The sequence below is a fragment of the uncultured Sphingomonas sp. genome (genome assembly GCF_937859915.1).
In the GTDB taxonomy this organism is placed as follows: Bacteria; Pseudomonadota; Alphaproteobacteria; order Sphingomonadales; family Sphingomonadaceae; genus Solisphingomonas.
Window position 1 is genome coordinate 1 of record NZ_CALMAW010000014.1, and the last position, 55,960, is coordinate 55,960.

The following is a 55,960-nucleotide window of genomic DNA, read 5'->3' on the forward strand; positions in this document are numbered from 1 at the left end:
AACACGTGACTGCCGCCGCTCACCACCCAACATCCCACCTACGCAGAGCTTCCTTAGACAAACGAAGCGCCGGGTCGGATCAGACGCTTCATGGAAAAGGCCGCTAACGCGGGGTCTCTGAAAGGAGACCGACAGAATTTCTTAATTCACGAAGCGCATTATGCCTGCATGATCGGCGCGTTCTCATCCGTCTTCGATTGCATACGGCACGCCCACGATGCGCGGCTAATGATCGTTGCTGGCGTCGTCTGTGCGGTGGGTATCTACGCCTCGTTCGCAATCGCCTATCACGCAGCGCGGCAGGAGGGACGCCCACGGACCTACTGGGGGCTAGCAAGTGTGGTCGCCAGCGGCTGCACGGCCTGGGCCACGCACTTCATCGTCTTGCTGGCGTTCAAGCCTGGGATGCCCGCCGCTTTCGACCCCGTGCTGACCGCCATATCGTTATCCTGTGCCATTGTCGGTATCGGTACCGGAGTTTCTATCGCGATACGCGTCCGCGGTCGCCACAAGCAATTTGGCGCGGGCATGATCGTCGGCGTCGGCGTGGCGACGCTCCATTATGTCGGTCAGGCCGCCTATCTCGTGCAGGGCACGGTATCGTGGAATCTCCGGCTCGTCGTCCCATCCATTGTGGTCAGCTTGCCGATCGCCGGCCTGGCAATGGTTGTTGCGGCTAGTAGAAGCCGCCGGATCAGAATGGCGGCCGCCCCCTTGCTGCTGTTCTCGATCGCTCTGCTTCACTTCTGCGGCATGGCCGCGATGACGCTTCATTTTGATCCGTCCGCACGCTTTCGGCCTGATGCCGTCTCGCCTCAGGCGATTACACCGGTGGTCGCAGGTGTTTCGCTCGCCCTGATCGTTCTGGCAGTGCTTGGTTGGCGGTTCGACATAGCCGCAAAGGTTCGTCTTCGTCGCGACCGTCGCCGACTGCGCGAGCTGGCCGACGTGGCGCTCGAAGGGTTGCTGATTTGCAGCGACGATATCATCATTACCGCCAACAATAGCGTCGAGCGTCTTTCCGGGCATGCGCCAGGGACCCTCACGGGGAGCTTCGTCAGCTCGCTATTGCCCGGTCTTGATTTGGTGAGCTTACCAGAGCGAGAGGAGCGCGAAGCCCAACTCATTGCTGCCGACGGGCAAAACGTACCGGTACGGGTCCTCCGCCAGGAGGTAGCGCTCGGGCACAAGGTCCAGACCGTGATAGCCGTACGCGACCAACGCGAACGTCTGCGCACCGAAGCAAAGATGAGGTCGCTCGCATTCAACGACGCCCTGACCGGCTTGCCCAATCGGACTCGCTTCTTCGATCTGCTCGCTGTCCATACAGCATCGCGGCGGGAGCGCGATCAGCCGTTCGCCGTACTTATGCTCGACCTGGATCGCTTCAAACTCGTCAACGATACGCTCGGTCACGCCGCCGGTGACATGGTGCTTGGAATGGTTGCCGACCGGGTGACCGCAACGCTGCGTGAGGACGATATGGTCGCGCGCCTCGGCGGCGACGAATTTGCCATCCTGCAGCTGGCGACGGGCGGAAAAAAAGCGGCCTACGCTCTTGCTACGCGGATCATCGAGACGATCGAGGCGCGGCCGTTCCTTCTCGATGGGCAATCGATCCATATCGGGACCAGCATCGGCATCGCGCTGGCTCCCAATGACGGCGAAGACCCAGCCGTGCTGATGCGCAATGCGGATCTCGCGCTCTACGCTGCCAAATCCGAGGGCAAGGGCGTATTTCGCCGCTATGATGTTTCGCTCAACGATCAGGCCAAAGACCGTCGGGCGCTTGAGGAGGACCTGCGGCGAGCGTTATCGGAAGAGCAATTCGAGGTCTATTATCAGCCGCTAGTAGACGCGCGTACCGGACGTATCACATCGGCCGAAGCTCTCGTCCGCTGGAACCATCCGGCCCGCGGCATGGTCTCGCCGGGAGACTTTATCGGCGTCGCCGAAGAGACCGGACTGATCCTGCCTCTTGGAGACTGGGTCCTTCGGACGGCTTGCATGGAAGCCGTCACTTGGCCCCATGACATGTGCGTCGCCGTCAATCTTTCACCGGCACAGTTTCGCGAGCGGTCGCTTGTCGACAACGTTGCCGCGGCGCTTGCCTCTGCCGGTTTGGCACCGGAACGGCTCGAACTCGAAATCACCGAAGGCATGCTTCTGACGGATGAAAAGGGCACGATCGATACGTTGACGAAGCTTAGGGCGTCGGGCGTTCGCATATCCATGGATGATTTCGGAACCGGCTATTCCTCGCTAAGCTATCTGCGCAAATTTCCGTTCGACAAGATCAAAATTGACCAATCATTCGTCAGGCAGATACCTGACGATGCCGAAAGTGCTGCGATCGTACGCGCCATCATCACCATGGGATCATGCCTGGGCATGTCGACGACGGTAGAGGGGGTTGAGACATTGGAGCAGTTCGATTTCTCGGTCGCCGAGGGGTGCGATACCATTCAAGGCTACCATATCAGCTACCCACTCCGAAGCAATGATCTCGCCGCGCTTCTGCTCACCACCGCTGACCGGCAGGGTGCCGTCGGTTAAACGGAAGGCTTGTTGCGCGCCCTCAGACGATTAAGGCGTTTCTAACGCTCCAGCATCCATGGATGCGCGATGACCTTTGTAAGCTCCTTAAGCCACGCGGCCGAAATGGGCCGGCTTACTGGTTTCCAAAACATGGGGATCCTCAACAAGGCGGACGTGCGCGATGCCTGGGAGGCTATCAGGCTGTGCGCTACGGCTCCGAGCGTCGCTGTTCACTCCGGCCAGTTCGAACGACGCGTGCCCATGACCACATAACCGGCAGTGCATCACCCGCCACCATACCAGCCCGCGAGGCGGTGCTGCGTTCCGATATTGGCGTGGTGCCGCCGGCTAAGTAGGCGTTCCGCTTATTGATGCGCAAGGAGCCAGTCGGGCGTCCATATAGTCGCTAACGAGACCGCTAAAAGGCAGAGACCGAAAAGGGGCTGACCAAAAAGCCACGCGATCAGCCCCGAGGTTACAGCATTCGGGGGAGGGTGCGCCCGATGCTGTTTCGAGATAGACTGCGCCCTTTAACAACAGCCTGCTGCCGAGACCGGCTGCGGGGAATCAGACCAATGTCTATGACCGGTTGTGGTGGAACACCGACAGGCGGCTTTTGAGTAGGCGGACTACCAAAGCTGACGTAGCGCGGCTTATGACGCAGCGATCCTAACTGGAGGTCTGGAGCATGGACGCCGACGAACACATCGCTACGATCGCCGAAAAGCTTCGGGAGCACCTTCACGAAAAGTGCCACGAAGCGCACGCCAATGGTGATGGTTGGCGGGTCAGCGTGACGGACATCCATTGGGACGGATGCAACGCGACGTGGCAGGTTGTGCTTTTGGCGCCAGGCGAGGAGCCGATCGAACCCGGTACCGTCGTGACGCATCGAGGTCCGTGAAACCCGCATACTCTCCGAGATAAGGTCTCGGTCATTACTGCCGGGTCCGCAGTCGCACCTCCCAAGGCAACATCCATAAAGACATTCGTGTCATACCACAGCGGGGCGCGACCGTCGGCTCCATCCAGACGAATTCGGCTTCTATCGCCTCGCGGTTCGATCCGGATCGCTTGAAACGGGATGGGGCTCGCGACCCCTTTCCGCGCAGCGCAGTGAGCGACGGGCGAAGACATCTGCGCCACTCGAGGAGAGGGCACTAGAACAGCACCGCACCGCCGGTCACCAGGCGGATGTCCGGAGACGAACGGTTCAGGCCGGCGACCGCCAGTATGTCGAACTGGAGCGTCTTCGTCGGCCGCCATGCGGTCGAAAACGCCGCCAAGGCGATTGTCTCGTGGCCAGCCGGATCATGGTCGCGTTCGACCGATAGCTCCGCGTAGGTCGAAATGTCGTCGGTCAGCTTGTATCGAACGCCAGCGATCCCGCTATAAGCCAGATGCCTGCCATCGCCGGACTGGTTCGGGGCGGCATCCGCCTCCCCGGTGAAAGACACGGCGATCTTCTTGGTCAGGTCGTATTGGACCGGGACGATCAGACCAGTCGACCATGTTCCTGCGCCGATCGGATAGCGGCCCGTCGGTGCCGTGACGAAGGCCTGGACGCCGGCGGAGAACGGCTTTCTCTCTTCGCCCGTCAGGTGTTCGCGTAACGCCAACGTGACGTCGCCCGTGCCGTTGACGGCGTCGACGGCACCAGTCGTCTTGTCGCGGGTTCGGTCATGCCCGAACGAGGTCCACCCAAGCTGGAGCTCGGTATCCTTGCCGAGCCCCACGCGGGTGAGGATGTCGGCCGCGACGATACGGTCTTCACGCTGATCGGGCTGATCGTCGCGCTGCCAGTCGGCGAAGGAATATTCGACGTGGACCTGGCCTGGTTCCGTCGTGCAGCTCGAGCCGCCGATGCTGGGACGCGTCGGACAGAAGCGGGGATCATCGTCGGCTCGGGCCTGCGCCGCCGCCAGCAGCATGAAGGCAAGCACCGCAGCTGCACGAAGATGCCATGTCATTGCCGTCCCCCCAGCCAGATCATTGCCGCCTGTTGACCATGCCTATCATACCGGGCGGCAGACGCGCATGGAACATCAGATCTGCTAACGGTCGATGGCTCTACGTCGAAGATCCACTCAAGCCCCGATGAGCGACTTCGCCGTTTCATAGCAGTCGTCAATGTGCGAGTTGCCCACCATCTTCATGGCACCGAAGCTGATTCCGGCAGCGAGCAGCGATCCCAGCACCGGCACGTACTTAGCGACCGATGCGGTCGCTACGCGAACTCCTACACGTTGGAGTAGCCGCACGACGAGCTTCTTCGTCACCATTCGGCCTATGACGTTGTTGCCCATGCCAGATGCGACGACGAGCACCTTCTGCGCAAGGTGAGGCTCGAGCTTCGCCACTTGATTGTGATCAAGACCGAACCGCTCGCTGATCTTCGGGAGCAGCGTGGTCAGCAGCCCGACGTCGGCGACGACGTCCGCGCCCGGCACCGGGACCACGGCGATCCCAGCCGACATCAGGGAGCGGCGCGTGACGAGGCTGCGACATTCGGCTCGAATACGGTCGAGCTCGGTGATGGTCGAAATCATGCGTCGGTCTCCTGTCAGGCGGAAAGACGATCCATCTTCATGGTAAGGTTGACGATCACGCCGCTGGCGGACCAGTCGCACCGGTATGCACCGCCCAGTCTGGAAGCGATCCTGGTAACCAGCTTGTTTCCGTATCCGGCCTGCGCCGGTGTCTCGACGGACGGTCCGCCTCGCTCGATCCAGACGAGAGCAACGTCGTCGTCGTGGACCGAGCAGGTGACGTCGAGCGTGCCGGTCGCGACCGACAGCGCACCGTACTTCACCGAGTTGGTCGCGAGCTCGTGCAGAATGAGCGCGAGGTTTGTCGCCGCATCCTCCCCAACGGCGATCCTGGGCACTGAGACCCGTACGCGACCCGTGAAGGCGCCCATGTCGTCATAGGGAGCGAGCAGGATGGTGATCAGATCGCCGATGAGGGCCGCGTCTCGGGGATCAGCCGTTGATGGCCGCACGAGGTCGTGCGCCCGGCCGAGAGCGGCCAGCCGACCCGTCAGTTCGTGCGCCATCTCGGCCGCGCTGGTCGCTGATCTCGAGGTGATCGTCGTCAGGCTCGACGCGATCGCCAGCAGGTTCTTTACCCGGTGGCTCATCTCACCCGCCAGCAACTCGTGCGCCTCCTCGGCATGCTTTCGACCCGTCACGTCGAGGAAGATGCCGAACATGACGTCGCCGACGATGCCCTCGTCGCTGCCGCGACCCCGGGCGGAAATCCACTTCACGTCGTCGCCGCTCAGTATCCGGAAGTCGATCTCGTAGGCGCCGGTCACCGCTCGCGTCGCCGCAAAGGCTGCGCGCACCCGATCCCGGTCGGATGGATGGATCTTCATCGACAAATCTTCGAACGTGATCTCGCCTTGGGCGCCGACGCTCCAAAGGTCGAAACCTCGCGCATCCATGGTAATGCGGTCGGTCTCGACATCCCACGACCACAGTGCAACGCCCGCAGCCTCGATGGCATGACGCAGGTCTGTGAGACCCCAGCTTGGGGTCAAAGCGGATTGTTCATTGGTCATGCGTCGCCCCTCGCGTCCCGACGGCCCCAAATGCCGCCTGCTATCAGCAGCCTATCCGTCCATTGCACGGATTGGCTCGCGGACGCGGATGTTTCTACAGATGGTCGATGCCCTATCGGACGTCTAAAGACCCGCTTCGCCTTCGGGCTCGCACCACGCGGTCGGCGTTGCGCCGAGCACGGTCATCGAACTCTGCACGAGCGCACCGCCGGTGTACCAGATGCCGTCGGGACCAAGGAAGCCGACGATAGCCTCTTCCCCTTCGACGGTACGAACGAGAACCGGCCGTCCGACTGGCGGCCCTACCTGATCGATCCTGTTCCAAGCCATGCGACCTCCTGCAGTTTCTACCGCGAGGATCACGACGACCTTCACACGTGCTGACATAGCAGGAATGAGGCGGCCGGACTAAAGGTTCCATATCGGTTGCGACGACACCGTCGAAGAAGATGCTGCGCCGGATTTCGCTGTCAGGTCCCGGCAGTCTAAAGCGCTTCGGAGTCCATCGGCTTGGGCGCATCGATGACTGCGCGAATATCTGCCACAAGGCGCTTTAGATCGTAAGGCTTGCTAACGAAACGTCCGCCATCCGGTATTTCGCTGTCTGGGATGACGGTGTGGCCAGAAGTGACGACGAGCCTGATGTCCGGCCATTGCGAGTGCACGAAGGTCGCGAGTTCGAGGCCGTCCATGCGTCCCGGCATTCTGATGTCGGTGAACACGAGTTGCACATGTTCCGCCCGCTTAAGGATTTCGATCGCCTCGTCGGCGTTCGCCGCTTCGAGAACCCGGAATCCGGCATCTCCGAGGATGTCGGCGCTGACCATGCGGATGAGTGCCTCGTCCTCGACAACCAGGATGGTGGTCCGCTCTGATGTCTCCAAGGCTCGTTCCTCGACGGGGTTGAGGTCTGAACCTGTCGGACGATTGGCTTGTTCCAAGTGTGACGGGATCGAAATGCGGAGGGCATAGCGATCCCGTCCAGCGCGATCTACCGTGATGTCGTCTTCTGATCTGGCTTCAAGTGATCTTCGTTGCCCTCGTTAGCGCTGCTACCCTCGTCCTCTCCAGTGTCTCCCGCACCCTTCGGCTCGGCATGACGGTGAGCCTCGTCGAGTTCGTGGCCGGACTGATCGTCTTTCTGCTTCTGCTCACTTGTCATGTCGTTATCTCCGCTCTCAGTTATTTTGCCGATCTAGAATGGAAACGTCCGCCGACCACGATCGAGCCACGCATCGCTTTTGGGCGATCAGGCATTTCGCACGTTTGGTCTGGTGGGAGCCGCGTATCGCACCGATCGCACCCGCTTCTTCAAGGAGCACGCCATGCCTGACGACGTCAAGACGCCCGCCACGCCCGCAGACGAGCCCGTCGCCAACAAGCGGCCATCGCCACCAGCGAACGAGACGGGGTTCGAGAGGGTTGAGCGACGGAAGCCCATGGAGCAGGATGAGGAGGGCAACGACACCGGGGCCGGGTCCGAAACCCACACCGGCATAACGGGTCACAAGGGTCGATAATCGTTGCAGCGCCTCGGCACCCTTCTGGAACTGCTGCTATCCGGGTGCGTCAGCGTCCAACGGCCTGTTGCCTCCGCTGCGCCGGCGTTCGTGCCCGAGCAGTTCTTCCTCGGCAGAACCGAGGGCTTAGGCACTATAACGGTCGTGCTATCCGCCAAGCGCTCGATCGCCGTTCACGGCGTCGGCCGGATGGATAGAGACGACACGATCGTCCTTGACCAGATGGTGGATCGGACCGGCAAGCCGCCGAAGAAGCGGGAATGGCGGCTTCGAAACGAGCGGTCGGGTCACTATGAGGGCACACTGTCCGACGCCGTCACCCCGGTATCCGGCGACGTCGCAGGAAACTGTTTCCATGTCAGGTACGGCATGAAGTCCGGCATCGCGGTGGAGCAGTTCCTCTACCTTGAGCCGGACGGACGCACTGTCCTCAACCGTATGACCTTCCGAAAGTTGGGTTTTGTCGTCGGTAGGCTCGAGGAGACGATACGGCGGATCGACTGACATGCGCGGCCGTAGGTCGATCTGGCGAAGCGCAACAAGCTGAACCCCGACCTGTTCTGGCTGAAGGAAGCCAGCGCCACCGACTTGGACACCCTGCCACCGCCCGCTGAGATTATTGCTCAGATCGTCGGCAGCCCTGGAAACCGCGCTCGAGAAGTTCCGGCTGGTTGCGGCGAAGCTGGCATAAGCGTCAGCGAAACGCCGCTGCTAGAAAATATTTGCACGGTGCCGCTGGACGGTCCTTGCCCTTAGCCAATATCCAGACCAGGCTCCTTCTCATGGCTGCTATATCAGTAGCGGCCATGGAGCGACGACCGACAGCGAAATCCCGCTAGCAGGCCCTCGGCCGCGTCGTTCCTGGCCGAGGGTCGGCTAGCGGCTACGTGCGGATACGCTCAGTGGCTCAAATAAAGGATCCTGCGGCACGTGCGTCAGCGCGCCCTGCCGTAGCGCCGGTCGAATCGGGTGATACCCAGATCGACCTTCCGCTGTTCCCTGAAAACGAGGGAATATTCGTTCCGGGTCCCGGATCGGAGAAGAAGCGCTGCGCGCCTGTCAAAGGAGGCGTGGGGAAGGGCCCTGAGAACATCAGTTCTCGGGAGGAAAAATCCATGCGCCATGCGCGCATCAACAGTCCTATCAGCGTCGTTACGATCAAGCGCGTCGTTGCAGCAGCCAAGAAGGCCGGCATGGTCATCGGCGAGCTCGAGGTTCGCGCCGACGGAACGATTCGGATTGTGGCACCCGCTTCGGCCGAGCGCCAGTCGGCCGACGTCTTCGCCGAATGGGCTAGCCGCCTGTGATCGAGGGCGTTCATTTCGTGCGCAAGAGGCTCTCGGGTGGCAGCATCCGATGGTATGTTTATGCTTGGCGTGGTGGCCCGCGGATCATGTCGGCCGACGGTCGGAAGAAACCCAAACTCTCAGAAGCGGCCCTCACCTTGCTTTCGGAGGCCAAGGCGAAGCGGGCCAGCGCGCCTCCCCGCCATGCGGGCACACTCGGCGCCTTGGTCAACCAATGGCGCATCAGCCCAGAATGGGCACTCCTAAAACCCAATACGCGCGACACTTGGGGCTACATGCTCAACGCGATCGATAGGAAGTGGAGCAAGGTTCCCTTGGCGGTCTTCGACGATACCCGGATGATCCAGAAGGTTGTCGGGTGGCGAGACAGCCGCAAGAATACCCCCCGGGCCGCGGACAACCGGATCACCGTTCTTCGCGCGCTTCTCAAATATGGTATCCAACTGGGACTGCTGCGCATCAACGTCGCGGCCGGTGTCGGAAAGCTCTACAAAAGCGGGCAGCGAGCGGAGATCATCTGGACCGAAGAGGATCTTGAGGCGGTTCGCAACGCCGCGGAGCCCGAGGACTGGCCGGTCTTGGATGCCATCGACTTTGCAGGCGTTACAGGGCTGAGACGCGAGGACCTTGCCAGGGTAACTTGGAAGAAGGTCCAAACTTTTGCGATCGTCACCAAGGCTAGAAAGGAGAGCGGTGGCGAGCGGCAGATCGCGACGATACCTCGGATCCCCCAGCTTGATGCCATATTAGAAAAGCTGGCGGATCGCGCGCGCGCACCTGGCGTCCAAACGCTGTTAGTAACTGCTAAAGGCGTTCCCTGGCATCTCGCCACCCTCACGCGAGAGGTGAGCAAAATCGCGGCGAAAGCAGGGCTCATCCATATCCTCGACGAAGACACGGGCGAGGCGAAAAATAAGCACCTTCATGACATTCGCGGAACCTTCGTGACCCGTCTGATGACGACTACCGATCTGACCGACGAGGATATCGCCGACATCATGGGTTGGTCGTCCAGGCGCGTTGCACGGATTCGCAAAATCTACGTTAGCGATCATGTCCGGACTGTCGCGCTAGGGCAGCGCATCGCACGCGGCTTCTGATTGGTCATAATGCATCTTTGGCCTTCGAAACCGCCGAAGATCAGCGTTGACGGCGATGCTCCCGCCGTGGCATTTCGCGATCGGCTCAGACGCGGTCTGTAAACCGGATTTGTAAACCGGTGGTTCGCTGAGGGCTAAAGCGGCGCTAAGTAGTTGATTCGCGGGTATAGCTCAATGGTAGAGCACTAGCCTTCCAAGCTTGTGACGAGGGTTCGATTCCCTCTATCCGCTCCAGCACATGGGCGCAGCGTCGCCTCAGCGATCGGCCCGCAGCAGCCCCATCACCACCAGATCGATCCACGCGCCATCGATATAGACCGCTTGGCGAAGCCGTCCTTCCGGCTCGAACCCGAGCGCGCGATAAAGCGCGATCGCGCCGTCGTTGTCCGCGAACACGGTGAGCCAGAGGCGCGAAAGGTTGAGCTGGCGCCAGCAATAGTCGATCGTCAGCGCCAGCGCTTCGCGGCCATAGCCGAGGCGGCGGTTGGCTGGTTGGCCGATGCGGATCGCAAGCTCGGCGGAGCGATGGGCGGGCTCGATCCGGGATATCTGGATGTAGCCGACGATTTCGGGGCCAGTCTTTGCCCGGATCGCGAAAAAGACCCGCGACGGGTCGTTCGCCGCGTTCAGCCAGAAGGCTTCTTCCCGGTGCCAATTCGCCGGCCGATAGGTGCCGTTGCAGCGCGCTGCCTCGGCATCGTCCGACCAGGCGAACAGGGCAGGGACGTCGACCGGCAGGATCGGACCGATTGCGACCGATGGTCCTAGGATCATTTGCTTGGTTTCCGCACACAGGTGGTGCCGGCTTCTGCCCGTCATGCCGCTGTATCGGCGATGAACAATGTGCGCGACATCGCCCTATGCGCGCCGCGGTCGGTCGGCCGACGCAGGGGCCGAGCACAACCGCCGCCGTGCGGCATGGACGAATGGCGCGTGCATCACTATATCGATCGGTATGGAAAGTGCCCTAGCCTGTCCTGCCCCGCGTGGCAGACCGCGTGAGTTCGACGTCGATGCAGCGCTGGCGTCGGCATTGCGCGTATTTTGGCTGCGCGGCTATGAGGGCGCGTCGCTCACCGAACTGACCGAGGCGATGGGGGTAACCCGGCCCAGCCTCTATGCCTGTTTCGGCAATAAGGAAGCGTTGTTCCGCAAAGCGCTTGACCTGTATGAGCGCGAAAAGCTCGCCTATATCGAGACCGCGCTGGAGGCGGACACGGTGCGCGGCGTCGCCGAGCGGCTGCTCCGCGGCGCGCTCAAGCAGCAGAGCAGCAGCTGCGACCCGAAGGGGTGTCTGGGCGTCACGTCCAGCCTTGCCTGCGGTCCGGAAGCCGAGTCGATCAAGGCCGAAGTGATCGCGCGTCGTGCGCCCGCACATGCGGCGCTGATCGCCCGATTCGAGCGGGGCAAGGCCGAGGGTGACCTTCCCGCGACGATCGAGCCCCACGCGCTTGCCAGCTATCTCTACGCGATCATGCAGGGGCTCTCGGTGCAGGCCAGCACGGGCGCCAGCTGCGCCGAATTGGGCAGCCTCGTCGAGACGACGCTGGCGATCTGGCCCGGCCGCTGAATTAATCTACCGACCGGTATGAATATCGGTTGACCAATCCCGGATCGCTCCTTTATATACTGCCCGGTAGGGAATAGGGCGGCGTCGTGATGGCGCCCAGGATTGGGAGCCGGACATGGCTTATCTCGATGTACGCGAAGTGGCCGAAGCGGCGTCCTATGCGACGGTGGCGGTCGAACCGGTCGGCTTCACCCGCCGCGAGTGGCAGGTGATCGTACTGGCCCAGCGCGATGGCCTGTCGAGTCTGCGCGAGCCCGATCGGATGGCGCGGCTGATGGCGCGGCTGTTCGGGGCCGGTGCCAACCCGCGGCTTGCCGATCCCCGTCTCGAGGCGTTGCGCCGTCTCGCGGTCCATGCCTGGCAGGACAGTTTCGCGGTGCCGGTGTCGGCGATCAAGGCGGTGAAGGCGCAGGGCTTCACCGGCGATCAGGTCGAATTGCTTCTCGCCAGCGTTGCCAATGGCCGCCCGGCTTCGACGCGCCGGCTGGCGCTCGCTTAACGAAGTGCGGCAGCGCGGGCGAGGGCGCGGCGCGCGAGCTCGGCCATCGCGTTGAGCTGCGCGGGGCTCGGCGGCTCGCCGCGGGCCCTGTCGAGCACGCAGAGCGCGCCCAGCGGCTGGCCATCGTCCGCGATGAGCGGCATGCCCATATAGAAGCGGATGTGCGGACCGGCGAGCACCAGCGGATTGCCGGCGAAACGACCGTCGTTGGTGGCGTCGGCGATACACATCGCGCCGCTGGCGTCGACCATCGCGTGCGCGCAGAAGGATGCGGCGCGCGCGGTCTCGCTGGCGCCAATCCCCTGCTCGACGGGAAACCATTGGCGGTCGTGGTCGACGATCGAGATCGCCGCCATCGGCATGCCGAATAGCTCGGCGGCTTCGCGCACGATCGCCGCAAGCGCGGGGTCGCCGGCCGCGCCCATAAATCCCGATGTATCGACCGCGCGTTGGCGCGCCAGCTCGTCGGCGGGACGCCGGGCCGGAGAATAATAGTCGGTCATGCTGCCTGTTCCGCCAGAAAGCTTGAGACCGCCCGGCGGGGCCGCATGCGCGAGACCTGCTGCAGATCGTCGCGCGCGATCCGGATCGAATCCTTCCCCGCGCGTTTGACTTCGTACATCAGGCCATCCGCGGCATCGATCAGCATATCGACATGCGCGACGCGCGTACCCTCGACGATCAGTGCCCCGACGCTGCAGGTGACCCCCTGGCCGTCGGCGCGGAGAATGTCGGACAGCCGCGCATGCAGCCGCTCGGCTGCGACGTCGCCTTGCGCGCAATCGGCAACGGTAAGCAACGCCATGAACTCGTCACCCCCCACGCGCGCGAACAGATCGCTGCCGCGGATCGCCTCACCCGCCGCATCGGCGAAGCGGCACAGCAGTGCATCGCCCGCGGCATGGCCCATATTGTCGTTGATCGCCTTGAAACCGTCGAGATCGACATAGGCGACGACCAGCGCTTCGTCGCGCTGCCGTGCGAGCGTGACCAGCGTCTGCATACGGTTGGCAAAGGTCGCCTTGTTGAGCGCGCCGGTCAGCCCGTCGGTCGAAGCCCGCCAGCGTGCCTGGTCGAGCGCGCAGCGCAGCCCGCCCGCCAGCGCGACCAGCATCCCGGTCGACAGCAGCCGGCCGCAGGTGTTCCAGATCATCGCGACGTCGGAGATGCCAAGTCCGCGCATCGGGAACGCCGAGTGGAAGCCGTTGATCCATCCGGCGAGAAGCACCGAGCCGAAGCCGAAGATCATGCCGATGCGCTCGCCAAGACACCAAGCGGCGAAACAGGCGATCATCAGATAGGCGGTCCCCAAGCTGATCTCGAGCCCGGTCAGATAGTCCGCGGCGGCGACCGCGGTCAGCGACCCGACCGTCAGTAGCCAGGCGAGGCCGCGTGGAAGCCGCGTTGCGGCGTCGGCAAGCGTCGCCAGCAGGGTCGACAATCGTGATGCTGCAGGGGGCCTCGACGGCAAGCGCGTTCTCCAATGACAGAAGTGCGCTATCGATTAGGCGTTAACGCCGCGTTTAGATTGCACGCATGTTCCACGCGATGCGCCCGATGTCGAACAAGGTCGCAGAATTGGCCGCTTTGCCGGTGTGCGATCTACGCCGTGCCGGCGATTTTTGAGAGGGCACGCCGCTCAGCGTCGTGCAGAGGACATATAAGCGCCGAATGCCGATGTTCACGAGAGGCCGGCTGGCGATGTCTTAAATCCGTGTGTACCGGTCAATGCCGATACCGCCCGACCAGACACCAGGTGCCAGCGCCGCCTCGCAAACCGCGGCGAAGCTGGTACCCGGGTCGCGGTCGCCTTGCCCGTCGCTGCCTTCGTGAAGAAGGAGCGAACGAACCCGGCGAAACGATCAGCCGTTGAGCTTGTCCTTCACCGCCTTGGCGGGCGCAAAGCCGAGCTTCTTCGATGCTGCGATGGTCATCGCGGCGCCGGTCGCAGGGTTGCGGCCTTCACGGGCGGGGCTGTCCTTGACCTTGAACTTGCCGAAGCCGCTGATCGACACTTCGGTGCCGCTGGCAGCGGCATCGGTGATCGCGGCGAACACGGCGTCGACGACCTTGCGGGCATCGGCTTTGGACAGGTCGTGGCCGGCAGCGATCTGCTCGGCGAGCTCGGAATTGTTCATGGAAATCTTCTCCTCCTTGACGGAAGCAGTGCCATAGCCCCTCAAATTGGCGAACGTCCAGCGTTTGCGCGCCTTTTTGCGGGGTTCAGGGCAGCAGGATGGTCGAACCGGTGGTTTCGCGGGCCTCCATCGCGCGTTGCGCCTCTGCCGCTTGGCGAAGCGGAAAACGCCGTCCGATCCGTATGTTGACGGCGCCTGCTGCAATCCGATCGAAAAGACTGGCGGCAAGTTGACGACGTTCGGCGGGTGTCCGGGTGTAATCTGCCATCGTCGGCCGCGTAACGAAGATCGATCCGGCGCGCATCAAGGCCAGCATCTCGACCGGCGGTACGGCGCCGCTCGCATTGCCGTAGCTCGCGATCAGGCCGCGCCGCGCCACCGATCCGAGCGATGCCGCCCAGCTCGCCTTGCCGACGCCGTCGAACACGGTGGCGACACCGGCGCCGTCGGTCAGCCGCCGGACCTCGTCGGCGAGCTGGTCCATCGGGCAGGACAGCGCATGCGCCGCACCCAGCGTCCCGGCATGCGCGGCCTTGTCCGCGGATCCGGCGTGCGCGATCACGGTCGCCCCCATCGCCGACAGCCATTGCACGAGGATCGAGCCGACGCCGCCCGCCGCGGCATGGACGAGCACGGCCTGACCCGCCTCGACCTTCGCGCATGGCCCGATCAGATAGGCGGCGGTGCCACCTTTCAGCATCGCGCCTGCGGCGGCCTCGTCCGAAATGGCATCGGGCAATGGCACCAGCAGGGCGGCGTCGAGCGTGCGCACCGTGGCATAGGCGCCGGGCGGGCCGCCCGCATAGGCGACGCGATCACCGACCGCGATGCCCTCCACGCCGTCGCCGATCGCCTCGACGATACCCGCCGCCTCGCTGCCCATCCCGGAGGGAAGCTCGATCGGATACAGGCCGGAACGCTGATAGGTGTCGATGAAGTTGAGCCCGACGGCGGTCTGGCGCACGCGCGCCTCGCCGATGCCTGGCTCGGTCGGCGTGATGGTCTCGTGCTCGATGGTCTCCGGGCCACCGGTGCGGCGGATGAGCATGCGGTAATCGGCCATGACAGGTCTCCGGAGAAGAATCAGGCGGGGATGGGAGCGCTCGAGACGATCGTGATCGCGTCGGGCTTGCCACCGAAGTCGAGCCGCTCGCCGGCGTAGCCGCCGATCAGCAGGCGCGCGAGCGGCGCCGAGAAGGCGATGCGACCGGCGGCGGGCTCGGCCTCGTCGTCGCCGACGATGTCGATCGTCCGCGTCTCGCCGTGAAGCGTGAACACCACGCGCGACCCGAAGGCGACTTCGCCGGCAGCCGGCGGCGGCGTCGGCTGCGCGGTCGCGAGGCGGGTGCGCCAATAGCGCAGCGTGCGCAGATGCTCGGCCCGCGGCGCCTCGGCCATCGTGTCGGTCGCGGCGGCCTCCAGTTCGGCGACCTTCGCCGCGATCGCGGCGAGCCCGCGCGTGGTCACCAGATTGGGGCCGGCGGGAATCGGCAGCTCGAATTTGGGCTCTTTATGCTCTTCGTCGCTGTCGCGACGGAACGCTACGCTCACGTCATTCTCCTATCGGTGCGGACGCAACCGGGCAGCGTCGCGATCGTTCCGCCCGCCTTCCAGCATCGATCCGAACCGCTGCGAAGCGAGCAACGAGAGGGTCGCGCGATCCTTGCTCCTGCGGCTATCATGGCATCCTTCTCCGCCTGTCGCGTCGTGGAGCATAACCCGCTAGAGGCGTTGGCGGAACAGCCGGGAGTGGCGGGTGAGCAAGGCCGACAAGCATTTTCGTGCGATCCATGCGCATGGATTGGTCCGCGTCGCCGCCGCGACCCCGATCGCCACTGTCGGCGACCCCGCGGCCAATGCGCAGGCGACGCTGGCGCTCGCGCAGGCGGCACATGACGCGCATGTCGATCTCGTCGTCTATCCCGAGCTCAACCTGTCCTCCTATGCGGTCGACGACCTGCATCTGCAGGACGGGTTTCGCGACGCGGTCGACGCCGCGCTGGCGACCGTCATCGCGGGCAGCGCGAAGCTGAGCCCGGTGCTGGTGATCGGCGTGCCGCTGCCGCGCAACGGACGGCTCTATAATACGGCGGTGGTCATCTCGCGCGGCAAGGTCTTGGGGGTGGTGCCGAAGAGTTTCCTGCCCAATTACCGCGAATATTATGAGAAGCGCTGGTTCGCGCCAGGGGTCGGGCTGACCGGGCTGACGATCGACGTCGCGGGCGAAACCGTCCCGTTCGGCACCGACCTGCTGTTCGCGGCCGACGACCTGCCCGACCTCCTCTTCGCCGCCGAGATCTGCGAGGATTATTGGGCGCCGACCCCGCCCTCGACAACCGCCGCGCTCGCCGGCGCGCTGATCCTGTGCAACCTGTCGGCGTCGAACATCGTCGTCGGCAAGGCGCGCGAGCGGGCGGCGCTCGCCGCGGCGCAGTCGGCGCGAACCTGTTCGGCCTATGTCTTCGCCGCCGCTGGCCCGGGCGAGAGCACCACCGATCTCGCCTGGGATGGGCAGGCGTTCGTCCACGAGCTTGGCCAGGAGATCGCGACCTCGCAGCGTTTCTCGGACAGCGCCGAACTCACCATCGCCGACATCGACGTCGGCCGGCTTCGTGCGGAGCGGATGCGCTTCGGCACGTTCAACGACGCGGCGGCCGCCGCCGGCCATCCCGAGACCCGCTACCGCCGCATCGGTTTTTCGCACGCACCGTCGTTCGCGGACATCGGCCTGCGTCGTTCGGTCGCGCGCTTCCCCTTCGTGCCCGACGATCGGCTGCGGCTCGACGAGGATTGCTACGAGGCGTTCAACATCCAGGTCGAGGGGCTCCAGCGCCGCGTCGCCAATGCCGGCGCCAAGCGGCTGGTCGTCGGCGTCTCGGGCGGGCTCGATTCGACGCATGCACTGATCGTCGCCGCCAAGGCGTTCGACCGGCTCGGCCGGCCGCGCTCCGAGATCCTCGGCTTCACCATGCCGGGCTTCGCGACCGGGGCGGACACCAAGGCCAATGCCTGGGCGCTGATGACGGCGCTCGGCGTCAGCGCCGCCGAGATCGACATCCGCCCGGCGGCAACGCGGATACTCGAGGATATCGGCCACCCGTTCGCGGACGGTAAACCCGCCTATGACGTCACCTTCGAGAATGTGCAGGCCGGACTGCGCACCGATTATCTGTTCCGGCTCGCCAACCAGCGCGAGGGGCTGGTGCTCGGCACCGGCGACCTGTCCGAACTGGCGCTGGGCTGGTGCACCTACGGCGTCGGCGACCAGATGAGCCATTATGCGGTCAATGCCGGCGTCCCCAAGACGCTGATTCAGTTCCTGATCCGCTGGTGCATCCGCGATGGCCAATATGATGCCGAGACGGACGCGGTGCTGACCCGCATCCTCGCCACCGAAATCTCGCCCGAGCTGGTGCCGGCGGGTGCGGACGGCGCGATCCAGTCGACCGAGGCGAAGATCGGGCCCTATGCGCTCAACGACTTCTTCCTCCACCATATCGTGCGCTGGGGTATGGACCCCGCCAAGATCGCCTTTCTGGCAACCCACGCCTGGGGCGATGCCGGGGCAGGGGCGTGGCCGCTCGGCGTGCCGGAGGCGCAGCGCGTCGCCTACGATCTGCCGATGATCCGCCACTGGCTCGCGCTGTTCCTGAAGCGCTTCTTCCAGACTAGCCAGTTCAAGCGCTCGGCGATCCCCAATGGTCCGAAGGTCTCGACCGCGGGTGCCTTGTCGCCGCGTGGCGACTGGCGCGCCCCTTCCGACGGCACCGCGGCGCCGTGGCTGGCGGGATTGGACGCAATCCCCGGCTCCTAGGTACCAAGCCCGTCATTCCCGCAAAGGCGCGAATCCATCAACGCGGCGCTCGATGGTCAGGCGCCGCGTCAATGGATCCCGGACCAGGTCCGGGATGACGAAGAAGACGCGCCCTACTTCTTCTTGAGCGCGGTCGGCTTGTGCGCGGCCTTCTTGCCCTCGTCCGTCTCGACGATGAACTGCGGATCGTCCTTGGTCGCGGCCACGGTGTGGCCCTTGATGTGCGTCTTGGCGGTCACCTTCTTGACGACCTTGCCCTCGGCGGTGCCGCCATGCGATTGCCACGTCACCTTGTCGCCGGTCTTCACGTCCGCCATCGCGTGTCTCCTTCGGGGACAGGAACGGGCGGCGCGGCGACGGCGTTCCCAAGCCAAGGAGCGCTGCCATGCACCAGACCGACGACTATCTGATCTTCGGCCCTGACGACGTCGACCTGTCGCGCTCGCCGCTGCGCGGCTCCATCGCCGAGCCGACCTTCGTGCTCGGCGCGTTCAACCCCGCGCTGACCCGGCTGCCGAGCGGCAATCTGTTGCTGCTCGTCCGCGTCGCCGAGGGCTTGGCAACGCCCGTGCGCGACGGCCTCGTCCGCGCGGTGCGCTGGACGCCTACCGGCTACGTCCTCGATCCGCACCGCGTCGAGGCGAGCGACCGGACCGACCCGCGCTTCTTCGTCGTGCGCGGCGGCGGCTATCCGCAAATGGGGCTAACCTCGCTGTCCTGGCTGCTCCCGGTCGAGCTCACTCCCGACGGCCGCGCGGTCGTCGCGGTCCATTACGATCGCGCGATCGCGCCCAGCGCCTCCTATCAGGCATACGGCCTCGAGGACCCGCGGATCAGCCTGATCGACGGCCGCTATCACATGACCGTCTGCTGCTGCTCGGCCGAGCGTCACGGCACCGCGCTCTACACCTCGGACGACGGCTTCGATTGGACGCTGCACGGCCTCGTGCTCGATCACCAGAACAAGGACATGCTGCTGTTCGAGGGTCTGGTCGGCGGCAAATATTGGGCGCTGACCCGGCCGCTCGGAGAACTCTATTTCGCCTATCCCGAGATGGATGATTATGCCGGCGGCCCGGTGATCCAGCTCGCCTCCTCGCCCGACGCTCTGCACTGGAAGCCATGCGATACACCGGGTCTGCGCGCGCGACGCGGCTCGAGCTCGGCGTTGAAGGTCGGCGGCGGTACCCCGCCGATCCTCACCGAGGCGGGCTGGCTGATGCTCTATCACGGCGTCGAGCCGCGCGAGAAGGTTGGCTGCTATCGTACCTTCTGGGCGCTGCTCGATCGCGACGATCCGTCCAACCTGCTGCGCATCGAGGATGCGACGCCGCTGATCGAGGCCGATCCCGCGCTCACCGACCCGATCGGGCATCGCCTGTATCTGCCGACTCCGGTCGTGTTCACCACCGGCATCGTCGACGCCGGCGACACCTATGTCGTCGCCAGCGGCGAGGCGGATCTCGCCTGCCGTATCACGCATATCGCCAAGACGCGCTTCGCCTGATCACTGTCCCGAGGAGGGACGCGGGCGTGCGATTACCCGCGACGGAAAAGTAAACGCGCGGTTAAGATGCGCGTATGAATAGCGCATCGCACGCCCTGTCGCCGGCCCCGTCGACGGCACCGCTCCACCCGGCGATCATCCGCCGTCGTCGTCCGCGTCCGCTGCTGCTGGCGCCGCCGTCGGCGCATGGTGCGGCGTCCCTCGCATCGGTGACCGAGCCCGCCAGCTGGCCGAGCGACCTGCGCTTCTTCGTCGGCTGCTACGTCGCCGGGCTCGTCTTCTTCCTGATCATGCTGAGCTGAGCGCCGGGCGGCAGGCCCGGTGCAGCCGCCACGCGATCCCGGCGGCGGCGGCACTGCCCAGCGCGGTCGCGATCAGCGTGTCGGCGACCGGTACGCCGGCATGAACAAGCCCCACGAAGAGCATCGCGCCCAACACCATCGCGCCCGAATTGACGATGTTGTTCGCCGCCATCGTCCGCGCCGTGTGGAGCTTGTCGACCGCGGTGGTGAGGAACGCGTAGAGCGGCACCACGAACATTCCGCCAAACACCGCGACGCCGAACAGGTCGGCCAGAATGTGGCGGGCGTTGTGAAGCTCGAGGAAATCGCGCCAACCGACGACCGCGTCGGGCGCGTCCCAATGTTCGACGACATGGTGCAGATCGAGCAGGAACAATCCCATGATGAGCGCCGCGGCGGGCGCGTAGCGCGCCGAGACGGTGCCGCCGAGCAGGCGGTTGATCGCGATCGAGCCGATGCCTACGCCGACCGAGAACACCGCCAGGAACAGCGTCGCGACATGCTGGTCGGCCTGCAGCACGTTCTTGACGAGCGGAACGAACAGCGTGCCGAGGATCGCCGCCTGCATCCAGAAGCAGCTGATCGCGAGGATCGCGAGGAACAGCCGCGGCACATGCATGGTCTCGGATACCAGCCGGATCGACGAGCGTATGACGTGGAAGTCGATGCTGTGATCCTCGATCACCGGCGGGGCGGGGGGCACCTGCTGGCCGGCGATCCGACCGACGAGCGCGACCGCGAGCACGGTCGCCGCCGCCGCGTTCGCGGGGATGATCCCGCCGACGATGATGCCGAGCAGCACGCCGCCATAGGTGCCCGCCTCGACCAGACCGGTGCCGCCAAGCACTTCGTCGCGGTGGAGATGCTGGGGAAGGAGCGCATATTTGATCGGGCCGAAGAAGGTCGAATGCACCCCCATCGCGAACAAAGCGGTGAGCAGGAGCGGAACCGACTGGATGAGCAGTCCGGCTGCGCCGACCGCCATGATGCCGATCTCGCAGGTCTTGACGATACGGATGATCCAGGCCTTGTCGCGGCAATCAGCAAGTTGGCCGGCGAGGGCGGAGAACAGGAAAAAAGGCAGGATAAATAGCGCGTTGACCGCGGCGTTGAACGACGCCTCGAGCTTGTCGTCCGAGAAAATCCGGTAGGTGACAAGCATCACCATCGCGGTCTTGAAGAGATTGTCGTTGAACGCGCCCAGCGTCTGGGTGGTGAACAGCGGCAGGAATCGCCGCCGCGTGAGGAGCTTCAGTGATGCCTGCATAGACGAACGTGACGACCCGATCTGCCCACTCTGGCCGCTTCCATAGCGCAGCCGCGCGGATGCGCCAAATCGCGATCGGTCGTAGCGTGGCCAAAGGACGGGACGGCCTTCGTCGTTCCCCGGCGAAGGCCGGGGCCCCGCCCGTACCATGGGGCGGGCGCTGCACTCGACCAGGCGATGTCGGCCTGGACCCCGGCGTGCGCCGGGGAACGGAGAAGCAATTGGTGCGCCTGCTTCCGTTCCCCAGGTGAGCCGGGGCCCAGGCCCGCACTGCGGGGGGGCGCGGGGCTCGACCGGGCGATGTCGGGCCTGGACCCCGGCGTGCGCCGGGGAACGGAGAAGCAATTGATGCGCCTGCTTGCGTTCCCGGCGAAAGCCGGGCCAGGCCCGTACCGTGGGGTGGGCGCGGCGCTCGACTAGGCGATGTGGGTCTAGGCCCCGGCGTGCGCCGGGGAACGACAAGGCTAAACGTCTCCGATCCGATCGGCTTTGCCCACCGCCGCGATCGGATGTATCGCCGGTATATGCTGTCGCTCCCCAACCTGCTCACGCTGTCGCGGATCTTCGCGGTGCCGATCCTCGTCGCCTTGCTGTGGCATCCCGGCTGGCTGGGCTATGCGCTGGCGTTCCTGATCTACTGCATCGCGGGGATCACCGATTATTTCGACGGTTATCTCGCCCGTGCGCAGGGCACGGTGTCGAAGCTCGGCATCTTCCTCGATCCGATCGCCGACAAGATCATGGTCGCCGCGACCGTCGTCATGCTGGTCTCGACCGAGCAGGTGATCGGCGGGCATCCGGTGATCGCGGGCTGGCATGTCATCGCCGCATTGATCATCCTGCTTCGCGAGATCGCGGTCTCGGGGTTGCGCGAATTCCTAGCACAGCTGTCGGTGTCGATCCCGGTCAGCCGGCTCGCGAAGTGGAAGACGACCTTCCAGATGGTCTCGCTCGGTGCGCTGATCCTCGCCGGCGCGTTGCCCGGCCAGCCATGGGTGCATCTGCTCGGGCTGGGCTGCCTGTGGCTCGCCGCGGTGCTGACGCTGCTGACGGGGTGGGACTATCTGCGCGTCGGCCTGCGGCATATGGATTGAGCATGGCGATCGAGTTGCTGTATTTCGCCTGGGTGCGCGAAGCGATCGGCCGCGATGGCGAGACGGTCTCGCCCCCCGCCGAGGTGCGGACGGTCGCGGCGTTGGTCGATTGGCTCGCCGGGCGGGGCGGGGGCTATGCGCAAGCCTTTGCCGAACCGGCACGGCTGCGCTGCGCGGTCGACCAGGCCTTTGCGCCGCTCGACGCGCCGATCGCCGGCGCCCGCGAGATTGCGCTGTTCCCACCGGTGACGGGCGGATGAGCGCCCGCGTCCTGGTCGAGACCGCCGATTTCGACGTCGGCGCCGAGCTGGCGCGGCTCGAGGCCTTGGGCGGCGGCGGGATTGCCAGCTTCACAGGCGTGGTGCGCGGTGGCGCCGACGAGCATGGCGGGCTCGAATCGCTGCATCTCGAAGCCTATCCCGGCATGACCCGGCGCGCACTCGAGGATATTGCGGCCGATGCCCAGGCGCGCTGGCCGCTGCTCGGGCTGACCCTGATCCACCGCCATGGCACGCTGGGCGTGGGCGACCGCATCGTGCTGGTGGCGACCGCGGCGCGGCATCGCGGTGCGGCGCTTTCGGCCTGCGCCTTCCTGATCGACTGGGCGAAGACGCGGGCCCCGTTCTGGAAGCAGGAACGCTTCGCCGACGGGACGGCCCGCTGGGTCGAGGCGACCGCGGCGGATGCCGACACCGCGGCGGCGTGGGAAGCCAGCGCCGAGCACGGGCGGCCCTGACGCGACGCGCCTGACCTGTTCTCCGGCGCACGCCGGGGCTCAGGCCTCAGCTCGCTATTCTGGCGTTGCGCGAGCGACGGCGTGCGGGCCTGCGCCGGGGAACTGGCAGAACGTCAGGCCGCATTCCTGAGCGCGTCCGCGAGCAGGACGAATTCCTTCGCCCTCGGGCTGCCCTTGCGCCACGCCAGCGCGATCCGCCGTGACGGCTTCTCGGTGTCGAGCGGGCGGGTGATCACGCCGGTGCCGTTGAGGATGCCCGCCGCGATCGCCATTTCGGGGAGCAGCGTCACCCCCAGGCCATTGTCGACCATCTGCACCAGCGTGTGCAGCGAGGTGCCGAGCATCGTCGCCTCGGCACCGAGATCCGGCCGGTTGCACGCCGCCAGCGCATGATCCTTGAGGCAGTGCCCGTCCTCGAGCAGCAGCAGCGAGTGCTCATCGATCGCATCCGACGGGATGCTGAGCGGATAGTCATCCTCGCGCGATTTCTGGAAGGCGAGATACAGCCTGTCGTCGAACAGGTCGGCCGAGTCGACCTCGCCGCACCGATAGGGCAGCGCCAGAAGCACGCAGTCGAGCCGCCCCCGCTGGAGCGAATCGCACGCCGACGCGGTCACCTCCTCGCGCAGATATAGCTTCAGGTCGGGCCAGTCGGCGCGCAGCTTGGGCAGCAAGCGCGGCAGCAGGAACGGCGCGATCGTCGGGATCACCCCCATCCGCAGCTCGCCCGACAGCGGCTTGCCCGCCGTCCGCGCAAGATCCGTGAGATTTTCGGCCTCGGCCATCACGCGCCGCGCCTGCTTGGCGATCAGCTCGCCGACCGGGGTGAATCGCACGACGCGACGCGTCCGCTCGACCAGCGTCAACTCGAGCAGCGATTCGAGCTCGCGAAGACCCGCCGACAGCGTCGACTGCGTCACGAAACATGCCTCGGCCGCGTTGCCGAAATGGCCATGTTCCTGCAGCGCAATCAGATATTGCAGCTGCTTCAGCGTCGGGACGTAGATGCTCATGAAATAAGTTTTTCGATCATAGCGCGTGGAATAATCGATTTGCTCGACGATATGCAATGCTGCAAAGCGGCATTGTGATTTTCGCATCTGCACACAGGAGACCAAATTCATGCTGACCGTTGGCGATAAGTTCCCCGCCCTGACCCTCCCCGTGCAGCAGGGCGTCGCAGCGCTTCCCAATGGCGAGACGATCGACACCGGCGAGACCGGTGGCAAGTGGAAGGTCGTGTTCTTCTGGCCGAAGGATTTCACCTTCATCTGCCCGACCGAGATCATCGGCTATGGCGACCTCAAGAGCGACTTCGAGGATCGCGACGCGGTGCTGATCGGCGCCTCGACCGACACCGACTTCGTCCATTTCGCGTGGCGCAAGTCCGACGAGCGTCTCGAGAAGTGCGACTTCCCGTGGATCGCCGACAATTCGAAGAAGCTCGCATCGGCGCTGGGCATCGTCGCCGAGCCCGAGGGCGTCGCGTTCCGCGCGACCTTCATCGTCGATCCGCACAATGTCATCCAGCATGTCACGGTCAACGGCCTCAACCAGGGCCGCAACCCGGCCGAGGCGCTTCGCGTCCTCGACGCGCTGCAGACCGACGAGCTCTGCCCCTGCAACTGGTCGTCGGGCGAAGAGGTTCTGAAGCCCGCCGCCTGATCGGCGCGCTTCAATCCAGCTAGCGCGGTCGGGCTCCCCCCTCCTTGACCGGCCGCGCTCCACTGGGGCGCGCAGGCTCAGGCTTGCGCGCCCCTTTCCATGAATAGGATATTGCCATGTCGCTCAAGACGCTCGCCGAGGCCCTGCCCGATTACGCCAAGGACATCCGGCTCAACGTCGGTTCGCTGCTCTCCGACCAGACGCTGGGCGACCAGCGCAAATATGGCCTGCTGCTCAGCTGCGCGCATGGCACCGGCTACAAGCCCGTCGTCGCGGCCGCCGAAGCCGAATGCGAAGGCAAGCTGACCCCGGAGGCCGCCAATGCGGCGCGCGCGGCGGCGGCGGTCATGGCGATGAACAACGTCTATTATCGCTTCGTCCATCTCGCCTCGAACCCCGAATATGGCACGCTGCCGGCGAAGCTGCGGATGAACGTGATCGGCAATCCCGGCATCGACAAGGCCGACTTCGAGCTGTTCAGCCTTGCGGTCTCCGCGATGAATGGCTGCGGCATGTGCATCGACAGCCATGAGAAGGTGCTCAAACAGCATGGCGTCGCCTCCGATGCGATCCAGGCTGGCGCCCGCGTCGCCGCGGTGATCAAGGCGCTGGCGACGATCCACGCCACGCTGTGAGGCGATGACATCCTCCCCAAGCATCGCATGGGGAGGGTGACCGCCGGCGAAGCCGGTGGTGGAGGGGCGGCGGCGGCACACCGCCGTCTGCGACGGCGGCCCCTCCACCGCCCTGCGGCGGTCTTCCTCCCCATCGCAGATGGGAAGGTTTGCGGGCGCCCCCTCGCAATTCCCGCACCGATCGCCTAAATAGCGCGCGGTCCAAGGGGAGCTTCGCCATGCCGAGCCGGCTGGTTGCCTATCTCGATTCCATCAAGGCGCGCGATCCCGCGCCGCGCACGCGCTGGGAAGTGCTCCTCTATCCAGGCGTTTGGGCGCTCGGCTACCACCGCATCGCGCACGCGCTGTTCGGCGCGCGGCTGTTTTTTCTCGCGCGGCTGGTCAACCATTGGTCGCGGCTGTGGACCGCGATCGACATTCATCCGGGCGCCACGATCGGCCGCAACTTCTTCATCGACCACGGCTTCAGCGTGATCGGCGAGACGTCGGTGATCGGCGACGATGTGACGATCTATCAGAATGTCACGCTGGGCGGCACCAACCCCGTCAACGGCAGGCCAGGCAAACGCCACCCCACCATCCTCGACGGCGCGGTGATCGGATCGGGCGCGCAGGTGCTCGGGCCGATCACCGTCGGCGAAGGCTCGCGCATCGGTGCCAATGCGGTCGTCACGCGCGACGTGCCGGCGGGCGCCACGATGGTCGGCATCCCGGCCAAGTCGACGCTGGTCGATGCGACCGAGACGCAGCGCTTCACCCCTTATGGTACGATCTGCAGCGAGCAGCATGATCCCGCAACGCAAAAGCTCGAATTGCTGCGCTGCGAACTCGAGCAGTTGCGCAAGCGGGTCGACGAAGTGATCGGCGAGCGCGATGACGCGCGCGCGATGCTGGCGCGGCGCGATCCCGATCGGGAGAGTGCGTGAGCGCAGTCGTCACGCCGTTTCCGGGCGGCCCGTCGCGGGCGACCCAGGTCGGCTTCGAGCGCGCCGAGCTGGCGCGCATTCTCGATCTCTATGGGCGAATGGTCGCGGCGGGGCATTGGAAGGATTATGCGATCGATCTCGGTCGCGACGCGGCGATCTTCTCCGCCTTCCGCCGCACCGCCGAGCGTCCCGAATTCCGCATCGAGAAGCGGCCCGCGCTCCGCCAGCGCCAGGGCATGTGGGCGCTGGTCGGCGAACATGGTGCCGTGCTCAAGCGCGGCGCCGATCTCGGGCCCGTGCTGGCGCCGGTCGAGCGAAAGCTGCTCAAGCTCGTCGAGGACTGAGGGATCGACGGTGCAGGCTGAGGCCCAGGCCCGTTGTTGGTGGCAGGCGTCGCGGTCGATCAGCAGGGTGAGGCCTGGACCCCGGCGTGTGCCGGGGAGCGGGCGTCAGGCCGATCGCGCCACGACCACCGACGCCGCGGGCAGGCGCACCCGCACCCCCTCGGGCAGCATCGCCAGCACCGCCGCGCGCACGCTCGTCCAATAGGCCGACAGCAGCAGCAGCGCCGAGCCCAGTACGAGCGCGGTCAGCGCGACGTTCAGGCTGAGCGCGCCGAATTCGCGGAACAGCGACGACAGCGCGTAGAGCACATAGGCCAGAGCCGAGACCATCAGCGCACGCCGGTCGATCGCCAGCGCGACCAGCCCGAGCAGTACGTACAGCAGTATCACCACACCGGCACCGCCGAGCCCCGCGCCGCCGCCGGGCAGCCCCATCATCGCGAACACCGGGTGGACGATCAACGGCGCCGCCAGCAGGTGCAGCCAGAAGGCGACATCGGCGCGCCGCGTCTCGCGCTGGGGATCGCTCATGTCCCAGCGCATCGCCAGCGCGAACACGCACAGACCGGCGAGGACGGCGGGGAGCGTCAGATGCTCGCGGAACGCCGGCAGCGCGGCGCTCAGCAGGCCGAGCACCACCGACACCAGCGCCGCGGCACCCGCCGCGATCGTGATCGGGACATGAAAGCGGCGCCAGTGGACATAGGCGCCGACCGCGGCGATCAACGCCGCCCCCGCGACGATCAGCGAGAAGGGCGCGACGCCCATCGTGACGCTGCTGCTGGTTCCGACGATCGCGAAGGCGAGCGCCATGGCGGCGGCGAACAATCCGCCGACGAACGCAACCAGCAGCAGGATCGACGGCAGCGCTAGCCGTCGCCGCGCGGTGAACATCTCGGCGAGCGGCCACGCGACGGCCGCGACGAACAGCCCGCCGAGCGGGCCGGGCGTGTTGGCAAGACCGAGCGGGATCGCCAGGCCGATCCAGCCGACCGCGACGAGCAGCAGGATGCTCGCGATCGACACGAAGATGTCGTTGAACCCCGAGACCAGCCGAAAATGTTCTTCGTCGACCAGCGCGGTGCGGTTGCGCGCGGCGAGGAAGCCGCGCATCCGCTCGACCGTCGGCCGGTCCACCACGCCCGCGGCCACCGCCGCCTCGAGATCGTCGTCGCTGAACATGCTGGTCCTCCTGCCGAGAGGATAAGCGCACTGTGTTAGATGGGCAATACGCTTGTTGCCGGATGCGGCCCCCCCTGAAAGGGAGGGGTAGGGGGTGGATTCGTCTGGGGCTGGCGGAAGGTCTTCTGCAGAGACGAACCCACCCCCAACCCCTCCCTTTTAGGGAGGGGAACAAGGCTCAGCCCTGCGCCTCGCTGTCGAGCGCATAGCCTGCCGAGCGCACCGTCCGGATGATGTCGGGCATCGCGCCGTCGTCGTTGATCGCCTTGCGCAGGCGGCGGATGTGGACGTCGACGGTGCGCGGCTCGATGTCGGCCTCGCGACCCCAGACCGAATCGAGCAGGCGTTCGCGCGAGAAGACGCGGCCGGGATGTTCGAGGAAATGCCGCAGCAGCCGGAATTCGGTCGGCCCGAGCGCGATCCCCGAACCATCGCGGCGGACCTTATGACCGACCAGGTCCATCTCGATGCCGCCATATTCGAGCCGCTCGCCGGCCAAGGCCGGGCGCACCCGACGCAACACCGCCGCGACGCGCGCGATCAGCTCGCGCGGCGAAAAAGGCTTGGTGACATAGTCGTCGGCGCCGGTCTCGAGACCGCGCACCCGATCCTCTTCCTCGCCGCGCGCGGTGAGCATGATGATCGGGACATTGGCGGTCTCGGCGCGGCGGCGCAGGCGGCGGCACACCTCGATCCCCGAAATGCCTTCGACCATCCAGTCGAGCAGAACCAGATCGGGCACGTTTTCCGACGCGAGCAGCAGGGCTTCCTCGCCATCCGGGGTGCGCTCGACCGTGAAGCCGTCGCGTTCGAGATGGAAGGAGACGAGTTCCGCGAGCGCGGCATCGTCCTCGACGAGCAGGACGCGGCCGGGCATTTCAGGTGCGCTCCGCCATCGCGGCATAGGGATCTGGACCGCGCGGGCGGTCGACGAGCTGGTCGCCGGTCGCGGCGAAATAGACCATTTCCGCGATATTGGTCGCATGATCGCCAATCCGCTCGAGATTCTTGGCGATGAAGAGGAGATGCGCCGACTGCGTGATGCTGGTCGGATTTTCCATCATGTAGGTCAGCAGCGTGCGGAACAGGCTGTTGTAGAAATCGTCGACATGCCGGTCCGATTCTTGGACGAGCACCGCCGCCTTGGCGTCGCGTGCGGCATAGGCGTCGAGCGCGCCGCGGACCATGTCGCTGACCGAGCGCGCCATCGCCGGCAGGATCGCCATCGGCTCCGAATTGCGCAGCTCGGCCAGCAGCGGCACACGCTTGGCGATGTTCTTGGCATAATCGCCGATGCGCTCGATCACGCCCGAGATCTTGAGCGCGGCGACCGCGTCGCGCAGATCGTCCGCCATCGGCGCACGCAGCGCGATCAGGCGGATCACCTGGCGCTCGACCTCGGCCTCGAGTTCGTCGATCTTGCGATCCTCCTCGACGATCCGCGCCGCGGTATCGAGATCGAGCCGTGCCAGCGCTTCGATACTGGCGGCGATCGCGGCTTCGGCGCGGCCGCCCATTTCCGATACGAGGCCGCGGATCTGCCCGAGATCGCTGTCGAACGCTTTGACCGTGTGGCCGGTGGTCGCCATCGTGAAATCCCCAGTCGATGCCGCCCGAGACTAGCCGGCGGATGCGGCAGGCGAAAGGGCGCGCTTGTTCGTGGGGCGCTCTGCACGCCGATTGTTACAATATCGAGAAGCGTCGTCAGCGGCCGCCGATCCGAAGCAACGCGCGCCGTGTCTCGCGGGCGTTGGCAAGCGGCACCAGCCCTTGCGTGGCAAAGGCACCAGCCGGCATCACGCCATCGGCATAATAGCCGAGCAGACGTGGCAATGCAGGCACGTGCGCCGCCTCGTCGGGCTTGGCGAGCAGGAACAGCGGCGCGCTGGCAGGATAGCGGTTGGTCGCGATCGTGGCGGGTGTCGGCGAAACGCCGTCGAGCGTCAGGAAACGTAGCGCATCCCGGTGCAGCCATGCCTGTGCATAGGGGAGCAGGCCGACCGCGGCAGGCGCTGCAATCACGGCGCGCGCGACCCGCTCCGCATCGGCGCCGTAGCCGGTATAGGCACCATCATGACGAATATGTGACGCATCGGTCGGCGGCAGAAGGTCAGACACGCCGTCGGCGATCGCGGGGTCGGGGGCGGGACCGATGAGGCGGATCAGCGTCGCGGGCAAAACAGGGTCGACCTGCGACCAGCTCTTGGCGTTCGTCGTGAGCGCGGCGGTGAGCGCCGACCGCGTGAGCGGCAGGTTCGGGCCATGCTTTGCGGTGACGAGCACTAGCGCGGTGAAGCCGATCGGCACGCGTGCAACGCGCGTCACGCCATTGGCGGCGCAGCGCTGGGTTTCGGCGGGCGTCATGTCGCGCGTGGCGAGGACAAGGTCGGGGTGGCGGCGCCCCGGACCGTCGCAGAAGCGCGCGATGCCTTCGCCGGTCCCTCCGGCGCGGACCAGCGGCGCGATCGCCTCGGCATCCTCCCGCATCAATCGCTCGGCCGCGCTGGACGAGAAGGGGAAGCCCGCGCTCGACCCGACGATGTGGATTTGATGCGGGGCGCGCGGCGGCGACTTGCCGCACGCGGCGAGCGCACTCAGCAGGGCTAGGAAGACGGTTCGACGCATGGCCCCTGCCTAGCGCGACAGGCGGGGCGCACAAGTGCGGGGCGTCAGCCTCGGGAAAGCCGGCACGCGGCCCACCGTCGCTCGTCACCGGGGCAACCGCGATGGATTACTCGGCCGCCGCCGCGTTTCGCGCTTCGACCAGCGCTGGCAGCAGCACCGTGACGGTCGTGCCGACGCCCTGCGTGCTCGCTATATCGAGCCGGCCGCGATGGCGTTCGACGATGTGCTTGACGATCGCGAGACCGAGCCCGGTGCCCCCCGCCGCGCGGCTGCGGCCCGGGTCGACGCGGTAGAAGCGTTCGGTCAGCCGGGGCAGGTGACGCGGCGGGATGCCGTCGCCCTCGTCGGCCACCGCGAGCCGCACCATGCCGCCGGCATCCCGCGCGACCGAGACGCGCACCGGCTTGGCGGCATCGCCATATTTGAGCGCGTTGCCGATCAGATTGTGGAGCAGCTGCGACAGCTGCGCGCGGTCGCCCGAAACCGGCGGGAGTCCGTCCTCGATCGCCAATGTGATCCGCGCCGCATCGCTGCGGCTGCCGCGCAGCGTGTCGGCGGTTTCCCGTGCGAGCGCGCCGAGCGGCACGGCGTCGGCGGGGGCACGGTGCTTGTCGGCCTCGATCCGCGAGAGCGAGATCAGGTCGTCGACCAGCCGCTGCATCCGTCGCGCCTCGCCTGCCATGATAGCGAGAAAGCGGATCCGGATCGTCGCGTCGTCGGGGCCGTTGGCATCTTCGAGCGTCTCGATGAAGCCGATCAGGCTGGCGAGCGGGGTGCGCAGCTCATGGCTGGCGTTTGCGACGAAATCGACGCGCATCCGCTCGGTCGCGCGTGTCGCGCTATGATCGCTCAACCGCACCAGTCGCGTCGTCGGCCCGAGCGGGAGCACCGACAGCGTCCACACGCGGTCGGCGTCGCCGAGCCCGATTAGCTCGACGCTGCCGCCCGCATGGCCGTCGCGGGTGAGCAATTCGGTCGCGGCCGGGTGGCGGATCGCAAGGCGGATATCGTCATCGACGACATGCTCGCCGAGCGCCGCGATCGCCGCCGCATTGGCGCGAACGACCTGTCGACCCTCGACGAGCAGCAGCGGATCGTCGACCGCGCCCAGCACGTCTTCGACGCGAGGTTCGGAGGGGGAGGGCGATGCCGCAGGAACGGCGTCGCGTGCCGGACCGATCTCGGTGCTGGCCCACATCCGTGCGAGCCATAGCAGCAACGTCAGGCCGACGCCGCCAAGCACACCCGCGGTGATACCAAGCGGTTCGCTGCCCGCGGCGATCGCCAGCGCCAGCCCCGACGACAGCGCCAGCACCCCCATGACCGCCGTAAACCCGATCCGCTCCATTCCGTGGTCGCTCCGTCCCGCTTTGTGTCGCCTCGTCGAGCGCGACGCGCGCAGCCCCTTATGATGCGCTCCAAATGTCGTTATGGAAGGCCCGTAGACGCAATGGGGGTGTGATGGCGCAAGATTATGACAGGCCGGAGAAAAGCCTGGTCGGCGCCGCGTCGGATCGCCCCGCGACCCGCGGCCGGCGCGGCGTGCTGATGCTCGGCGCGGCGGCGGCAAGCACCGTCGTCACGATCCGGCCGGCATTGGCGTCGACCGCCGCGTCGGTCCTCAACTGCAAGATCCCGATCCCCGATCCGGCCCACAACGGGCAATATGTCGCGAGCGACGGCAAGCTCGTCGCGCCCGGCACGCAGGGTGCGTTCGCGCCGCCGCCGCGCCCGCTGACCGGCGACGAGGCGCGCAAGATGATCGGCGGCCAGACTCCCGCGGGCATCGACCCGTCGGCGCGCGAGGCCTATGTCAATTATATCCGGCGGCTGCAGCACGGCACCAGCGGCTTCACCTGCTACGCCTCGCTGCAGGCGCCGCGGCCCTGACCGGGGCGCGGACATGACCGACCCCGTATATGCCGTCGATCCGCCCAGCGTGCGGCTCGCGGTGCCGCTCGATGCGCTCATCGCGGTCTATCATCGGCCGTCGGGGGCAACGCATTTGTTGGCGGCGCCATCGCCCGAACTGCTCGACGCGCTCGCGGACGGCCCGGCCGATGCGGCGTCGCTCCGTGATCGTCTCGCCGCGCACTATGATCTGAATGGCGAGGATGACGCGGTTGGCGCGATCGCCGCGCGGATGGAGGAACTCGTCGCTGCGGGGCTCGCCTGGCGGGCATGAGGCATAGCCACGCGCTGCGGATCGGACCGGTCGGTTTCCGCGTCGGGTCGACCTGGCGCGCCCCGATTACGGCTTTGCGCGGCCTATATGCCGGCTATCCGACGCTGAAGGCCGAGGTGCCCGACCTGACCGTACGGCTCTATCCAGAGCGGCCGTGGCGACGCTGGCTGCGACCGTCGGTCGCGATCGGCGGCGATTTCTGGCTGCCCGACGCCGCGCCGCTGCCGCTCGCGCAAGGCCTGCTCGCCGCCGAGATGGGGATGAACCTGCAGGTCGCACTGGGCTGGCGGCGGCATCTGCTGCTGCATTGCTCGGCGGTCGAGCGAGACGGGCGCGTGCTGCTGATGTCGGGCGCCAGCGGTTCGGGCAAGTCGACGCTGGCGACCTTGCTGGCGCTGGCGGGCTGGCGCTTTCTCGGTGATGAATTTGCGTTCGTGGCGCTGGACGATGGTGCGATCCATCCGTTCCCGCGTGCCGCCAGCTTGAAGAACGAGGCGGTGGCGGCGGTGCGCGCGGCGGGCGGGATGGTCGGGCCGGTGCTCGCGGGCACGCCCAAGGGGACTATCGGCTATTGGCGCCCGCCCGAGACCGCGATCTCGCGGATGACGGACGCCGCACCGCCCAAATTGCTGCTGTTCCCGCGCTTCGGCGAGCCCGAGCGGGTCGAGACTATGGCGCCGAGCGAAACCTTCGTGCGGCTGACCCAGGCCTCGACCAACTATGTGACGCTGGGCCAGACGGGCTTCTCGGCGCTGACCCGTCTGGTGCAGACCGTGCCGGCGCTGGCGATCGGCTATCCGGACAGCGCCGCGGGGCTGGCGTTGGTCGAGCGGCTGTGGAGCGCGGCGTGAGGCAGGACACGCCTGTTTACCGGCGAAAGCCGGGGCCCAGGGGCTTCGGGCGCGGCGTTCGCATCTCTCGCCCGCGGCGTTTGCCGGGGAACCGCTGGTATCTGGTCGCCGCCCGATGAGCCACGCCGCCCGCCTGCTTGTCGCCGCGCTGCGCGATCCGACCAGCGTCGCGACGCTCGGCGCCGACGACTGGACCGCGCTGCTCACCGCGGCGCGCGCCGAGCGGCTGATCGGGACGCTCGCGCACCGGCTGGATACGCGCGCCGTGCCGCCTGGGGTCGCGCGCATCCTTGCCGACGCCGCCGAGGGCGCCGCGCAGGAACGCCGTGCCGCGCTGTGGGAGGCCGAGATGGCGCGCCGGGCGCTCGCCCCTCTGGGCGTGCCGGTCGTGCTGCTGAAGGGCACCGCCTTCGTCGCGGCGGGGCTGGATGCGGGGCAGGGACGGTCGATCGGCGACCTCGACATCCTCGTGCCCCGCGCCGACTTGCCCGCGGTCGAGGCGGCGCTGCTCGACGCGGGCTGGGAATGGGTGAAAGACGACGCCTATGACGACGCCTATTATCGCCGCTGGATGCACGAGCTGCCGCCGCTGATCCACCGCGACCGCGACCGGATGATCGACGTCCACCACACCATCCTGCCGCCGACCGCGCGACCGACGCCGGATGCCGCCGCGCTGCTCGCCGACGCGGTGCCGCTGGGCAACGGTCTGTCGATACTGTCGCCCGCCGACATGATCGTCCACGCTGCCGTACATCTGTTCGGCGACGGCGATCTTGCCGGCGGGCTGCGCAATCTATGGGATATCGACCGGCTTCTGCGCGAATATGACGGTACCGATTTCTGGGCGGCGCTGGCCGCGCGCGCGGGCCACCACCAGCTGCGGCGGGAAGTCGGCCGCGCAGTCCGGCTCGCTCACGATCTCTATGCTACGCCCATCCCGCCGAACTGGCGTGTGCGCCGTGGCGCAGATGCGCTCTACCGCCGCCGCCTCGTCGCCCGCGACGGCTGGGGACGCCAGCCGTATCCGTTCACGCGGCTTGGCTTCTACGTCCGCTCGCACTGGCTGCGCATGCCGCCGGCGATGCTGGCGCGGCATCTCTGGGTCAAGGCGCGGCGGGCGCGCTAGCGGTTCCCCGGCGCAGGCCGGGGCCCAGGCCCGAGATCGCTGCGACAGCGCACCACCCGCCACCGGCTCCGGACCTGGGCCCCGGCTTTCGCCGGGGAACTACATGGCTTCCAGCGTCTGGAGCAGCTCGTCCCAATGGTCGATCACGCGGTCGGCGCCGAGGTCGCCTACCGGACGATCCGCGAAGCCGAAGCTGAGCGCGACGCACGGCACGCCCGCTGCCTTCGCCGTATCCGTGTCCGTGATCGAGTCGCCGACGAACGCGGCCGGGCCGCCGCCCGCGCGCGCGATCGCCTCGAGCAGCGGCGCGGGATCGGGCTTGCGCACCGACAGCGTATCGCCGCCGACCACCGCGGCGAACCGGCTCTCCCAGCCGACCGCACGCAGGAAGATGTGGGTCAGACCCTCGAGCTTGTTGGTGCAGATCGCGATCGCAATTCCCGCGGCCTCCAGTGCGGCGAGCGCCTGCTCGACGCCGGGGAAGGGCCGACTATGGTCGGCGATATGCGCCTCGTAATATGCGAGGAAGATCGGGAAACCTTCGTCCACCAGCGCTTCGGAGACCGCGCCCGTCGCCACCAGCCCTTTGCGCAGCAGCGCCTTGGCGCCGTGGCCGACCATGTGGCGGACGTCCTCGGCGGGTACCGGCGGCCGGCCGAGTTCACCCAGCGCATGGTTGAGCGCGGCAGTGAGGTCGGGCGCGGTGTCGGCGAGCGTGCCGTCGAGATCGAACACGACGGTCTTGAAGCGGATGGCGGTCATGGCCGGGCGATGGCGGCGGGTGCTGGAATAAGCAAGCGCGCCGTGCCATTCCCCGCGCCATGACAGAGATCGCCACCCCCCGCCCGTTCGCCGCCATCGTCCTCGCCGCCGGCAAGGGCACACGGATGAAGTCCGATCGCCACAAGGTGCTTCATCCGATCGCGGGGCGGCCGATGCTGCTGCATCTGCTCGCCGGGATCGAAGCGTTGGCCCCAGTCGCCGAGGTCGTGGTGGTCGGTGCCGGGCGCGAGCAGGTCGAGGCGGCGGTCAAGGACCGCGGCGCGCGCGTTGCGCTGCAGGAGCCGCAACTCGGCACCGCCCATGCCGTCGCGCAGGCCGAGGCCGCGCTCGACGGCTTCGATGGCGACATCCTGATCCTTTATGGCGACGTGCCGCTGGTCCGGACCGAAACCTGCGCGCGGCTGCTCGCGCGGCTGCACGAGTCGGACACGCCTGCCGCCGTGGTGCTCGGCTTCCGCCCCGCCGACCCGCTTGCCTACGGCCGCATCCTGCTCGACGAGCATGGCATGATCGCGCGCATGGTCGAGTATAAGGACGCGACCGAGGCCGAGCGCGGCGTCGACCTGTGCAATTCGGGGCTGATGGCGGTGCGCGCCGCCGACCTGTGGCCGCTGCTCGCGCGCGTCGGCAGCGACAATGCCGCGGGCGAGCAGTATCTGCCCGACATCGTCATGCTGGCGCTGGCGGATGGCCGCGCCTCGGCGGTGGTCGAGGCCGAAGCCTGGGAGGTCGCCGGCGTCAACAGCCGTGCCGAGCTCGCCGAGGTCGAGGAGGCCTGGCAGGCGCGGCGCCGCGCGCAGGCGATGGCCGACGGCGCCAGCCTGGTCGCGCCGCACACGGTCTGGTTCGCCTGGGACACCGCGATCGGCCGCGACGTCACGATCGAACCCAATGTCGTCTTCGGCCCCGGCGTGACCGTCGCCGACGGTGTCGCGATCAAGGCGTTCAGCCATTTCGAAGGCGCGAGGATCGAGGCCGGCGCGCAGGTCGGCCCGTTCGCACGGCTGCGGCCCGGCGCGGTGATCGGGGCGGATGCGCATGTCGGCAATTTCGTCGAAGTCAAGAACGTCACGATGGGGGCGGGGGCCAAGGCCAACCATCTGGCCTATCTGGGCGACGGCGAGGTCGGCGCCAAGGCGAACATCGGCGCGGGCACGATCTTCTGCAATTACGATGGCTTCTTCAAGAATCGCACGGTGGTCGGCGAGGGCGCGTTCATCGGCTCGAACAGCGCGCTGGTGGCACCGGTGACGATCGGACGCGGCGCGATAGTCGCGGCGGGCTCGACCGTCACCGAGGACGTCGCCGCCGACGCGCTCGCGCTGGTCCGCCCCGCGCAGCAGGAGAAGCCGGGCTGGGCGGCGCGGTTCAGGGCGCGCAGTGCGGCGAAGAAGGCGGAGAGCTGACGGGGGGGGCTGCCCTCGCGCAAGCTTGAGCAGGATGTCGCACGGACGATTTCGGGTCGGCCGCCTGCTTATGTCAGTTTGACGAAGGGTGCCAAGCTCGCGAGGATCTTGGTCGTATCGAACGGTGCCATTATCAGGAACTCACCTTTCTCGGTGTGGATACTCAAGCCGGACAGTTTGATAAGCGGGCCCTTCTTGACGCGCTCGACCGCCAAAATGTCCGCATATGGAAACACCATCCGCTCGATGCCCTGATAAAGCGGGATCTTGATGATGGCGGCGGGTTTGAATTCGACGCTGTCGTCGGAAACAATGACCAGCCCGGGAAAGAACATTCCGCCCCACAGCTTTTTCATGACGACGTTCTGGAAGTCCATGGCGGGCTTCATCAGTGCGTTGCCGGTAGCCGCGCCGAGCGCCTTCAAGGCATAGCCCGCAAGCTCGTTCAATCCGCCGTCCGGAAAGACCGCGTTGATCCTTTGGGTGAAATTGTCGCCATAGCTGGCGACGACGGTGCCCATTCGCTCCCTCCCATGAGTCGTCATTATCAAAAGACTCACGGGCCTATAGTAATCCAACGTCAAGTATTTGCGAACTCCGCGAGTCATTGACGTCGGCTGTTTCGCAGTCATCTATTTGCCGGCTTTATTCGTATAATTACAAGTTTATAGTCCGTCTCGCATGAGAGAATGGTAATGCAGACCCACAGCTTTCCACCATTTTGGTGTCTAAAAATCAAAAAGGGCGGCCCCAGCATCCCGGGACCGCCCTTTCGGCGTAGCGTCTGTCGAGAAGCTTAGCGCTTCGAGAACTGGAAGCTCCGGCGGGCCTTCGCCTTGCCGTACTTCTTGCGCTCGACCGCGCGGCTGTCGCGGGTGAGGAAGCCTGCTGCCTTGACCGGCGCACGCAGCACCGGCTCGAAGCGGGTCAGTGCCTGCGAAATGCCGTGCTTGACCGCGCCGGCCTGGCCCGAGAGCCCGCCGCCGGTGACGGTGCACACGACGTCATACTGGCCCTCGCGCTCGGCGACACCGAACGGCTGGTTGATGACGAGGCGCAGCGTGGGCCGTGCGAAGTAGATTTCCTGGTCGCGGCCGTTGACCGTGATCTTGCCCGAGCCGGGCTTGATCCAGACGCGGGCGACCGCGTCCTTGCGGCGACCGGTCGCATAGGCGCGGCCCTGCGCGTCGATGATCTTTTCGCGCAGCGGCATCGTCGAGACGACCGGCGCGGGCGCCGAAGCGATCTGCTCGCCGTCGGCGTCGTAGATCGGGGTCGCAGGAGCGGCCGCCGCGGGGGCCTCGCCGCCGGTCAGGGCCGCGAGATCGGAAAGGGACTGGCGATCGTCGGACATCAGGCGCCCACCTTGTTCTTGCGGTTCATGCCCGCGACATCGATTGTTTCGGGGTTCTGCGCGACATGGTCGTGCTCGGCGCCCTTGAAGACGCGCAGGTTGCGCATCTGCTGGCGGCCCAGCGGCCCGCGCGGGATCATCCGCTCGACGGCCTTCTCGAGCACGCGCTCGGGGAAACGGCCCTCGAGAATTTTCGCGGGGGTGGTTTCCTTGATGCCGCCGGCATAGCCGGTGTGCTTGTAATAGACCTTGTCGGTGGTCTTCTTGCCGGTGAACTTCACCTTCTCGGCATTGATGATGATGACATTGTCACCACAATCGATGTGCGGGGTATAGCTCGGCTTGTGCTTGCCGCGCAGGATGTTGGCGACGATCGAGGCGAGACGCCCGACCACCAGTCCGTCGGCATCGATCAGATGCCATTTCTTTTCCACCGTGAACGGCGTCGCCGACTTGGTGGTCTTCATGAGCGCCTTCATGGCGTCTGTCTCCGATATCGCGTGAAACGCAGCGCGCCGCCCAATGCTGGACGGCGCTACGGGGACGGCTAGTGACGATTCGTCCCCGATAAGTCAAGCAAAACGGGGGTTTTGGCGTAGGGTATCTGAGTACCGTGGTCTAGGCGATGGGTTCGACGCGGCCGATCGCGTGGCCGCCCCACACCAAGGCGCCGAGCAGCAACGTCCCCGTCGCCTGATGCGCGACCGCGACTGGGATCGCGACGCCGCTGAGCAGGGTGGCGATGCCGAGCAGGATCTGGACCGCGACCGCGACCGCGATCGCCACCGCGGCGCGGCGGTCGCCGGCCTGCTGGGCGAAGCGCGCGACCATCAGCACCGCGACCGCGGCCACCCACGCCCACCAGCGGTGGAGGAATTGAACCACGATCGGGTTGTAAACGAGATTGTGCAGCGTGCTCGCCGCCGGGTTCCAGCCGCCGGCGGGAAACCAGTCGTCGCCCATCTTGGGCCAGCTCGCAAAGGCATAGCCCGCGCGCAGGCCAGCGGTGAAGGCGCCGAGCAGGAGCTGGAAGGCGAGGATCAGGATCGCGGTAATGGCGAGGCCAGTCAGCCGGGCCGGTTTGGCAAGCGGGTCGCGGGCGAGCGCGAACAGGTCGAGCGCCGTCCAGATCAACGTGCCGTAGATCAGCAGCGCGGTGAGCAGATGCACCGCGAGCCGGATGTGGCTGACCTCGGTGCGATATTGCAGCCCCGAATAGACCATCCACCAGCCGACCACGCCCTGCAGACCCCCCAGCGCGAAGATCAGGATCGCTCGCTTGCCGTAGCCTGCCGGGATACCGCGGCGCCACCAGAAGACCGCGAGCACGATCAGCAACACCGTCCCGATGCCGCGCGCGATCAACCGGTGGAGGAACTCCCAGAAATAGATGTGCTGGAAACCCTCCAGCGTCATGCCGGTGTTGAAGGCGCGATATTGCGGGATCGCCTTATAGGCGTCGAACGCGGCCTGCCACTGCGCGTGGCTCAGGGGCGGAATCGCGCCCAGGATCGGGTCCCATTCGACGATCGACAGCCCCGATTCGGTCAGTCGCGTGATCCCGCCGACGATGACGATCGCGAGCACCAGCGCGGCGACGACGAGCAGCCACGCCCCGAACGCGCGCGGGGAGGGGCGGGGCATTGCGGGGCGCAGGGGGAGGCGGGCGGCGGCGAGGTCGGACATGAGCTGGCTTTAGAACAGTATGCGGCGGGATTGAACCAGCAGGAGTCCGAGACCGGTTGCGCGCCGATCCGTCCTTATGGCGCATCGGATGATGTCGGCTTTCGCTCGCGGGGCTTCCGCCGGAGCGACCGCTGTGGGAAGGCCGCCACCATGAGCCGCGCCCCAGACCTCTATGATGCGATCATCCTCGGCGCGGGCGGGGCGGGGCTGATGTGCGCCGCGGTCGCCGGCCAGCGCGGACGCCGCGTGCTGGTGATCGATCATGCCGACGAGCCGGGCAAGAAGATCCTGATCTCCGGGGGCGGGCGCTGCAACTTCACCAATCTGCACACCGCGCCCGACCGCTATCTCTCGGCGAACCCGCATTTCGCCAAGTCGGCACTCGGCCGCTATTGCCCCGAGGATTTTCTCGCGATGGTCGACGCCCATGGCATCGCGTGGCACGAGAAGACGCTCGGGCAATTGTTCTGCGACGGCTCGGCCAAGCAGATCGTCGCGATGCTGCGCGACGAGTGCGACCGCGGCGACGTTACCATCCGCTGCGGCGCGGGCTTCGGCGCGATCGACCATGCCGACGGGCATTTCACTGTCCCGCACGGCGGCCATGTCGCGCAGGCGCCCGCGCTGGTGATCGCGACCGGCGGGCCCTCGATCCCGAAAATGGGCGCGACGGGGATCGCCTACGACATCGCGCGGCGCTTCGGGCTCAAGGTGGTCGAGCCGCGCCCGGCGCTGGTCCCGCTGACGCTGGGCAGCGAGGGTGCGCTGTTTACCCAGCTCTCCGGGGTCGCGAGCGAGGTGGTCGCGTCGGCGGACAAGATGCGGTTTCGCGAGGCGGCGTTGTTCACGCATCGCGGGCTGTCGGGGCCGGCGATTCTGCAAGCCTCGTCCTACTGGCGGCACGGCGAGACGGTCGGCATCGACTTCGTCCCCGATCAGCGGGCCGGCTGGCTGCGCGAAGCCAAGCGCGCGCGGCCGCGGGCGGGGCTGCGGTCGGTGCTCGGCGCGGCGCTCCCCGATCGGCTCGCGGAGACGCTGGCCGAGCGGCTGGCGCTATCGGGCGAACTCGCCAACCTGTCCGATCGCGCGCTCGAGGCGGCTGAGCGCCGGCTCGCCGACTGGCGCTTCGCGCCCAACGGCACCGAAGGCTTCGCCAAGGCCGAGGTCACCGTCGGCGGGATCGCCACCGCGGGACTGTCGTCGCAGACGATGGAAGCGCGCGCCGTGCCCGGCCTTTACGCGATCGGCGAGGCGGTCGACGTCACCGGCTGGCTGGGCGGCTATAATTTCCAATGGGCCTGGGCGAGCGGCTGGGCTGCGGCGCAGGCGGTGTAATTATCTTGTTCGCCGGCGAAGGCCGGGGTCCAGGCCCGGAGCCTGAGGCGGGCGCAGCGCATGACCGGCGATGTGCGGCCTGGGCCCCGGCCTTCGCCGGGGAACGCGCAGGCCCTACGCCTTCTCGCCATCGTCGATGACGCCCTGCGCACCCGTCGGGGCCGCGCCGAGCCACTGGACCTGCTGCGGCGTCGTGCCGAGCTCGATCCCCGCCTCCGGCATCCGCTGGAGCAGCTTGAACAGAAGTTCGCTGCGCGTCGGATAGACGCTGCGCGGGCTGCTGACATAGGCGAACATGTTGAGATTGACGCGCCCGTCCGCGATCGAGTCGATGAAGATCACCGGCGCCGGGTCGGCGAGCACCGCGGGTGCCTCCTCGAACATCGTGCCCAGCATGTTGCGGACCTGCCCGACGTCGGTGCCGAGCGGCACCGAGAATTGCAGCTGGATGCGGCCCAGCGGGTCGGCCATCGTCTTGTTGACGATCGACTTGGTGATCAGCTCCGAATTGGGCACGATCAGCGTCGAGCGATCGGCGATCATGATCTCGGTCGCGCGGACGGAAATGCGCTTCACGTCACCGTCCTGGTCGCCGATCCGCACCCAGTCGCCGATCTTGACCGGCCGCTCGGCAAGCAGGATCAGGCCTGACACGAAGTTCTGCGTGATCGCCTGCAGGCCGAAGCCGATGCCGACCGACAGCGCCGAGAGCAGCAGCGCGATCCGCTCGATGCCGATGCCGAGCGAGGCCAGCGCCCACAATACTGCGAGGATCAGCCCGGCATAGCGCGCGACCATGCTGATCGAGTTGCGCGCGCCGGCATCGAGCTCGGTGGCGGGCAGATAGCGGTTGGTCAGCCAGCCCTGGATGCCGCGCACCACGAACAGCCCGACCGCCAGCACCGCGCACGCGCGCAGGATGGCGCCGGGCGCGATCGTGATCTGGCCGACGGTCACGCCTTGCGAAACCCGCCCGATCTGGCCGACCAGCGTCCCGAAGTCCGATCCGAACGGCGCGAATATCAGACTGGCGGCAATCGCCATCAGCGCCAGCCGCAGCAATGCCGAGAGCGCGACGCCGAACTGGTCGATCAGGCTGCGGCGGATGCCGAAGCCGTGATGGAAGGCGTCCGCGACGCGACCGTCGTGCGCGAACAGGCTCGAGCAGATATCGTCGGTCGCGACCAGCGCGAGATAAAGGCCACCGGCGACCACGCCGATCCAGACGATGAAGCGCGAGAGGAAGAAGGCGAGGCTGAGATAACCCGTCGCCAGCGCGCCGATCGAGACGACGAGCAGCGCCCAGGTCGCGAGCGAGACGAAGGCGGCCCCGGTGCGGTCGGCCTGCTCTTCGGCATCGGCATCGCGCTCGGCGGCGGCACGCGCGCGCAGCCTGGCCCCCGTGACGAGAATGCCGAACAGCAGCCCGATATGGAGGATCGCGACGAAGACATAGGCTGCCTCCTTGGTTGGTCCGAGCGCGCCCATCGCATCGACGAAGTCGACGAGCAGCAGGCTCACCACGCCGACACCGGCGGCGGCGAAGGTCCAGGGTCTGAGGCCATTGGCGGTCTCGTCGCGGATCGGGATCAGCCTCCACGACGACTGTCGCCGCTGGAGCAGCGCGCCGCCGAGCGCCGAGACGAATGCCGCGATGAATGCCGCCTTCTCGAGACTGTCGCCGAGCCCGTCCCAACTGGGCGCGAGCATGGCGGCGCTGCGCAGGCCGGCGACGAACACGGTCGCCGACAGCGCCGGCACCAGCGCGCCGACCGCGAGCAGCCACAGCGCGAGCCCCGAGCGGCGGATGCGGTTGCCGGGCACGCGCGCGATCACATAGGCGCGACCGGCACGGCGCAGCGCCATCCGCACCGGCCAGGCGAGCACCAGCGCACCGAGCACGCCAAGCAGCAGCGGCAGCAGGCCACCGCTAGCGAGGCCGTGGCGTGCCGCGCCGAACTCGACTTCGACGAATAGCCCGGTGCGGCGGATGTCACGCGGGGCCGACAGCAGCACCGGCCGCCAGAAGGCCGTGGTCAGTGGCGAGCCGATGCGTTCGGACATCCGCTCGCTGAACGCATCGGCTTGGCTCGCGCCGATCTCCCCGGCGAGTTGGTCCGCCTCGACGCCGAGCAGCTTGCCGCGCTTGATCCCGGAATCGACCGTCGAGCGCTGCTGCGCGAGCAGCTTGCGCTGTGCGCGGATGTCGGGCGCCTCGGTCACACCGGGGGTCACCGGTCCGAGCTGGACGACGCGCGCGTCGATCAGCTGCTCCTGCGCGGTCAGCACCGCGACCTGCGCGGTGGTCGTCGTCTTGACCGCGGCGGCCCGGTCGCGCAGCGCATCGCGCTGGCTGGCGTCGGTGCGCTCGTTGAACGCGGCATCGACCGCCTTGAACTCGGTCGAGGCCTTGTCGAGCGCCTGGGTCGCGGCGAGGATCGGATCGACGTCCTGTGCCGCGACGGGTGTGGCGAGCAGCAGGGCGAGGAGGAGCAGGCGGCGTAGGATCATGGCATGCGCCTTACCGGCTTGTGCGCGCGTCGCCCAGCCTGGGGTTCACATATCCTCCCCTGCAAGGGGAGGGGGACCACCCGCAGGGTGGTGGAAGGGTGGACCACGCCTCTGACGCGTGCCGCGCGTATCAGCTGTCGGACACCCCTCCACCACCGGCTACGCCGGCGGTCCCCCTCCCCTGAGAGGGGAGGATGGAACAATACTACCGCTCCCGCCGGCTTCCCGGCCACGGCACGCGGACCAGCGGCGGCGTGCCCAAGCTGCCCCGCTCGCGCTGGCGCTCGATGCGCAGATAGCTTTCGACCAGCGCCTCGTTGACCTTGTCCCACTCATAGGCCGCACTCGCGGAACGACCGGCCTCGCCCGCTCCCGCCCGCACCGCAGGTTCGCGACAATAGCGCGCGATCGCGTCGGCAAACGAGATGATCGCGCCGGGCCGGACCAACTCGCCCGTGACGTGCGGGACGACGAGGCTGCGGCTGCCGGTCGCGTCGGCGGCGACCACCGGGATGCCCGCCGCCATCGCCTCGAGCGTGACATTGCCGAAGGTCTCGGTGACCGAGGGGTTGAACAGCACGTCCATCGAGGCGGCGGCACGGCCGAGATCGGCGCCGCCCTGGAAGCCCGCGAACACCGCATCTTCGGGCAAGCGCTTTTCGAACCAGTCGCGCGCCGGCCCGTTGCCGACGACGAGCACGCGGTGCTTCACGCCGCGCCGCGCCAGTTCGTCGACCGTGTCGGCGAACACGTCGAGGCCTTTTTCCATCACCAGCCGGCCAATGAATCCGATCGCGACCTCATCGTCTGCGATGCCGAGGCTGCGGCGCCACGCCATGTCGCGACGGGCGGGCGAGAAGACGTCGCGCTCGACGCCGCGCGACCAGATGCCGACGTCGAAATTCATCCGCTGGTCGCGCAGCACCTGCGCCATCGAGTCGGACGGCGCGAAGATCGCGTCGCAGCGCCGGTAGAAGCGGCGCAACCCTGCGAGCACCAGCGGCTCGGTGAAGGCGAAGCCATAGTAACGCGGATAGGTCTCGAAGCGCGTGTGGACCGAGGCGACCACCGGCAGCTTGTTCTTGCGCGCGAAACGGACCGCGGCGTGTCCGAGCACCTCCGGCGAGGCGCAGTGGATCATGTTGGGCGCGAAGCGGTGGATGTCTTTCTTGACCCCGGGCGTGAGTAGCACCGGCAGCCGATATTCGGCGCGGCCGGGCAGGGGGATCGCCGGCACGCCGATCAGGTCGCCGACATGATCGAAGGCGGGGAGCTTCACCTTGGGGCTGTAGATGCGCACCGCCGCGCCGTGGCGGAGCAGATATTCCACGAGCCGGTTGAGCGCCTGGTTCGCGCCGTCACGGACATAATTATAGTTGCCGCTGAACAGCGCCACGCGGAGATCGGTAACGTCCATCGCGGTCGCTCATAGGGGCGCGCGGAGGAAAGGCCAATGGGGCGATGGCCTTCGACTGCCTCAGGCCGAACGGGCGTTAGGGCTGTGCTTCGACTTCGTTCAGCACGAACGGAAGAGGGGAACGGCTATAGTCCCCGTTCGCCCTGAGCAGGGCTGAGCGCAGTCGAAGCCCGCCCATCGAAGGGCAGCCACGCCGCGCAGACAAACAAAACCCCTCCCGCACCAGGATGCGGGAGGGGTTTTGCAGTGTCAGACCGTCACCGGCCGGCGCGGATCACGTGTTCAGATAGTCACCCGCGTCCGCATCGGTGCCGTGGCCCGAGGGCACGACCTCGGCGAGCGCATCGTCACCGGTACCCGTCGAGCCCCGCGCCGAGCGGGCGAGCTCCGCATTATGCTCCTCCGCTGCGCTGTTCGGCGCGGCGATCGCCGCCTCGAACGAGCGCTGCTGCGCACGGAGCGCCGCGTCGCGGCTGGTCGCCGCCACCCGGAGACGGGACAAGCCCGCGCCGGTGCCCGCCGGGATGAGACGCCCGACGATGACGTTCTCCTTGAGCCCGTTGAGCTGGTCGACCTTGCCCTGCACCGACGCTTCGGTGAGCACCCGCGTCGTCTCCTGGAAGGAGGCGGCGGAGATGAAGCTGCGCGTCTGCAGCGAGGCCTTGGTGATGCCCAGCAGGATCGGCTTGCCCTCGGCGGGCTGCTTGCCCTCGAGCGCCAGCTTGCGGTTGTCCGCCTCCATGTCTTCCTTCTCGACCTGTTCGCCGACCAGGAAGGTGGAGTCGCCCGCGACCGTGATCTCGACCTTGAGCAGCATCTGGCGAACGATCGTCTCGATGTGCTTGTCGTTGATCTTCACGCCCTGGAGACGATAGACCTCCTGGATTTCCGACACGAGATATTCGGCGAGCGGCTCGATGCCGAGCACCTCGAGAATGTCGTGCGGATCGGGCGAGCCGCCGATCAGATTGTCGCCACGCTTGACGTGGTCGCCTTCCTGGACGTCGATCACCTTCGACTTGGGCACCAGATACTCGACCGGCTCCGACCCATCTTCCGGACGGATGATGATCTTGCGCTTGGCCTTATAGTCCTTGCCGAATTCGACGCGGCCCGAGATCTTCGCGATGATCGCGTTTTCCTTGGGCTTGCGCGCCTCGAACAGCTCGGCGACGCGCGGCAGACCGCCGGTGATGTCGCGCGTCTTGGCGGCTTCACGCGAGACGCGGGCGAGAACCTCGCCGGCCTCGACATGCTGGCCGTCCTCGACCGAGAGGTTCGCACCGGGGGCGAGCATGTAGCGCGCCGCCTCGCCCGAATTCTCGTCGAGCAGGGTGAGGCGCGGGCGGAGATCTTCCTTCCGTGCGGTCGCACGATATTCGATCACCACCTTCTGCGCGATGCCGGTCGCTTCGTCGGTCTGCTCGCTGATCGTCTGGTTCTCGATGAGATCCTGATACTTCACCGTACCGGCCTTCTCGGTGATGACCGGCATCATGAACGGATCCCACTCGGCCAGGCGATCGCCCTTCGAGACGATGTGCCCGTCGGTGTAGAGCAGATGCGCACCGTAGGGGATGCGATGCGTCGAGCGCTCGCGACCATCCATGTCGATGATCGCGACCTCGCCCGAGCGCGACATCGAGACGCGACGCCCACGCGGATCGACGATCGTCGGCAGCTCGCGATATTCGATCGTGCCGTCGACGACGGCCTCGAGGTTCGAGGTCTCGTTGAGCTGCGCCGCCCCGCCGATGTGGAACGTCCGCATCGTCAGCTGCGTGCCCGGCTCGCCGATCGACTGCGCCGCGATGACGCCGACGGCCTCACCGATGTTCACCGGCGTACCGCGCGCGAGATCGCGGCCGTAGCAGGTGGCGCAGACGCCGCCGATGCTCTCGCAGACCAGCGGCGAGCGGATCTGCACCGCCTGCGTGCCGATCGTCTCGATCCGCACGATCGCGGGCTCGTCGAGCAGCGTACCCTCGGGGATCAGCACCTCGTTGGTCTTGCTGTCGACGATGTCCTCCGCCGTGGTGCGGCCGAGGATGCGCTCGCCGAGCGAGGCGATGGTGGCGCCGCCCTGGACGATCGCCTTCATCTCCAGCGAGCGCTCGGTGCCGCAATCGATCTCGACGATGACGCAATCCTGCGACACGTCGACCAGACGGCGGGTGAGGTAGCCCGAGTTGGCGGTCTTGAGCGCCGTATCCGCGAGACCCTTACGGGCGCCGTGGGTCGAGTTGAAGTACTCAAGGACGGTCAGGCCTTCCTTGAAGTTCGAGATGATCGGCGTCTCGATGATCTCGCCCGAGGGCTTGGCCATCAGGCCGCGCATGCCGGCGAGCTGCTTGATCTGCGCCGCCGAACCACGGGCACCCGAATGCGCCATCATGTAGATGGCGTTCATCGACTTCTCGCGACCCTTGTTGGGACCGTCGGTCTCGATCTTGACCGCCTGGATCTCCTTCATCATCTCGGCCGCCACGCGGTCGCCGCAGCGCGACCAGGCGTCGATGACCTTGTTGTACTTCTCCTGCTGCGTGATCAGGCCGTCCTGATACTGCTGCTCGTAATCCTTCACGAGCGTACGCGTCTCCTCGACGAGGGGAACCTTGGCCTCGGGGATGATCATGTCGTCCTTGCCGAACGAGATGCCCGCCTGGAACGCGTGGCGGAAGCCGAGCGACATGATCGCGTCGGCGAACAGCACCGTGTCCTTCTGGCCGGTGTGACGATAGACCTCGTCGATCACGTCGCCGATGTCCTTCTTGGTCAGCACGCGGTTGACCGTGTCGAAGGGCACCTTGAACGACTTGGGCAGGCACTCGCCGATCAGCATGCGGCCGGGCGTCGTCTCATAGCGCTTGAGATACTGATTGCCCTGCTCGTCGGTCTGCGGAACGCGGCTGATGATCTTCGAGTGCAGCGTCACCGCCTTGGCGTTGAGCGCCTGATGCACCTCCATCATATCGGAGATCATCATGCCCTCGCCGGGCTCCTTCTCCTTGGAGAGCGAGAGGTAATAGAGCCCGAGCACCATGTCCTGCGAGGGGACGATGATCGGCTTGCCGTTGGCGGGCGAGAGGATGTTGTTGGTCGACATCATCAGCACGCGCGCTTCCAGCTGTGCCTCTAGGCTCAGGGGCACGTGAACGGCCATCTGATCGCCGTCGAAGTCGGCGTTGAACGCCGAGCAGACCAGCGGATGGAGCTGGATCGCCTTGCCCTCGATCAGCACGGGCTCGAACGCCTGGATGCCGAGACGGTGCAGCGTGGGCGCGCGGTTGAGCATCACGGGATGCTCGCGGATCACCTCGTCCAGGATGTCCCAGACTTCCTTGCGCTCCTTCTCCACCCACTTCTTCGCCTGCTTGAGCGTCATGCTCAGGCCCTTGGCGTCGAGGCGCGCGTAGATGAACGGCTTGAACAGCTCGAGCGCCATCTTCTTGGGCAGGCCGCATTGATGCAGCTTCAACTCAGGCCCCGTGACGATCACCGACCGGCCCGAATAGTCGACGCGCTTGCCGAGCAGATTCTGGCGGAAGCGGCCCTGCTTGCCCTTGAGCATGTCGGACAGCGACTTGAGGGGGCGCTTGTTGGCGCCCGTGATCGTGCGGCCGCGGCGGCCGTTGTCGAACAGCGCGTCGACGGCCTCCTGCAGCATGCGCTTCTCGTTGCGGACGATGATGTCCGGCGCGCGCAGCTCCATCAGGCGCTTCAACCGGTTGTTGCGGTTGATCACGCGGCGATAGAGATCGTTGAGATCGGAGGTCGCGAAGCGGCCGCCATCGAGCGGCACCAGCGGACGCAGCTCGGGCGGGATCACCGGCACGACGTCGAGGATCATCCACTCGGGGCGGTTGCCCGAATCGATGAAGCTCTCGACGACCTTCAAGCGCTTGATGATCTTCTTGGGCTTGAGCTCGGACTTGGTGACGGCGAGCTCATCCAGGAGCTCCTTGCGCTCGCCCTCGAGGTCGAGGTCGATGAGCATCTGCTTGACCGCCTCGGCGCCGATCCCGGCGGAGAAGGCGTCCTCGCCATATTCGTCCTGCGCGGAGAGGATCTCGTCCTCGGTGAGCAGCTGATACTTCTCGAGCGGGGTCAGGCCCGGCTCGATCACGACATAGGCCTCGAAGTAGAGGATGCGCTCGAGCTGCTTGAGCTGCATGTCGAGCAGCAGGCCGATGCGCGACGGCAGCGACTTCAAGAACCAGATGTGCGCGACGGGAGCGGCGAGCTCGATATGGCCCATCCGCTCGCGGCGGACCTTCGAGACGGTGACCTCGACGCCGCACTTCTCGCAGACGATGCCCTTATACTTCATCCGCTTGTACTTGCCGCACAGGCACTCGTAATCCTTGATCGGACCGAAGATGCGCGCGCAGAACAGGCCGTCGCGCTCGGGCTTGAACGTGCGGTAGTTGATGGTCTCGGGCTTCTTGATCTCGCCGAACGACCAGGAGCGGATGCGCTCCGGGGAGGCGATCCCGATCTTGATCTGGTCGAACGTCTCCGGCTTCGCGAGCGGATTGGCGAAATTGGTCATCTCGTTCATGTGCAACTCCTAAGCCGTTGGCTTGGGTGAAATCTATCCGTTCGCCCTGAGTAGGGACTGAGCTTGTCGAAGGCCCGTATCGAAGGGGCCTCGCGCTCCGGTCCTTCGATACGCCGCTTCGACAAGCTCAGCGGCTACTCAGGACGAACGGTATATTGGGTCGTTACTCCGCGGCCTTCGCCAGCCCGTCCTCGTCGACATTCTCGTCGTTGAGAAGTTCGACGTTGAGGCCCAGCGAGCGCATCTCCTTGACGAGCACGTTGAAGCTCTCGGGGATGCCGGCCTCGAACGTATCGTCGCCCTTGACGATCGCCTCATAGACCTTGGTGCGGCCGACGACGTCGTCGGACTTGACCGTCAGCATCTCCTGCAGCGTGTAGGCGGCGCCGTACGCCTGGAGCGCCCACACCTCCATCTCACCGAAGCGCTGCCCGCCGAACTGCGCCTTACCACCCAGCGGCTGCTGGGTAACAAGCGAGTAGGGCCCGATCGACCGCGCGTGGATCTTGTCGTCCACGAGATGGTGCAGCTTGAGCATGTAGATATACCCAACCGTCACCTTGCGATCGAACATGTCGCCGGTCCGCCCGTCGAACAGATCGCTCTGGCCCGACGTGTCGAGGTTGGCGAGCGTCAGCATGTGCGAGACGTCAGCCTCGCGCGCGCCGTCGAACACCGGTGTCGCCATCGGCACGCCGTTCTTGAGCAGGCCCGCCATCTCGACGATCTCGTCGCCCGAGCGGCTGTCGATCTCGGCATGATATTGCTCGCCATAGGCGATCTTCATCTGCTCGACGACCGCCTCGGGCGGCTTGCCGCCGGTGACGCCGGGATTGGCCTCACGCCATTCTTCGAGCGCCGCGGTGATCTGCTTGCCGAGACCTCGCGAGGCCCAGCCGAGATGCGTCTCGAAGATCTGCCCGACGTTCATGCGCGACGGCACGCCCAGCGGGTTCAAGACGATGTCGACCGGCGTCCCGTCGGCGAGGAACGGCATGTCCTCGTTCGGCAGGATGCGCGAGATGACGCCCTTGTTGCCGTGACGGCCGGCCATCTTGTCGCCCGGCTGCAGCTTGCGCTTCACCGCGACGAACACCTTGACCATCTTGAGCACGCCCGGCGGCAGTTCGTCACCGCGCTGCAGCTTCTCGACGCGATCCTCGTAGCGCTTCTGGAAGACGCTGGCGGCGTCGTCATACTGCGCCTTGACCGCCTCAAGATCGGCCTGCCGCGCATCGTCGGCGACCGCGAACCTCCACCATTCGCGCTTCTCGACGTCGGCGAGCAGCTCGGCGGTGATCTCGGTGCCCTTCTTGATGCCCTTGGGCGCGGCCGCGATGACCTGCCCGATCAGCATCGGCTGCAAGCGGCCGAACGTCGCACGGTTGAGGATCGCGCGCTCGTCCTCGCGATCCTTGGCGAGGCGATCGATCTCCTCGCGTTCGATCGCGAGCGCGCGCTCGTCCTTATCGACGCCGTGGCGGTTGAACACGCGCACGTCGACGACGGTGCCGGTGACGCCCGGGGGCAACCGCAGCGAGGTGTCGCGAACGTCCGAGGCCTTCTCGCCGAAGATCGCGCGGAGAAGCTTCTCCTCCGGCGTCATCGGCGATTCACCCTTGGGGGTGATCTTGCCGGCGAGGATGTCGCCCGGCTCAATCTCGGCACCGATGTAGACGATGCCCGCCTCGTCGAGGTTGCGGAGCGCTTCCTCGCCGACATTGGGGATGTCGCGGGTGATGTCCTCGGGACCGAGCTTGGTGTCGCGGGCCATCACCTCGAACTCCTCGATGTGGATCGAGGTGAAGACGTCGTCCTTCACGATCCGCTCGGAGATCAGGATGGAATCCTCGTAGTTGTAGCCGTTCCACGGCATGAACGCGACGAGGACGTTGCGGCCGAGCGCGAGCTCGCCGAACTCGGTCGAGGGACCATCGGCGATGATGTCGCCCTTGCTGACCCGCTCGCCCACCTTCACCAGCGGACGCTGGTTGATGCAGGTCGACTGGTTCGAGCGCTGGAACTTCATCAGCGTGTAGATGTCGACGCCCGACTTGCCCGGCTCGACCTCGTCGGTCGCCCGGATCACGATGCGGGCGGCGTCGACCTGGTCGACGATACCCGACCGCTTGGCGCCGATCGCGGCACCCGAGTCCCGCGCCACCGTCTCTTCCATGCCGGTGCCCACGAACGGGGCCTCGGCGCGGACGAGCGGCACCGCCTGGCGCTGCATGTTCGAGCCCATCAGCGCGCGGTTGGCGTCATCGTTTTCCAGGAAGGGAATGAGCGATGCCGCGACTGAGACGAGCTGCTTGGGGCTGACGTCCATCAGCGTGATCTGATCGCGCATCGCCATCAGGAACTCGCCGGCCTCGCGCGCCGAGATCAGCTCCTCGACGAAGGTGCCGTCCGCCGAGACTTCGGCGTTGGCCTGCGCGATCGTGTGCTTGGCCTCTTCCATCGCCGACAGGTACACGACCTCGTCGGTGACCTTGTGGTCGATGACCTTGCGATACGGCGTCTCGATGAAGCCGTACTTGTTCACCCGCGAGAAGCTGGCGAGCGAGTTGATCAGGCCGATGTTCGGGCCTTCCGGCGTCTCGATCGGGCAGATGCGGCCATAATGCGTCGGATGGACGTCGCGGACCTCGAAGCCCGCGCGCTCGCGGGTGAGGCCGCCCGGCCCGAGCGCCGAGACGCGACGCTTGTGCGTCACTTCGGAGAGCGGGTTGGTCTGATCCATGAACTGCGACAGCTGCGACGAGCCGAAGAACTCGCGCACCGCGGCAACCGCAGGCTTGGCGTTGATCAGGTCGTTGGGCATCACGGTGGAGACATCCACCGACGACATCCGCTCCTTCACGGCGCGCTCCATGCGGAGCAGGCCGACGCGGTACTGGTTCTCGAGCAGTTCGCCGACCGACCGCACGCGGCGGTTGCCGAGATTGTCGATGTCGTCGATCTCGCCCTTGCCGTCCTTGAGGCCGACCAGCGTCTTGACCACCTCAAGGATGTCCTCGGTGCGCAGCGTCGTCACCGTGTCCTCGACGTCGAGGTCGAGGCGCATGTTGAGCTTGACGCGGCCGACCGCCGAAAGGTCGTAGCGCTCGGGATCGAAGAACAGCCCGGCGAAGAGGGCCTCAGCGGTCTCCTTCGTCGGCGGCTCGCCGGGGCGCATGACGCGGTAGATCTCGGAAAGCGCATGATCGCGCTCCTCGACCTTGTCGGCCTTGAGCGTGTTGCGGATCCATGCGCCGGTCGAGACGTGATCGATGTCGAGCAGCTCGAGATTCTCGATGCCGGCGGCGTCGAGCTTGGCAAGGTTCTCCTCGGAGACCTCGTCGCCCGCCTCGATGTAGATCTCGCCGGTCGACTCATTGATCAGGTCATAGGCACTGAACCGGCCGAAGATTTCCTCGGTCGGGATCAGCAGCGTGACGAGACCGTCCTTGCCGGCCTTGTTGGCGGCACGCGGGCTGATCTTGGTGCCGGCGGGGAAGACGACCTCGCCGGTGTCGCCGTTGACGACGTCGTACATCGGCTTCTGGCCGCGCCAATTCTCGGACAGGAAGGGGACCTTCCAGCCGTTGGGCCCGCGGACATAGGTCGCGGTCTTGTAGAATTCGTTGAGGATCTGCTCGCCCGACAGGCCGAGAGCATAGAGCAGCGTCGTCACCGGCAGCTTGCGCTTGCGATCGATGCGGACGTTGACGATGTCCTTGGCGTCGAACTCGAAATCGAGCCACGAACCGCGATACGGGATCACGCGCGCCGCGAACAAATATTTACCCGAGGCGTGGGTCTTGCCGCGATCATGGTCGAAGAGGACGCCCGGCGACCGGTGCATCTGGCTGACGATCACGCGCTCGGTGCCGTTGACGATGAACGTGCCGTTCCACGTCATCAGCGGCATGTCGCCCATGTAGACGTCCTGCTCCTTGATATCGAGCACCGAGCGGGTCTCGGTATCGGGATCGACCTCGAACACGATCAGGCGGAGCGTCACGCGCATCGGCGCGGCGTAGGTCATGCCGCGCTGGCGGCATTCCTCGGTGTCGTACTTCGGGTCTTCCAGCTCGTAATTGACGAAATCGAGCTCGGCGGTGCCGGCGAAGTCGCGGATCGGGAAGACGCTGCGCAGCGTCTTCTCGAGCCCCGAGACATAGCCGATCGACGGATCGGACCGCAGGAACTGCTCATAGCTCTCCCGCTGCACTTCGATCAGGTTCGGCATCTGCACGACTTCGTGGATGTTGCCGAACACCTTGCGGATGCGCTTCTTGGCGCCCGCGATGAAGTGGGGGGGGATGGGCTGGGTGGCCATATACGGGTCCGTCCTCGATCGTTTCACGTCGTTGGCGTGCCTCGCAGCACCCCGGAAGCCTGACCGCAGGTTTTACCCCACGAAAAAAAGTGCGGACCCGGGCATTCGGGACCACACTGTTGCACTCTACGTTCCCGCTCTCGTCTCCCATTCGTCGCGACCCGGTGCGCAAGGCGGGTCGTGTCCCGGAGGCGGGGCGGGCGGCCAGCCATGCGTCGATACGACGAACGGACGGCCTGCTATGTCGGAAGAGGGCTATATAGCGTCTCGTTCCGGGAAGGGAAGGGGGAATGCGCGAGAGATCGCGAACATGGCGATCCGCCGGCCCTGTCCAACACCGGTGATGCCGGAAAAGAAAAGGGGCGACCCGTCACCGGGCCGCCCCTCGCATAGCCGGCCAAGCCCGAAGGCGAGGCCAAGCCAGTCGCTTACTTGACCTCGACGGTCGCGCCGGCGTCTTCGAGCTGCTTCTTGACCTTCTCGGCCTCGTCCTTGCTCACGCCTTCCTTGATCGCCTTGGGGGCCGACTCAACGAGGGTCTTGGCCTCCGTCAGGCCGAGGCCGGTGATCGCGCGGACTTCCTTGATGACGTTGATCTTCTTGCCACCGTCGCCGGTGAGGATCACGTCGAACTCGGTCTTCTCTTCGACGGCGGCGGCAGCGGCGCCACCACCGGCGGGTGCAGCGGCGACAGCCGCGGCAGCCGAAACGCCCCACTTCTCTTCGAGCAGCTTCGAGAGCTCGGCGGCTTCGAGAACGGTGAGAGCCGACAGGTCGTCGACGATCTTCTGCAGGTCAGCCATGATATATCTCCATATGCGGGGCGAATGGGCCCCAAAATGTCTTCAGGTATGCAAGTAAGGTCAGGCCGCCTCGGCCTCGTCCTTGGTCGCGTAAGCGGCGAACACGCGGGCCAGCTGGCCTGCGGGCGCCTGCACGATCTGAACGATCTTGGTCGCGGGTGCCTGTACCAGGCCCACGATCTTGGCGCGCAGTTCGTCCAGCGAAGGCAGCTCGGCGAGCGCCTTCACACCGTTCACGTCGAGGAGCGTATCCCCCATCGCGCCGCCGACGATTTCCAACTTGTCGTTGGTCTTCGCGTAATCGACGACGGCCTTGGCGGCCGCCACCGGATCGACGGAGGTCGAAAGCGCGGTCGGCCCGGTCAGCAGCGAGCTGAGCGAGGTGTAGGCCGTGCCTTCGGCAGCGATGCGGGCGAGGCGGTTCTTGGCAACCTTGTAGCTGGCGCCGGCTTCACGCATCTTCACGCGCAGCACAGTGGACTGTGCGACGGTGAGACCGAGATTGCGGGTGACAACCACCACGCCGCTCTCGGTGAAAGTGCGATTCAACTCGGCGACAGCCGCGGACTTCTGAGCGCGATCCATGCCAATCTCCACTTCGTGTGCCGGCCCGCGACAGTGCGGGCCAGCGAGAGCCATGAAGCCGATACGCCGCTTCACGGCCCGTCCGTGGGAAATCGTCGCCTGGCCGCGTCTCGTCCCGAAAGACGTGAGCATGGCAGACCCGGATGATCATCGCGCGGCAAACGCGCGAAAGATCCGGTCAAACTCTTCCCCGCCTATGCAGCCTGATTAAGGGGCGATCCCCAGCTGCAGTCTCGGACGGTACGTCACCCGCTTCCGAGAAGGCGGGTGATTCGAGGGGCGCCTATAGCGTGGTAGGGCACCGGCGTCACGCGCGATCTACAGGATCCTGTCTCGGCGCGTCATCGGGTGCAGATTGGTGCGATATACTTGGCGCGCACCTTTAGCGGGAATATCCATTCCTTGCCCTCGACCGTCACCGAGCAAGCCTCCGTCGCGTCGCCGGAACCGTAGCCGAATGTCGCTCCGCTTGCGTGTCTCACATGATGGCGAGGAGTTCGCTATGCCTGTCCAGACGGTGCCGAACGGCGCGCATGGTTTCGATGCCAATTCGGTTTTGTCGGTGCCGCGCTGCCAACAGGCGCGCGCAATGGGGTTCGTCTTCGCGGTCCGCTATGTAGCATTGGGGACATCGCCAGGCAGCGGCAATCTCTCCGCGTCAGAAGTGAAGGCGATCGTCAGCTCGGGTCTCGGGCTGAT

The 55,960-nt window shown here is 66.3% G+C and carries 54 protein-coding genes and 1 tRNA gene (1 of these 55 cut by a window edge); 25 read left to right on the forward strand and 30 right to left on the reverse strand.

Going from position 1 to position 55,960, the window contains the following annotated elements; genetic code table 11:
* Positions 1 to 90: 90 nt before the first annotated feature.
* Positions 91 to 2,556 carry an EAL domain-containing protein gene (locus Q0326_RS02055; protein ID WP_298686561.1) on the forward strand — a complete coding sequence of 822 codons (2,466 nt, stop codon included), beginning with the start codon at positions 91 to 93 and terminating at the stop codon, positions 2,554 to 2,556.
* Between the two features lie 670 nt (positions 2,557 to 3,226).
* Complete coding sequence (locus Q0326_RS02060) at positions 3,227 to 3,442, forward strand: hypothetical protein (RefSeq protein ID WP_298686563.1); 216 nt, start codon at positions 3,227 to 3,229, stop codon at positions 3,440 to 3,442.
* Between the two features lie 256 nt (positions 3,443 to 3,698).
* Here the strand turns inward: Q0326_RS02060 and Q0326_RS02065 are convergent, their stop codons facing one another.
* The 5 genes from Q0326_RS02065 to Q0326_RS02085 form a co-directional block, all read right to left on the reverse strand.
* A complete protein-coding gene (locus Q0326_RS02065; RefSeq protein ID WP_298686565.1) occupies positions 3,699 to 4,508 on the reverse strand; it encodes a transporter in 810 nt (269 codons plus the stop codon).
* A 117-nt stretch (positions 4,509 to 4,625) separates the two neighbouring features.
* Positions 4,626 to 5,087 (reverse strand): hypothetical protein, encoded by a 462-nt coding sequence (locus Q0326_RS02070; protein ID WP_298686567.1) that lies wholly within the window; start codon positions 5,085 to 5,087, stop codon positions 4,626 to 4,628.
* Between the two features lie 14 nt (positions 5,088 to 5,101).
* Positions 5,102 to 6,100, reverse strand: a complete 999-nt coding sequence (locus tag Q0326_RS02075) for an HWE histidine kinase domain-containing protein (protein WP_298686569.1) — start codon at positions 6,098 to 6,100, stop codon at positions 5,102 to 5,104.
* 123 nt (positions 6,101 to 6,223) lie between these two features.
* On the reverse strand, positions 6,224 to 6,475 hold the full coding sequence (locus tag Q0326_RS02080) for a hypothetical protein (protein WP_298686571.1): 252 nt from the start codon (positions 6,473 to 6,475) through the stop codon (positions 6,224 to 6,226).
* A gap of 110 nt (positions 6,476 to 6,585) precedes the next feature.
* Positions 6,586 to 7,041: a response regulator gene (locus Q0326_RS02085; RefSeq protein ID WP_298686573.1), complete on the reverse strand. Its 456-nt coding sequence runs from the start codon at positions 7,039 to 7,041 to the stop codon at positions 6,586 to 6,588.
* Positions 7,042 to 7,623: 582 nt separating this feature from the next.
* Between Q0326_RS02085 and Q0326_RS02090 the strand changes: the two genes are divergently transcribed.
* From Q0326_RS02090 to Q0326_RS02105, 4 genes are all read left to right on the forward strand, one after another.
* On the forward strand, positions 7,624 to 8,124 hold the full coding sequence (locus Q0326_RS02090; protein ID WP_298686575.1) for a DUF3833 family protein: 501 nt from the start codon (positions 7,624 to 7,626) through the stop codon (positions 8,122 to 8,124).
* 398 nt (positions 8,125 to 8,522) lie between these two features.
* Complete coding sequence (locus Q0326_RS02095) at positions 8,523 to 8,927, forward strand: hypothetical protein (protein WP_298686577.1); 405 nt, start codon at positions 8,523 to 8,525, stop codon at positions 8,925 to 8,927.
* Positions 8,924 to 10,027 carry a tyrosine-type recombinase/integrase gene (locus Q0326_RS02100; protein ID WP_298686579.1) on the forward strand — a complete coding sequence of 368 codons (1,104 nt, stop codon included), beginning with the start codon at positions 8,924 to 8,926 and terminating at the stop codon, positions 10,025 to 10,027. Before Q0326_RS02095 ends, Q0326_RS02100 begins: the two co-directional genes overlap by 4 nt.
* Before the next feature lie 160 nt (positions 10,028 to 10,187).
* Positions 10,188 to 10,261, forward strand: a tRNA-Gly gene (locus tag Q0326_RS02105).
* 21 nt (positions 10,262 to 10,282) lie between these two features.
* On the opposite strand, the gene Q0326_RS02110 is transcribed toward Q0326_RS02105, so the two are convergent.
* Positions 10,283 to 10,801: a GNAT family protein gene (locus Q0326_RS02110; protein ID WP_298686581.1), complete on the reverse strand. Its 519-nt coding sequence runs from the start codon at positions 10,799 to 10,801 to the stop codon at positions 10,283 to 10,285.
* Between the two features lie 181 nt (positions 10,802 to 10,982).
* Between Q0326_RS02110 and Q0326_RS02115 the strand changes: the two genes are divergently transcribed.
* Positions 10,983 to 11,597 (forward strand): TetR/AcrR family transcriptional regulator, encoded by a 615-nt coding sequence (locus tag Q0326_RS02115; protein ID WP_298686583.1) that lies wholly within the window; start codon positions 10,983 to 10,985, stop codon positions 11,595 to 11,597.
* 115 nt (positions 11,598 to 11,712) lie between these two features.
* Complete coding sequence (locus Q0326_RS02120) at positions 11,713 to 12,096, forward strand: hypothetical protein (protein WP_298686585.1); 384 nt, start codon at positions 11,713 to 11,715, stop codon at positions 12,094 to 12,096.
* Here the strand turns inward: Q0326_RS02120 and Q0326_RS02125 are convergent.
* The 5 genes from Q0326_RS02125 to Q0326_RS02145 all read right to left on the reverse strand — a co-directional run bounded on the left by Q0326_RS02125 (position 12,093) and on the right by Q0326_RS02145 (position 15,785).
* Positions 12,093 to 12,599: a GAF domain-containing protein gene (locus tag Q0326_RS02125; protein ID WP_298686587.1), complete on the reverse strand. Its 507-nt coding sequence runs from the start codon at positions 12,597 to 12,599 to the stop codon at positions 12,093 to 12,095. The two genes, Q0326_RS02120 and Q0326_RS02125, sit on opposite strands and share 4 nt — an antisense overlap.
* The gene (locus Q0326_RS02130; protein ID WP_298686589.1) at positions 12,596 to 13,537 is read right to left on the reverse strand and encodes a GGDEF domain-containing protein; all 942 of its coding nucleotides are present in this window, start codon (positions 13,535 to 13,537) and stop codon (positions 12,596 to 12,598) included. The genes Q0326_RS02125 and Q0326_RS02130 overlap by 4 nt, the downstream gene beginning before the upstream one ends.
* Before the next feature lie 421 nt (positions 13,538 to 13,958).
* Entirely contained in the window at positions 13,959 to 14,234 is a 276-nt protein-coding gene (locus Q0326_RS02135) for an HU family DNA-binding protein (protein ID WP_298686591.1), read from the reverse strand.
* 85 nt (positions 14,235 to 14,319) lie between these two features.
* Positions 14,320 to 15,297: a quinone oxidoreductase gene (locus Q0326_RS02140; protein WP_298686593.1), complete on the reverse strand. Its 978-nt coding sequence runs from the start codon at positions 15,295 to 15,297 to the stop codon at positions 14,320 to 14,322.
* A gap of 20 nt (positions 15,298 to 15,317) precedes the next feature.
* Positions 15,318 to 15,785: a GreA/GreB family elongation factor gene (locus tag Q0326_RS02145; RefSeq protein WP_298686595.1), complete on the reverse strand. Its 468-nt coding sequence runs from the start codon at positions 15,783 to 15,785 to the stop codon at positions 15,318 to 15,320.
* Positions 15,786 to 15,990: 205 nt separating this feature from the next.
* Here Q0326_RS02145 and Q0326_RS02150 point away from each other — a divergent pair, with 205 nt between their 5' ends.
* Positions 15,991 to 18,048 carry an NAD(+) synthase gene (locus Q0326_RS02150; protein ID WP_298686597.1) on the forward strand — a complete coding sequence of 686 codons (2,058 nt, stop codon included), beginning with the start codon at positions 15,991 to 15,993 and terminating at the stop codon, positions 18,046 to 18,048.
* A 113-nt stretch (positions 18,049 to 18,161) separates the two neighbouring features.
* Here the strand turns inward: Q0326_RS02150 and Q0326_RS02155 are convergent, their stop codons facing one another.
* Positions 18,162 to 18,365: a DUF2945 domain-containing protein gene (locus Q0326_RS02155; protein ID WP_298686598.1), complete on the reverse strand. Its 204-nt coding sequence runs from the start codon at positions 18,363 to 18,365 to the stop codon at positions 18,162 to 18,164.
* 68 nt (positions 18,366 to 18,433) lie between these two features.
* On the opposite strand from Q0326_RS02155, the gene Q0326_RS02160 reads away from it, so the two are divergent.
* Positions 18,434 to 19,555: a glycosidase gene (locus Q0326_RS02160; RefSeq protein ID WP_298686602.1), complete on the forward strand. Its 1,122-nt coding sequence runs from the start codon at positions 18,434 to 18,436 to the stop codon at positions 19,553 to 19,555.
* 74 nt (positions 19,556 to 19,629) lie between these two features.
* Entirely contained in the window at positions 19,630 to 19,857 is a 228-nt protein-coding gene (locus Q0326_RS02165) for a hypothetical protein (protein WP_298686604.1), read from the forward strand.
* On the opposite strand, the gene Q0326_RS02170 is transcribed toward Q0326_RS02165, so the two are convergent.
* Positions 19,844 to 21,124, reverse strand: coding sequence for an MFS transporter (locus tag Q0326_RS02170; RefSeq protein ID WP_298686606.1), 1,281 nt, complete (start codon positions 21,122 to 21,124; stop codon positions 19,844 to 19,846). The genes Q0326_RS02165 and Q0326_RS02170 overlap by 14 nt on opposite strands.
* A 524-nt stretch (positions 21,125 to 21,648) precedes the next feature.
* Here Q0326_RS02170 and pgsA point away from each other — a divergent pair.
* From pgsA to Q0326_RS02185, 3 genes are read left to right on the forward strand one after another with little or no spacing between them, the layout of a single operon-like run.
* On the forward strand, positions 21,649 to 22,218 hold the full coding sequence (gene pgsA / locus Q0326_RS02175; protein ID WP_298686608.1) for a CDP-diacylglycerol--glycerol-3-phosphate 3-phosphatidyltransferase: 570 nt from the start codon (positions 21,649 to 21,651) through the stop codon (positions 22,216 to 22,218).
* 2 nt (positions 22,219 to 22,220) lie between these two features.
* Positions 22,221 to 22,478, forward strand: a complete 258-nt coding sequence (moaD, locus tag Q0326_RS02180; RefSeq protein WP_298686610.1) for a molybdopterin converting factor subunit 1 — start codon at positions 22,221 to 22,223, stop codon at positions 22,476 to 22,478.
* On the forward strand, positions 22,475 to 22,954 hold the full coding sequence (locus tag Q0326_RS02185) for a molybdenum cofactor biosynthesis protein MoaE (protein ID WP_298686612.1): 480 nt from the start codon (positions 22,475 to 22,477) through the stop codon (positions 22,952 to 22,954). Before moaD ends, Q0326_RS02185 begins: the two co-directional genes overlap by 4 nt.
* 113 nt (positions 22,955 to 23,067) lie before the next feature.
* On the opposite strand, the gene Q0326_RS02190 is transcribed toward Q0326_RS02185, so the two are convergent.
* Positions 23,068 to 23,967: a LysR substrate-binding domain-containing protein gene (locus Q0326_RS02190; protein ID WP_298686614.1), complete on the reverse strand. Its 900-nt coding sequence runs from the start codon at positions 23,965 to 23,967 to the stop codon at positions 23,068 to 23,070.
* A 109-nt stretch (positions 23,968 to 24,076) separates the two neighbouring features.
* On the opposite strand from Q0326_RS02190, the gene Q0326_RS02195 reads away from it, so the two are divergent.
* The 4 genes from Q0326_RS02195 (at position 24,077) to Q0326_RS02210 (ending at position 26,524) form a co-directional block, all read left to right on the forward strand.
* On the forward strand, positions 24,077 to 24,619 hold the full coding sequence (locus tag Q0326_RS02195) for a peroxiredoxin (protein ID WP_298686616.1): 543 nt from the start codon (positions 24,077 to 24,079) through the stop codon (positions 24,617 to 24,619).
* Between the two features lie 116 nt (positions 24,620 to 24,735).
* Positions 24,736 to 25,254, forward strand: coding sequence for a carboxymuconolactone decarboxylase family protein (locus Q0326_RS02200; protein ID WP_298686618.1), 519 nt, complete (start codon positions 24,736 to 24,738; stop codon positions 25,252 to 25,254).
* Positions 25,255 to 25,472: 218 nt separating this feature from the next.
* Entirely contained in the window at positions 25,473 to 26,180 is a 708-nt protein-coding gene (gene epsC, locus Q0326_RS02205; protein WP_298686620.1) for a serine O-acetyltransferase EpsC, read from the forward strand.
* Positions 26,177 to 26,524: a DUF2794 domain-containing protein gene (locus Q0326_RS02210; RefSeq protein ID WP_298686623.1), complete on the forward strand. Its 348-nt coding sequence runs from the start codon at positions 26,177 to 26,179 to the stop codon at positions 26,522 to 26,524. The genes epsC and Q0326_RS02210 overlap by 4 nt, the downstream gene beginning before the upstream one ends.
* A gap of 105 nt (positions 26,525 to 26,629) precedes the next feature.
* Here the strand turns inward: Q0326_RS02210 and Q0326_RS02215 are convergent, their stop codons facing one another.
* From Q0326_RS02215 to Q0326_RS02235, 5 genes are all read right to left on the reverse strand, one after another.
* A complete protein-coding gene (locus tag Q0326_RS02215; RefSeq protein WP_298686625.1) occupies positions 26,630 to 27,706 on the reverse strand; it encodes a hypothetical protein in 1,077 nt (358 codons plus the stop codon).
* A gap of 178 nt (positions 27,707 to 27,884) precedes the next feature.
* Positions 27,885 to 28,583 (reverse strand): phosphate regulon transcriptional regulator PhoB, encoded by a 699-nt coding sequence (phoB, locus tag Q0326_RS02220; protein ID WP_298686627.1) that lies wholly within the window; start codon positions 28,581 to 28,583, stop codon positions 27,885 to 27,887.
* Between the two features lies 1 nt (position 28,584).
* Positions 28,585 to 29,295, reverse strand: a complete 711-nt coding sequence (phoU, locus tag Q0326_RS02225; RefSeq protein WP_298686629.1) for a phosphate signaling complex protein PhoU — start codon at positions 29,293 to 29,295, stop codon at positions 28,585 to 28,587.
* Positions 29,296 to 29,410: 115 nt separating this feature from the next.
* The gene (locus Q0326_RS02230; protein WP_298686631.1) at positions 29,411 to 30,331 is read right to left on the reverse strand and encodes a substrate-binding domain-containing protein; all 921 of its coding nucleotides are present in this window, start codon (positions 30,329 to 30,331) and stop codon (positions 29,411 to 29,413) included.
* A gap of 106 nt (positions 30,332 to 30,437) precedes the next feature.
* Entirely contained in the window at positions 30,438 to 31,679 is a 1,242-nt protein-coding gene (locus Q0326_RS02235; RefSeq protein WP_298686634.1) for an ATP-binding protein, read from the reverse strand.
* Positions 31,680 to 31,792: 113 nt separating this feature from the next.
* On the opposite strand from Q0326_RS02235, the gene Q0326_RS02240 reads away from it, so the two are divergent.
* The 4 genes from Q0326_RS02240 to Q0326_RS02255 all read left to right on the forward strand — a co-directional run bounded on the left by Q0326_RS02240 (position 31,793) and on the right by Q0326_RS02255 (position 34,496).
* Positions 31,793 to 32,221: a hypothetical protein gene (locus Q0326_RS02240; protein WP_363303550.1), complete on the forward strand. Its 429-nt coding sequence runs from the start codon at positions 31,793 to 31,795 to the stop codon at positions 32,219 to 32,221.
* Between the two features lie 13 nt (positions 32,222 to 32,234).
* Entirely contained in the window at positions 32,235 to 32,516 is a 282-nt protein-coding gene (locus Q0326_RS02245; protein WP_298686636.1) for an HPr-rel-A system PqqD family peptide chaperone, read from the forward strand.
* Positions 32,513 to 33,367: an HprK-related kinase A gene (locus tag Q0326_RS02250; protein WP_298686638.1), complete on the forward strand. Its 855-nt coding sequence runs from the start codon at positions 32,513 to 32,515 to the stop codon at positions 33,365 to 33,367. Before Q0326_RS02245 ends, Q0326_RS02250 begins: the two co-directional genes overlap by 4 nt.
* Before the next feature lie 115 nt (positions 33,368 to 33,482).
* The gene (locus Q0326_RS02255) at positions 33,483 to 34,496 is read left to right on the forward strand and encodes a nucleotidyltransferase family protein (RefSeq protein WP_298686640.1); all 1,014 of its coding nucleotides are present in this window, start codon (positions 33,483 to 33,485) and stop codon (positions 34,494 to 34,496) included.
* Positions 34,497 to 34,595: 99 nt separating this feature from the next.
* Here the strand turns inward: Q0326_RS02255 and gph are convergent, their stop codons facing one another.
* Positions 34,596 to 35,258, reverse strand: coding sequence for a phosphoglycolate phosphatase (gph, locus tag Q0326_RS02260; protein ID WP_298686642.1), 663 nt, complete (start codon positions 35,256 to 35,258; stop codon positions 34,596 to 34,598).
* 59 nt (positions 35,259 to 35,317) lie between these two features.
* Here gph and glmU point away from each other — a divergent pair, with 59 nt between their 5' ends.
* On the forward strand, positions 35,318 to 36,685 hold the full coding sequence (gene glmU / locus Q0326_RS02265; protein ID WP_298686644.1) for a bifunctional UDP-N-acetylglucosamine diphosphorylase/glucosamine-1-phosphate N-acetyltransferase GlmU: 1,368 nt from the start codon (positions 35,318 to 35,320) through the stop codon (positions 36,683 to 36,685).
* A 68-nt stretch (positions 36,686 to 36,753) separates the two neighbouring features.
* Here glmU and Q0326_RS02270 read toward each other — a convergent pair whose 3' ends face one another.
* From Q0326_RS02270 to Q0326_RS02285, 4 genes are all read right to left on the reverse strand, one after another.
* Positions 36,754 to 37,206, reverse strand: coding sequence for a hypothetical protein (locus tag Q0326_RS02270; RefSeq protein WP_298686646.1), 453 nt, complete (start codon positions 37,204 to 37,206; stop codon positions 36,754 to 36,756).
* A 275-nt stretch (positions 37,207 to 37,481) separates the two neighbouring features.
* Complete coding sequence (gene rpsI / locus Q0326_RS02275; protein WP_298686648.1) at positions 37,482 to 38,039, reverse strand: 30S ribosomal protein S9; 558 nt, start codon at positions 38,037 to 38,039, stop codon at positions 37,482 to 37,484.
* A complete protein-coding gene (gene rplM, locus Q0326_RS02280; protein WP_298686650.1) occupies positions 38,039 to 38,518 on the reverse strand; it encodes a 50S ribosomal protein L13 in 480 nt (159 codons plus the stop codon). Before rplM ends, rpsI begins: the two co-directional genes overlap by 1 nt.
* Before the next feature lie 139 nt (positions 38,519 to 38,657).
* Entirely contained in the window at positions 38,658 to 39,683 is a 1,026-nt protein-coding gene (locus Q0326_RS02285; RefSeq protein ID WP_298686681.1) for a COX15/CtaA family protein, read from the reverse strand.
* Between the two features lie 192 nt (positions 39,684 to 39,875).
* On the opposite strand from Q0326_RS02285, the gene Q0326_RS02290 reads away from it, so the two are divergent.
* Positions 39,876 to 41,060, forward strand: a complete 1,185-nt coding sequence (locus tag Q0326_RS02290; protein ID WP_298686652.1) for an NAD(P)/FAD-dependent oxidoreductase — start codon at positions 39,876 to 39,878, stop codon at positions 41,058 to 41,060.
* 114 nt (positions 41,061 to 41,174) lie between these two features.
* Here the strand turns inward: Q0326_RS02290 and Q0326_RS02295 are convergent, their stop codons facing one another.
* From Q0326_RS02295 to rplJ, 6 genes are all read right to left on the reverse strand, one after another.
* Positions 41,175 to 43,571 carry a DUF3772 domain-containing protein gene (locus Q0326_RS02295; RefSeq protein ID WP_298686653.1) on the reverse strand — a complete coding sequence of 799 codons (2,397 nt, stop codon included), beginning with the start codon at positions 43,569 to 43,571 and terminating at the stop codon, positions 41,175 to 41,177.
* A 205-nt stretch (positions 43,572 to 43,776) separates the two neighbouring features.
* Positions 43,777 to 44,988 (reverse strand): glycosyltransferase family 1 protein, encoded by a 1,212-nt coding sequence (locus Q0326_RS02300; protein WP_298686654.1) that lies wholly within the window; start codon positions 44,986 to 44,988, stop codon positions 43,777 to 43,779.
* Between the two features lie 274 nt (positions 44,989 to 45,262).
* A complete protein-coding gene (gene rpoC / locus Q0326_RS02305; protein ID WP_298686656.1) occupies positions 45,263 to 49,549 on the reverse strand; it encodes a DNA-directed RNA polymerase subunit beta' in 4,287 nt (1,428 codons plus the stop codon).
* Positions 49,550 to 49,712: 163 nt separating this feature from the next.
* On the reverse strand, positions 49,713 to 53,873 hold the full coding sequence (gene rpoB / locus Q0326_RS02310; RefSeq protein WP_298686658.1) for a DNA-directed RNA polymerase subunit beta: 4,161 nt from the start codon (positions 53,871 to 53,873) through the stop codon (positions 49,713 to 49,715).
* 428 nt (positions 53,874 to 54,301) lie between these two features.
* On the reverse strand, positions 54,302 to 54,676 hold the full coding sequence (gene rplL / locus Q0326_RS02315; protein WP_298686660.1) for a 50S ribosomal protein L7/L12: 375 nt from the start codon (positions 54,674 to 54,676) through the stop codon (positions 54,302 to 54,304).
* 60 nt (positions 54,677 to 54,736) lie between these two features.
* Positions 54,737 to 55,261 carry a 50S ribosomal protein L10 gene (gene rplJ, locus Q0326_RS02320; protein ID WP_298686662.1) on the reverse strand — a complete coding sequence of 175 codons (525 nt, stop codon included), beginning with the start codon at positions 55,259 to 55,261 and terminating at the stop codon, positions 54,737 to 54,739.
* A gap of 502 nt (positions 55,262 to 55,763) precedes the next feature.
* Here rplJ and Q0326_RS02325 point away from each other — a divergent pair.
* Positions 55,764 to 55,960 carry the start of a glycoside hydrolase domain-containing protein gene (locus Q0326_RS02325; RefSeq protein ID WP_298686664.1) on the forward strand. It continues 445 nt past the right edge of the window, so the window shows 197 of its 642 coding nt (coding positions 1-197); it begins with the start codon at positions 55,764 to 55,766; its stop codon lies beyond the right edge, outside the window.

Excerpts from the sequence above, each read along its gene's own strand:
- Q0326_RS02195 (WP_298686616.1), top strand. The coding sequence starts at position 24,077 with ATGCTGACCGTTGGCGATAAGTTCCCCGCCCTGACCCTCCCCGTGCAG.
- Q0326_RS02160 (WP_298686602.1), top strand. The coding sequence starts at position 18,434 with ATGCACCAGACCGACGACTATCTGATCTTCGGCCCTGACGACGTCGAC.
- Q0326_RS02200 (WP_298686618.1), top strand. The coding sequence starts at position 24,736 with ATGTCGCTCAAGACGCTCGCCGAGGCCCTGCCCGATTACGCCAAGGAC.
- Q0326_RS02185 (WP_298686612.1), top strand. The coding sequence starts at position 22,475 with ATGAGCGCCCGCGTCCTGGTCGAGACCGCCGATTTCGACGTCGGCGCC.
- gph (WP_298686642.1), bottom strand. The coding sequence starts at position 35,258 with ATGACCGCCATCCGCTTCAAGACCGTCGTGTTCGATCTCGACGGCACG.
- Q0326_RS02155 (WP_298686598.1), bottom strand. The coding sequence starts at position 18,365 with ATGGCGGACGTGAAGACCGGCGACAAGGTGACGTGGCAATCGCATGGC.
- Q0326_RS02120 (WP_298686585.1), top strand. The coding sequence starts at position 11,713 with ATGGCTTATCTCGATGTACGCGAAGTGGCCGAAGCGGCGTCCTATGCG.
- Q0326_RS02125 (WP_298686587.1), bottom strand. The coding sequence starts at position 12,599 with ATGACCGACTATTATTCTCCGGCCCGGCGTCCCGCCGACGAGCTGGCG.
- Q0326_RS02055 (WP_298686561.1), top strand. The coding sequence starts at position 91 with ATGGAAAAGGCCGCTAACGCGGGGTCTCTGAAAGGAGACCGACAGAAT.
- rplM (WP_298686650.1), bottom strand. The coding sequence starts at position 38,518 with ATGAAGGCGCTCATGAAGACCACCAAGTCGGCGACGCCGTTCACGGTG.
- rpsI (WP_298686648.1), bottom strand. The coding sequence starts at position 38,039 with ATGTCCGACGATCGCCAGTCCCTTTCCGATCTCGCGGCCCTGACCGGC.
- Q0326_RS02240 (WP_363303550.1), top strand. The coding sequence starts at position 31,793 with ATGGCGCAAGATTATGACAGGCCGGAGAAAAGCCTGGTCGGCGCCGCG.
- Q0326_RS02165 (WP_298686604.1), top strand. The coding sequence starts at position 19,630 with ATGAATAGCGCATCGCACGCCCTGTCGCCGGCCCCGTCGACGGCACCG.
- glmU (WP_298686644.1), top strand. The coding sequence starts at position 35,318 with ATGACAGAGATCGCCACCCCCCGCCCGTTCGCCGCCATCGTCCTCGCC.
- Q0326_RS02140 (WP_298686593.1), bottom strand. The coding sequence starts at position 15,297 with ATGGCCGATTACCGCATGCTCATCCGCCGCACCGGTGGCCCGGAGACC.
- Q0326_RS02190 (WP_298686614.1), bottom strand. The coding sequence starts at position 23,967 with ATGAGCATCTACGTCCCGACGCTGAAGCAGCTGCAATATCTGATTGCG.
- phoB (WP_298686627.1), bottom strand. The coding sequence starts at position 28,583 with ATGCCCGGCCGCGTCCTGCTCGTCGAGGACGATGCCGCGCTCGCGGAA.
- Q0326_RS02170 (WP_298686606.1), bottom strand. The coding sequence starts at position 21,124 with ATGCAGGCATCACTGAAGCTCCTCACGCGGCGGCGATTCCTGCCGCTG.
- Q0326_RS02075 (WP_298686569.1), bottom strand. The coding sequence starts at position 6,100 with ATGACCAATGAACAATCCGCTTTGACCCCAAGCTGGGGTCTCACAGAC.
- rpoB (WP_298686658.1), bottom strand. The coding sequence starts at position 53,873 with ATGGCCACCCAGCCCATCCCCCCCCACTTCATCGCGGGCGCCAAGAAG.
- Q0326_RS02285 (WP_298686681.1), bottom strand. The coding sequence starts at position 39,683 with ATGCCCCGCCCCTCCCCGCGCGCGTTCGGGGCGTGGCTGCTCGTCGTC.
- Q0326_RS02255 (WP_298686640.1), top strand. The coding sequence starts at position 33,483 with ATGAGCCACGCCGCCCGCCTGCTTGTCGCCGCGCTGCGCGATCCGACC.
- Q0326_RS02235 (WP_298686634.1), bottom strand. The coding sequence starts at position 31,679 with ATGGAGCGGATCGGGTTTACGGCGGTCATGGGGGTGCTGGCGCTGTCG.
- phoU (WP_298686629.1), bottom strand. The coding sequence starts at position 29,295 with ATGGCGACCACCGGCCACACGGTCAAAGCGTTCGACAGCGATCTCGGG.
- rplL (WP_298686660.1), bottom strand. The coding sequence starts at position 54,676 with ATGGCTGACCTGCAGAAGATCGTCGACGACCTGTCGGCTCTCACCGTT.
- Q0326_RS02245 (WP_298686636.1), top strand. The coding sequence starts at position 32,235 with ATGACCGACCCCGTATATGCCGTCGATCCGCCCAGCGTGCGGCTCGCG.
- Q0326_RS02215 (WP_298686625.1), bottom strand. The coding sequence starts at position 27,706 with ATGTTCAGCGACGACGATCTCGAGGCGGCGGTGGCCGCGGGCGTGGTG.
- Q0326_RS02230 (WP_298686631.1), bottom strand. The coding sequence starts at position 30,331 with ATGCGTCGAACCGTCTTCCTAGCCCTGCTGAGTGCGCTCGCCGCGTGC.
- pgsA (WP_298686608.1), top strand. The coding sequence starts at position 21,649 with ATGCTGTCGCTCCCCAACCTGCTCACGCTGTCGCGGATCTTCGCGGTG.
- Q0326_RS02115 (WP_298686583.1), top strand. The coding sequence starts at position 10,983 with ATGGAAAGTGCCCTAGCCTGTCCTGCCCCGCGTGGCAGACCGCGTGAG.
- moaD (WP_298686610.1), top strand. The coding sequence starts at position 22,221 with ATGGCGATCGAGTTGCTGTATTTCGCCTGGGTGCGCGAAGCGATCGGC.
- Q0326_RS02270 (WP_298686646.1), bottom strand. The coding sequence starts at position 37,206 with ATGGGCACCGTCGTCGCCAGCTATGGCGACAATTTCACCCAAAGGATC.
- Q0326_RS02065 (WP_298686565.1), bottom strand. The coding sequence starts at position 4,508 with ATGACATGGCATCTTCGTGCAGCTGCGGTGCTTGCCTTCATGCTGCTG.
- rplJ (WP_298686662.1), bottom strand. The coding sequence starts at position 55,261 with ATGGATCGCGCTCAGAAGTCCGCGGCTGTCGCCGAGTTGAATCGCACT.
- Q0326_RS02250 (WP_298686638.1), top strand. The coding sequence starts at position 32,513 with ATGAGGCATAGCCACGCGCTGCGGATCGGACCGGTCGGTTTCCGCGTC.
- Q0326_RS02295 (WP_298686653.1), bottom strand. The coding sequence starts at position 43,571 with ATGATCCTACGCCGCCTGCTCCTCCTCGCCCTGCTGCTCGCCACACCC.
- Q0326_RS02300 (WP_298686654.1), bottom strand. The coding sequence starts at position 44,988 with ATGGACGTTACCGATCTCCGCGTGGCGCTGTTCAGCGGCAACTATAAT.
- Q0326_RS02110 (WP_298686581.1), bottom strand. The coding sequence starts at position 10,801 with ATGATCCTAGGACCATCGGTCGCAATCGGTCCGATCCTGCCGGTCGAC.
- Q0326_RS02290 (WP_298686652.1), top strand. The coding sequence starts at position 39,876 with ATGAGCCGCGCCCCAGACCTCTATGATGCGATCATCCTCGGCGCGGGC.
- epsC (WP_298686620.1), top strand. The coding sequence starts at position 25,473 with ATGCCGAGCCGGCTGGTTGCCTATCTCGATTCCATCAAGGCGCGCGAT.
- Q0326_RS02070 (WP_298686567.1), bottom strand. The coding sequence starts at position 5,087 with ATGATTTCGACCATCACCGAGCTCGACCGTATTCGAGCCGAATGTCGC.
- Q0326_RS02135 (WP_298686591.1), bottom strand. The coding sequence starts at position 14,234 with ATGAACAATTCCGAGCTCGCCGAGCAGATCGCTGCCGGCCACGACCTG.
- Q0326_RS02060 (WP_298686563.1), top strand. The coding sequence starts at position 3,227 with ATGGACGCCGACGAACACATCGCTACGATCGCCGAAAAGCTTCGGGAG.
- rpoC (WP_298686656.1), bottom strand. The coding sequence starts at position 49,549 with ATGAACGAGATGACCAATTTCGCCAATCCGCTCGCGAAGCCGGAGACG.